This window comes from Bacillus sp. L_1B0_5 (assembly GCF_000836715.1).
GTDB lineage: Bacteria > Bacillota > Bacilli > Bacillales > Bacillaceae_G > Bacillus_A > Bacillus_A thuringiensis_S.
This window is the reverse complement of record NZ_JXIS01000072.1, coordinates 1-57,671: the sequence shown is the minus strand read 5'-3', so window position 1 is coordinate 57,671 and position 57,671 is coordinate 1. Positions and strand designations below refer to the sequence as shown.

Sequence of the window (57,671 nt, the reverse complement as noted above, 5' to 3'; positions counted from 1 at the left end):
TAACAACCGTGACCATATTGAAAAAGCACGTGAAGAATTCCACGTTGGTAACTTATACTTCAACCGTGGATGTACTGGTGCAATCGTAGGTTACCAACCATTCGGTGGCTTTAACATGTCTGGTACAGACTCTAAAGCTGGTGGACCTGACTACTTAGCACTTCACATGCAAGCAAAAACTACTTCTGAAACTTTATAAGAAATAGTAGAGGAGCTCTTCACAAAATGTGAAGAGCTCCTTTTAAAATTGAAATCCCATATATTACCTTCGTTCGAAGGGGATGAGCTAAAACCTATTAATAGCGGGATAAACATGTGAACAGAAATAAAATGATGAGAAAAGTTGACTTATTAGTCATATTTTTTAGTATTCATTTTGAGAATTTCCTGTATAATACAATTTGAAAGAAAATCTATGGTTCGACAAGGAACACTCTTTTCGGTTTTGCTCACTGAAAGGAGTGTTTTTTTATGTAGCTAAAAATTCTTTCGTGCTTATTACATTTGCATATACGCCATTTAAACTAGCTAAAATTGTATTGTGAATATAAACAGCTGGTATAGTAGCGTTCTTAAAAGAAAGGTCTTTTGTAGCACAAGCATCGTGTATAACGGTACATTGAAATCCAAAATCAAATGCAGCCCTTACTGTAGCATCAATACACATATGAGTCATCATCCCGCATACGACGACATGTTCAATGTCTAAACGCTGTAATTGCTCTAGAAGATTAGTTTCTCGGAAGCTATTTGGATAATGTTTGAGTATAACTGTTTCTTCTCTAAGTGGACGGACCTTCTCATGAATATGTACACCTTCTGTATTAGGTAGGAAAAAAGTAGCGTCATCTTTTATAGCTACGTGTTGGATATGAAAAATAGGTTCGCTGTTTGTTCTAAAGTGTTGTAATAACTGATTAGCATATTCGCTTGCTTCTACTGGATTACGCAATTCCATCTTTCCATTTGGAAAATAATCGTTTTGAATATCGACGAGTAAAAGAGCTGTTTTCATATATTTATCTTCCTCCGAGTTTCATATTCAAATAAATTTATTCAATTCGTAGAGAGGATTCTCCTGTTTAAAAATATGAGGAAGAAGAATTTTACATAACTTTGAAAGTTACTATTTTCTTATGAATTTTCATCTGAAAATTTTAATAAAGGAATAATTAATATTTTTCTAAAAAATATATTGACTCTTATTATTCTGAGTTCTATAATGAGAATTAATTAAACGACAATTAAATCGATACATTCTTATCCAGAGAGGTGGAGGGACTGGCCCTACGATACCTCAGCAACGGGTTTTTTAATACCGTGCTAACTCCAGCAAGCCATATAAAGGCTTGGAAGATGAGAAGATGTGAACGAGTACATATAAGTGCTCTCCTTCTTATCTTTATGGTTGATAAGAAGGAGAGCACTTTTTATTTTACCTCGAAAGCTCTACTTTAAGTTTTTACAGCATATAGGAGGGGGAAAAATGATTTCTTTTAACAATGTAAGTAAAGTGTATGAATCAGCTGGGCAATCTGTTCATGCGGTGGAGGATGTAACATTATCAGTTGAGAAAGGCGAAATTTTTGGCATTATCGGTTTTAGTGGCGCTGGAAAGAGTACATTATTACGCTTAGTAAATATGTTAGAGAGACCAACGGCAGGAACGATTTCAATAGATGATAAAGATATTACATCATTATCGACGAAAGAATTACGCAAACTAAGACAAAGAATCGGAATGATTTTTCAAAGCTTTAATTTATTTAATTCAAGAACAGTGTTTGGGAATATTGCTTATCCATTAAAGTTAGCGAAATTGCCAAAGAACGAGATAAAAGAACGAGTGAATGAACTGCTGAAGTTTGTAGGGTTAGAAGATAAAGCAAACTATTATCCAGAGCAGTTATCAGGGGGACAAAAGCAGCGAGTTGGCATTGCTAGAGCACTTGCGACATCGCCAGATATTCTTATATGTGATGAGGCAACATCAGCTTTAGATCCAGAAACAACGACAGAAATTCTAAACTTATTAAAGAAAGTAAATCGAGAATACAATTTAACGATTCTTCTTATTACACACGAAATGCATGTTGTGAAAGAAATTTGCCACCGTGTAGCTGTAATGGAGAAGGGAAAAGTTATTGAAGAAGGAAAACTGTTTGACGTTTTCACACAACCAAAAACAAAGACGACTCAAAACTTTGTACGTTCTGTTATTAATGATCATTTACCAGAAAGTGTTCTAGCGAAAATTCAAAATGGTGGTCAAATTTATCGTCTAACATTTACTGGTGAGGAGACAGGACAGCCGGTACTATCATATATCGCAAAAAACTATAACGTTGATGTAAATGTACTGTACGGAAATATTATTGAACTTCAAAATGTGCTATTTGGAAATCTGCTTGTAGAATTGCAAGGTGAGCAGAGGGAAATTCAAAAAGCATTACAACATCTAAGACTGCAAGTGCAGCTGAAGGAGGTAGAAGCTCATGCGAGTTGATTGGAGTATATTTTGGCCGCGCATACTAGATGCGACGGGGGATACCCTCTTAATGGTAATTGTAACCCTTATATTCGCTACAATTCTGGGTATACCTATAGGTTTACTTTTATATGTAACGAGAAAAGGAAACTTTTTAGAAAATAAATGGGTCTTTTCTATTCTTAACATCATAATTAATACAATTCGTCCGGTACCATTCATTATCTTTTTAGTAGCTTTAAGCCCACTAACAAGAAGCGTTATTGGAACGACGATTGGAACAGCAGCAGCAATTTTCCCGATGACGTTAGTCGCATCAATTGGTATTGCTAGAATGGTTGAAACAAATCTTGTTTCCGTTCCGAAAGGAGTAATTGAAGCAGCGCAAGCAATGGGCGCCTCGCCAATTAGAATCGTTTTTGAAATCCTTGTACCAGAAGCGTTAGCACCATTAATCTTAGGTGTCACATTTATGACAGTTGGTTTAATTGAATTTTCTGCAGTTGCTGGGCTTGTCGGTGGTGGCGGTCTTGGTGACTTGGCAATGACATATGGTTATCAACGTTTTGATACATCAGTTATGTTCGTAACGGTTGTTTTACTTATTATTCTCGTGCAGATAGCTCAAAATTTAGGAAACTACTTTGCGAAAGTCTTGTTACGCAGATCATAAAAAGGAAAAGAGGAAAAGAAAATGAAGAAAATTTTAGCATTTGCATTATCAGCAATTGTAGGAGTCTCAGCATTAAGTGGCTGCTCAAGTGGAGACACGGGTGCAGGAGCGAAAGAAAAAGTAATTCGCGTCGGTGTAACTGGAACGGATGGAGACGCTTGGGAAATTTTGAAGAAAAAAGCTGAAAAAGAAGGGATTAAGATTAAACTGGTGGAGTTCTCTGATTATACAACTCCAAATAAAGCTTTAGCTGATGGAGATATTGAATTAAACTCATTTCAGCATATTGCTTTCTTAGAGCAATTTAAAAAAGAGCATAAGTTAGATATTACAGCTGTTGGTACAACGCAAATTGCGCCAATGGGTTTATACTCTGAAAAATATAAGAAGGCAAATGAAATTCCAGATGGTTCAGAAATTGCAATTCCAAACGATCCAACGAACCAAGCACGTGCATTAAAACTTCTTGATGCAGCTGGAGTATTAAAGCTTAAAAAAGATTTTGGCTTATTTGGAGATCCAAGCGGCATTGCTGAAAATCCGAAGAAGTTAAAAATCACGCCGGTTATCGCACAGCAAACACCTCGTGTGTTAAAAGATGTAGCGGCATCAGTTATTAATAACGGTGTTGCTGGTCAAGCTGGATTAGATCCAGCGAAGGATCCTATTTTCTTAGAAGATCCAAAGAATGAAAATGCGAAGCCTTATATTAATATTTTCGCAGCTCGTACGAAAGATAAAGATGATCCAACACTGAAAAAAGTAATTGAATTATATCATTCAAAAGAAGTAACAGATGCAATTAAGAAAGAAACGAATGATGGTTCAATTTCAGTTGATCTTTCACTTGAGGAGCTTGAAAAAATCGTAAAATAATGATTGGGTTTAATGGACTAACAGAAGGAACCCCTCCGCTGTTAGTTCGTTCAACATATAATCTACTTAACAAACGAACCCTAATTCTGTACCTTCCAATTTTGTATAACGTAGAATCCAATGTTTGTTAAGTAGAGTAATGGACCAGGAGTTTTCCTGGTCTTTTTTTATGAATGAAAGTAGCTAGCGAACAGTAAGGTAATCCAAATTATAATGGGATAAGAAAATAAGCTGAAAAGGAGTGTAATTACGAATTGCTTTTGATGAATTAAGTGTTTTTTTGATGAAAAAAAGAAAATAGAAAAGAGAGTAATGAAAAATGCTGATATTACGCCGGGGTTATAGGAGCGATAAATGAAAAACAAAATAATATGTTGAACAGAGTTAAAGAAGATGGCCCCTTGTATAAAAATAATCCAGCATATAGAAGACAAGAAGTTAAGTTGATATAGAAAGACGATAAGTAATACAAAGATTGTTAATACGGAAATGGCAATGAAAAATTGTTGGCTAGTTATAAGGCGGATTGAAAATTGATTAGCAAGGTATTGTGGCATTTGGAAAGCTTCTTCAAGGTTATGAATGAAAAATAATAAGGGAATGATCCAGAGTATAGTAGTGGAATGCTTTTTCATCAACTTACATCACTCCAATAAAGTATAGAAAGCCTAAAAAAGGCCCTCTATACAGATAGTTATTCAATTATGATATTTTTTAAATTATTTTCATGATGCTCTCGTTCTTTCGGATAAGCAGCTAGCTCCTCTTGCAAAATATTTAATATTTGCTTAGCTGATTGCTGGATTGGATTAGGTAGCTCTTCTAATATATGCATCCCGACTTTTACTTTTGTACGAATTACCCTTCGTAGTAGTTCCTCATGCATGCACTACACCTCCAAACCGAATGTTTAGTATATCTTCTTCAAATTTTGCTCCTTGAATAGAAAGGTGTGTTAACGTTTTTGGCAATGTAATATTTCGTTTCACAGAGCCAGCTCGAATAATTAGCTCATCACCTTTTTGATTTAATGAAAGTTCACTTTTGTTTGAGAAGGGAATAGAAAGAATGAAAATATAATCATCGCCATCTTTTCTTACATATTGTGTGCGGCCGTTAAATTTCACTTCAGTAGGACAATGATCAGTTTTAAATAAAGCATCTCCTACACGCTCTAACATAGGTAAACCAACAACTTCTTGTTCAAACATTGGAGCTTCGTAAATAGGAAGTGGATCAAAACTATTTTGAATTAATGTTTTATATTTCTTTTGCGTATCTTTCCATGCTTGAAAATAAGGATCGGTGACGGTGTTAGGGATGACGCGATTAATCATAATGGCATCTACGTTATAATCGTATAAATTTAAATAAGTAAAGCTACGCTGAGCTTCTTTAATGACCATTTTTTCAGGATTTACAACGATGCGGATACTTGTTACTTCTCGGTTTGATAAAATATCTCTCATTTCTCCGAGCTGTTCAAGTGTATATGTTAATTCGTCCATAATATCGTCGGTTGGAAGAGGGACACCAAGGAGTGGTTGAGCTACAGGACGAACGACTTTTAAAACTTTTCTTTTAATAGGAAACAATTTTTCCATCCACCAGCCGAGCATGTCTGGAAAGCTTAGCATTGCTAATGTTTCTCCTGTTGGAGCACAATCAATAATGATAACATCATATGTGTTTTGTTTATAATAATCGAGTACGCGAAGTAAGCTAATTAAATCTTCCATACCAGGAAACATCGTTAATTCTTCTGTTGTAATATCATCGGCTGCTTTGGAAGTGAAGAGTAGTGTAATATATTTCTGTAATTTTCCCCATCCTTTTTCCATCTCATAAATCGTATTAATTTCTTGTGCCCACAAATTTTCACGAATTTCTAATGGCTCAGAAGATAGCTTTATACCAAATGAATCTCCTAAACTATGAGCAGGATCTGTACTCATGACTAAAGTTTTTAATCCTTGTTTTGCGCTTTGAATTGCTGTTGCTGCTGAAATGCTAGTTTTTCCTACGCCGCCTTTACCTGTATACAAAATAATTCTCATCATTCATATCTCCTTTGTTTCGAATGTCGAATATTACGAGTGTCGAAGTAAATGATTGAATAAAAACCCAGATAGGGTTTTATTCAATCGGAATGTTTTTCATTTTAGGTGTAGAAACTTTTTCTTCTGTTTTTTGCTGTGACGTAGCAATGTGATTCATAATCTTTTGGAAGATTTGTAGTAAGAATGCTTTTTCTTCTTCTGACAATGCTTCTGTCACTAAGCTAAAGTAATGGGCTGCATTTTGTTTTACTTCTTGAACGAGCATTACGCCGTTGTCTGTTAACCGAATTAATACAATACGTCGGTCGTTTTCATCACGGTAGCGCTCAATATATCCCTTTTTTACAAGGCGATTTACAACGCCCGTCGTTGTACTCATCGGTATATCAAGAAGATCAGCAATTTTCGTCATTGTAATATCTGTATTTCGTTCCATCCAAAGTAAACAAAATACTTCTGTTTTAGAAAGTGTTAAATCTAGGCTTACCCATTCTTCAGGATAGAAAAGTTTCTTGGCGTTATCTAGCAGTAAGTCTAAAAAATGTTCATATTGCAACAATTAGTTCCACTCCCGTATATTTCGAGGTTCGTAATATTTGTTTTTATTTTATGTGGAATAGAAATAATTGTCAATATTTTTTGTTTGTTTTTTCAGATTAGACAGAAAACTATCTTTAAAATAGTATTCTTTTATGATAGATTTATAAATATAAAACTAGAATTTACATAAAAATCCATCATGGTAAATATACTTATCTATAATGGGTGTACAGCTAACGAGGAGGAGAACGATGAGAAGACGTAATACGCAAGCGTTCACATTTTTAGCATGGACTTCATTTGTTTGTGCGCTTTCAGGTATGCTAATTGGGATTTATACGTTAGATGAAACGCTTAGTGTAAAAGGATACTATTTAATTGGAACATTATTTTTAACGATGTCTTGTTTTGTGTTACAAAAAACAATTCGTGATAACGAAGAAGATAACGAGAGATTCCCAAAAAATAAACCGTTAGATAAAGAGTAAATTGTAAAGAAAGGCATTTGCCTTTCTTTTTTTATGTAAAAATGGCGTAAGTACTCTGTGTTGACTTGCTTGAAGTACTGAAAATTTGGTATCATCAATAGTATTGTAGATTGAACGATATATTATGGAGGTGGCCTAGCCGTGTCAAGAATTTCCGTTGAGAATGTAAAGCACGTAGCACATTTAGCACGTCTTGCAATTACTGATCAAGAAGCAGAAAAATTTCAAAAACAACTAGATGCAATTGTTACATTTGCAGAACAGTTAAATGAATTAGATACAACAGATGTAAAACCAACAACTCATGTATTAACGATGAAAAATGTTATGCGTGAAGATGTAGCAGAAAAAGGTTTACCAGTCGAAGAAGTATTAAAAAATGCACCGGATCACAAAGATAATCAAATCCGTGTTCCAGCAGTATTAGAATAGAGGAGGGGAATTTCGATGTCATTATTTGATCATTCGGTATCAGAGTTACATAAGAAATTAAACAACAAAGAAATTTCCGTTACGGATTTAGTAGAAGAATCTTACAAACGTATTGCGGATGTTGAAGATAACGTAAAAGCTTTTCTTACATTAGATGAAGAAAATGCACGCGCGAAAGCGAAAGAATTAGATGCAAAGATTGGTGCTGAAGATAATGGTTTATTATTCGGTATGCCAATTGGTGTAAAAGATAACATTGTAACTAACGGTCTTCGTACAACTTGTGCGAGCAAAATGTTAGCAAACTTCGATCCAATTTATGATGCGACAGTTGTGCAAAAGCTAAAAGCTGCTGACACAATTACAATCGGTAAATTAAACATGGACGAGTTCGCAATGGGTTCTTCAAATGAAAACTCAGGATTCTACGCTACGAAAAATCCATGGAACTTAGATTACGTTCCGGGCGGATCTAGTGGTGGTTCTGCAGCAGCTGTAGCAGCAGGAGAAGTACTATTCTCTCTAGGTTCTGATACGGGTGGTTCTATCCGTCAGCCAGCTGCATATTGCGGTGTTGTAGGTTTAAAACCAACTTACGGACGCGTATCTCGTTACGGATTAGTAGCATTCGCATCTTCACTTGACCAAATCGGACCGATTACACGTACAGTAGAAGACAATGCATACTTATTACAAGCTATTTCAGGTATTGACCGCATGGATGCAACTTCTGCAAATGTTGAAGTTGGAAACTATTTAGCTGGTTTAACAGGCGATGTTAAAGGTTTACGCATTGCTGTACCGAAAGAATACTTAGGCGAAGGTGTTGGCGAAGAAGCTCGTGAGTCAGTACTAGCTGCTTTAAAAGTATTAGAAGGTATGGGCGCAACTTGGGAGGAAGTATCTCTTCCGCACTCTAAATACGCTCTAGCAACGTATTACTTACTATCTTCTTCTGAAGCATCTGCTAACCTTTCACGCTTTGATGGCGTGCGTTACGGTGTTCGTTCTGATAATGTAAATAACTTATTAGATCTTTACAAAAACACACGTAGTGAAGGTTTCGGTGATGAAGTTAAACGTCGTATTATGCTTGGTACATTTGCTCTTAGCTCTGGTTACTATGATGCATATTACAAAAAAGCACAACAAGTACGTACATTAATTAAGAACGACTTTGAAAATGTATTTGCTAACTATGATGTTATTATTGGACCAACAACACCAACTCCGGCATTTAAAGTGGGAGAAAAAGTTGACGATCCAATGACAATGTATGCAAATGACATTTTAACAATCCCAGTAAACTTAGCGGGTGTTCCAGCGATTTCAGTTCCATGTGGATTTGGTGCTAACAACATGCCACTTGGTCTACAAATCATTGGTAAACACTTCGATGAAGCGACAATTTACCGCGTTGCACATGCGTTTGAGCAAGCAACAGACTATCATACAAAAAAAGCAAGTCTGTAAGGAGGCGAGCATAGATGAATTTAGAAACAATTATTGGTTTAGAGGTTCACGTTGAGTTAAAAACAAATTCGAAAATTTTCTCTGCGAGTCCAACAGAATTCGGAGCGGAGCCAAATACACAAACAAGTGTAATTGACTTAGGATACCCAGGGGTGCTTCCTACTTTAAATAAAGAAGCAGTTAACTTTGCAATGAAAGCTGCAATGGCATTAAACTGTGAAATCGCAACGGAAACAAAGTTTGACCGTAAAAACTATTTCTATCCAGATAACCCGAAAGCTTACCAAATCTCTCAATTTGATAAGCCAATTGGTGAAAATGGTTGGATTGAAATCGAAGTAGACGGTAAAAAGAAACGTATCGGTATTACACGTCTTCATTTAGAAGAAGATGCTGGTAAATCAACGCATACAGCTGATGGTTCATTAGTAGACTACAACCGTCAAGGTATGCCTTTAATCGAGATCGTATCTGAGCCAGATATGCGTACGCCAGAAGAAGCATATGCATACTTAGAGAAGTTAAAATCAATCATTCAATACACTGGTGTATCTGATTGTAAGATGGAAGAAGGTTCCTTGCGTTGTGATGCGAACATTTCTCTTCGTCCAGTTGGACAAGAGAAGTTCGGTACAAAAGCGGAACTGAAAAACTTAAACTCATTCACTTACGTACAAAAAGGTCTTGAGCATGAGCAAGTGCGCCAAGAAAAAGAACTGTTATCTGGTGGTATCATCCAACAAGAAACACGTCGTTATGATGAAGCAACGAAGAAAACAATCTTAATGCGTGTGAAAGAAGGATCTGACGATTACCGTTATTTCCCGGAGCCAGACTTAGTTGAACTTTACATCGACGATGAGTGGAAAGAAGTAGTTCGTGCCTCTATTCCAGAACTTCCAGATGCGCGTAAAGCTCGCTACGTTGCAGAAATTGGCTTACCAGCTTATGATGCACACGTATTAACATTAACGAAAGAAATGTCTGATTTCTTTGAAGCAACTGTTGCAGGCGGTGCTGATGCGAAATTAACATCGAACTGGTTAATGGGTGAAGTACTTGCATACTTAAACAAACAACAAAAAGAATTAAAAGACGTTGCATTAACGCCTGCTGGTTTATCTAAAATGGTTCAATTAATTGAAAAAGGTACAATTTCTTCTAAAATCGCGAAGAAAGTATTTAATGAATTAATTGAAAAAGGTGGAGACCCAGAAGAAATCGTTAAAGCGAAAGGTCTTGTTCAAATTTCTGACGAGGGTACACTTCGTAAAGTTGTAACAGAAATTCTTGATAATAATGAGCAATCTATCGAAGACTTTAAAAACGGTAAAGACCGTGCAATTGGCTTCTTAGTTGGTCAAATTATGAAAGCTACAAAAGGACAAGCCAATCCACCGCTTGTTAACAAAATCTTACTTGAAGAGATTAATAAGCGATAATAGTAGTGACTTTTAAAGATTAAGCAGAAAAACACCCGTACATGGGTGTTTTTCTAGGTTAATCAAACGTTTGTTTAAATGAGACAAAATCGTTTAAACAAACGTTTGATTAACTGTCAAAAGTGGAAAAATGTTTGTATAGCAACTATGGTATGATAGTTGCAAAAAGGTGGGAATAATGATAAATCTAAACATAGAGGTTTTTTTTCATCTCATGAAATAATAGATAGTTATTATTCGTTATATGTAAATTTTTATGGAAGAATGGATAGAAATAAAGTGAAACTTTAATCAGTAGGAGGTTCATCCAAAGCTGATTATTAGCCCAGACCAATCGGGCATTTACTGCCCGCAAATAGCGGGATAAATTTTTGGGTTAAATAAAACAAAACCATTGAAATGAATATTTACTTTTGATGGACTACACGAATCGGGTTCTTACTGCCTGTTTGAGCGGGATAAAAGAAGGATAGCAAGATGAGAGGAGGTAGGCATGGGAATACTGAATAGAAGTTCGGTATGTTCTTTTTCGATACATAAAGAAATTTCCTGTGCTAATAAATGATGAAGCGAGCAAGAATTATTTATAATCCTACTTCTGGGCGTGAGCTATTTAAGAAGAGCTTACCAGAAGTATTACAAAAATTAGAACAAGCTGGCTATGAGACATCTTGTCATGCGACAACGGGCCCTGGAGACGCTACTGTGGCGGCGAGGCAAGCTGCGGATCGTAAGTTTGATGTTGTTATTGCCGCTGGTGGCGACGGTACATTAAATGAAGTAGTAAACGGTTTAGTTGGACATGAATTCCGTCCGAAATTTGGAATTATTCCAGTTGGAACGACAAATGACTTTGCACGTGCGATTGGTGTACCTCGTTCTATTGAAGAGGCAGCAGATATTATTTGCGAAGGAAAAACAGTGCCATTAGACCTTGGTAGAGCGAACGATACATACTTTATTAACATCGCTGGTGGCGGTCGTATTACAGAATTAACATACGAAGTACCGAGTAAGTTAAAGACAGTATTAGGACAACTTGCTTATTACCTAAAAGGTATTGAGATGTTACCATCATTACATCCAACATATGTTGAAATTGAGTATGATGGAAAATTACTACAAGAAGAAATTACGATGTTTTTAATTACGAATACTCGTTCAGTAGGTGGATTTGAAAAGGTAGCACCGTATGCATCTATTAACGATGGGTTATTCGACCTGTTAGTACTGAAAAAAGGTTCTATCGCTGATTTGATTAAAGCAGCAACACAAGCACAACGTGGTGAACATATTAACAACCCAAAAGTGTTATATACACAAGCGAACCGAATTAAAGTACATTCACCAGATAAACTAATGATTAATTTAGATGGTGAGTACGGTGGAGATGCACCGATGGAATTCGAAAATATATATCATTGTTTAGAACTATTTGTTCCTGAACATCAAGAGGATGCCCTGTAAAGGCATCCTTTTTTACTTTGTTAAAACGAATTGTAAATTGGGAGTTAGTTTGATTTTTATGGTATTTTTACAATTCTTTTATTTTACATCCATATTTTATTGATACACTGGAGGAGATAAGAAACGAGAGGTAGGGTGCTATGGAGAAGGTAAAAGCAATACTATTTGATAAAGATGGGACATTAATGGATTTTCATTCAATCTGGATAAAAGTAGCTGAAGAACTTGTAGCTGAATGTATAAGTTTATATCATTTACCAAGTACAATAGGGCAGACCTTATTAGAAGAGATTGGTGTAGAGGGAGAATTTGTTAATCCGAGGAGTGCAATAGCTGCTGGAACAAGCCTTGATGTAGCGAAGGGGCTTTGTAATTATATTGAGTCTGCTAGAGAAGAAGAGATGCATCAGTGGGTAAGTGAGAAGTTATTTTCCCTTATGTATGAGTATCGTTCGCATATGAAAATGACAGCGGATTTACCGAAAGTGTTACAGGCATTAAAAGATAAAGGATTTATATTAGGGGTTGTCACGGCGGACGATTTTGCACCGACAGAATTATTTTTAAAACAATATAAGTTGGAAAACTTTTTTGATTATATTATAGCCTCGGATACATTCCCGGCGCAAAAACCAGATAAAAAGATTATAGAAGTGTTTTGTGAGAAATTTAATTTAGAATCATGTGAGGTTGCGGTTGTTGGAGATACGCCAACTGATTTACATTTAGCCAAAAATGGCGATTGCTATGCAATTGGGGTGCTATCTGGTACGGGAGACAGTCCAACATTAGAACCACTTGCTGATTTAGTGTTAGATTCTGTTGGGGAGTTTATTTCTCAATCGGGTGAGTTTTTCTGGGAGAAAGAAAAGTCTAATGTGTAAGGAAAATAAGTCTATAAAGACTCTTAATGAGTCTTTATAGACTTATTTTTGTGCCTGGATACAAAGAATATAGGATAAATGCTAGAAAAGAAAGTTGGCATACATTTTGCAATAAAAAGAGAAAACAATGTAAAGAAAAGGATGGGGTACGCAATGAACACGAAAAAATTTGCTAAAGTAAATGAACAAATTCCAGGACCGAAAGCGGCATCTTTATTAGAACGCCGTCAAAATATAGTACCAAAAGGAGTAAGTAACGGCATCCCAACGTTTGTACAATCTGCAAATGGTGCTCTTGTAACAGATGTTGATGGCAATCAGTACATTGATTTTGCAGGAGCAATCGGGACAATTAACGTAGGACATTGTCATCCAACGGTTAAAGAAGCGCTCCATAAACAAGTCGATCAATACATTCATACTGGATTTAATGTCATGATGTATGAGCCATATATTGAATTAGCGGAAAAGCTTGCGGCATTGGCACCAGGAAGTTTCGATAAGCAAGTCCTCTTTTTAAATAGTGGTGCAGAAGCAGTTGAGAACGCGGTGAAAATTGCTCGTAAATATACGAAGAGACCTGGTATTATCGCATTTTCTAAGGGTTTCCACGGGCGTACATTAATGACAATGACGATGACAAGTAAAGTGAAGCCATATAAATTTGGGTTTGGTCCCTTTGCTCCAGAAGTATATAAAGCGCCATTCCCATACGAATACCGTCGCCCAGAGGGATTAACGGAAGAGCAGTATGATGATTTTATTATTGAAGAGTTTAAGAACTTCTTCATATCGGAAGTAGCGCCAGAAACAATTGCAGCTGTTGTAATGGAACCTGTTCAAGGGGAAGGTGGATTTATCGTCCCAAGTAAGAAATTTGTTCAAGAAGTACGCCGCATTTGTTCAGAGAATGGCATCTTATTTGTAGCGGATGAAATACAAACAGGCTTTAGTCGTACAGGAAAATATTTTGCAATTGATCATTATGATGTCGTTCCAGATTTAATTACAGTGTCTAAATCATTAGGGGCTGGTGTACCGATAAGTGGTGTCATTGGACGTAAAGAAATTATGAATGAGTCTGCACCAGGTGAACTGGGTGGAACGTATGCAGGAAGTCCATTAGGATGTGCGGCTGCATTAGCTGTTCTCGATGTAATAGAAAATGAGAAATTAAATGATAGAGCGATAGAATTAGGAAAAGTCGTAATGAACCGATTCGAAGAGATGAAAAATAAATATCATTGCATCGGTGATGTGCGTGGGTTAGGAGCAATGTGTGCATTTGAGGTCGTTCAAGATCGTAAGACGAAAGCACCTGACAAAACGTTAACGGCTAATCTATGTGCAGAAGCAAATAAGCGTGGGTTACTTTTATTATCAGCAGGAACATATGGAAATGTTATCCGTGTGTTAATGCCTTTAGTTATTACAGATGAGCAACTTGAAGAAGGTTTAACAATAATTGAAGAATCATTGCAAGCTTGTTATGAGCAAACAAACATCGCTCGCGTTTAAAAACTGAAGTATAAATAGCAAACATTCTAGCTGACTCTATATTAAATGCAGAAAATTCACTTTATAATAAAGGTAGTGAAGTGGATCGATGGATTTGAAGTTAGGGGGGGGCTAGGATGGTTGCAGAAAAGGAACGAGTGTTAATGGATTTAAAAGATGTATTTGAATATGCGTTTGACGAAATTTTTGTTACAGATGAGCAAGGGATCGTTGTACGTGTAAATAGTACATGTGAAAGGCACTATCAACTAGCTGCAGAAGAGTTAGTTGGTAAGCATGTAAAAGAACTACAAAAGGATGGAATCTTTTATCCATCAGCGACATTAGAAGTGATTGAAAAAAAGAGGCCAATTGAACTCGTTCAAACTACAAAATCAGGAGAGTATTTACACGTTCGTACAAGGCCTGTTTTTGATGATGAGGGAAATTTAAGAAGAGTGATTAGTTATTCTCGGGACCTTACTGAACTCTATCAATTACGTCAAAAGGTAGAGGAAATGGATAATCAGCTAAAAACATATAAAAAAGAATTAAGAGAAACATATGAGCATGAAGGACTTATTTTTAAAAGTCTAGCTATGCAAAAAATAGTCGATACAATCAAAAAAGTATCTGTAGTGGATAGTACTGTTCTCGTTTTAGGCGAGACTGGAGTAGGAAAAAGTCGATTAGTACGCCATTTACATGAAGTGAGTCACCGTAAGAATGAAAGTTTCTATGAAATTAATTGTGCGGCATTGCCAACTAATTTAATTGAATCGGAGCTTTTTGGATATTCAGGTGGATCTTTTACAGGTGCGAATCGTGAAGGGAAAAAGGGACTATTAGAATCCGCGCATAAAGGAACTCTTTTTTTAGATGAAATCGGTGAAATGCCGATTGAAATTCAAGCGAAGCTTTTGCAAGTATTGCAAGAAAAAACATTTCGTCCTATAGGCGGAAGAGAATTAAAAAAAGTGGATGTTCGAATTGTGGCGGCAACAAATAGAGATTTAAGCGAGATGGTGAAACAAGGAACATTTCGGAAAGATTTATACTATCGTCTGAATGTCATTCCAATTGCAATTCCCCCGCTTAGGGAGAGAACAGAAGATATTTTGCCGCTTATTTATCATTACTTGCAGCACTTTAATAAAAAGTACGGACGTGATGTGAAACTAGCGCCGAGTACGTTACAAATGTTTGTTGGATATCCGTGGGAAGGAAACAATAGAGAAATAGAGAATGTAATTGAGAGAATTGTTATTACTGTCGATGATGTTGTAACGGTAGAGGATTTGCCACTCTCTATGCAAGAGGCTGCAGTTGAACAATCGGGGCAAAGCCTTTATAAAATGCTGGAAGAGGTAGAGAGAAATATTATTCTTAAAGCGTATAAAACGTATGGATCAAGTTATAAAGTGGCTGATTTTTTGCAAATTAGTCAATCTGCTGCTACTAGGAAAATTAAGAAGTTCATAGAGGAGGAAGAAAACATTGGATAAAAAGGCGACTTTCGTAAGTATAGATAAAAAGGCGATGTATATAAATGGTGAGTGGATTACACTACAAGAACAAATTGAAGTAAATAATCCTGCGACGAAGGAAATATTTGCAACTGTACCAAAAGGCGGAGTAACAGAGGCAAAGCAAGCTGTTGATGCTGCACATGAAGCTTTTAAAACGTGGTCTAAATTAACGGCAGCAGATCGTGCCACGAAGTTAAAAAAGTGGTTTACGCTTATTGATGAAAATAAAGAAGAGATCGCAGCGATTATGACGAAGGAACAAGGAAAGCCGTTTGCAGAAGCGCTTGGTGAAGTAAATTATGCAAACAGTTTTGTTGAATGGTATGCAGAAGAGGGGAAACGCGTATATGGTGAAATGATTCCTGCTTCTCATCCGAATAAGCGCATTTTAGTTATGAAGCAACCAGTTGGCGTTATGGCAGCTATTACACCTTGGAACTTCCCAGCTGCTATGATTACGAGAAAGGTAGCCCCAGCGCTTGCAGCAGGCTGTACAACCGTTGTGAAACCGGCAAGTCAAACGCCATTAACTGCATTGAAATTAGCTGAATTAGCTCATGAAGCAGATATTCCAAAGGGCGTAATCAATATCGTAACAGGTAGTGCAAAAGCAATTGCTGATACATGGATGGAAGATGGTCGCGTTCGAAAAGTGTCCTTTACAGGGTCAACGGAAATCGGGAAAGAGTTAATGGCTAGTGCGGCGCAAACGATGAAAAAAGTTTCGCTTGAGTTAGGGGGACACGCTCCGTTTATCGTAATGAATGATGCAGATTTAGATAAAGCAGTAGAAGCGGTGATTGGTTCGAAATTCCGTAATGCAGGACAAACGTGTATATGTACAAACCGAGTATTCGTTCAAGAAGAAGTATACGAAGTATTTGTAGAGAAGTTCCAAAAGGCAGTAGGGCAGTTGAAAGTAGGAGACGGTTTCGGTGACGGAACGACTGTCGGGCCACTTATTGATGAGAATGCAGTTTCAAAAGTACAAGAACATATTGAAGATGCTATTCAAAAAGGTGGAACAGTTTTATATGGTGGTCAAAAGGTCGCAGAGTTAGAGGGACATTTCATTCAACCGACTGTAATTGGGTTGGCAAATGATACGATGCTTTGTATGAATGAAGAAACATTTGGGCCAGTGGCACCAGTTGCGAAATTTAAAACAGTTGATGAAGTAATTGAACGTGCAAATAATACACCATATGGTTTAGCTGCGTATATTTTCACGAAAGACATTAGCCAAGCATTCCAAATTAGTGAAGCGCTAGAGTACGGTATTATTGGTCTAAACGATGGTCTTCCATCAGTTGCACAAGCACCATTTGGTGGATTTAAAGAAAGTGGTATCGGCCGTGAAGGAGGCCATTTCGGCATCGAGGAATATTTAGAAATTAAATATATTTCATTAGGACTATAAGTAGTATACTAGAATCTCTATAAGGTAACAGAGAAGGAGATTCTAGTATGGTATATTGGCTATTATTACTTGTTACAATTATTTTTGAAGTAGCTGGAACAATCGCAATGAAACTATCAAATGGTTTAACAAAGCTCGTTCCAAGTGTACTTATTTTCGTATTTTATGGAATTTGTTTCAGCGTGTTTGCTATCGTCGTTAAAAAGATTCATTTAAGTATTGCTTATGCCATTTGGTCTGGCGTTGGAACGTTACTTATTACAATCATTAGTGTTTACTTTTTTAAAGAGCATATTAGCTTATTCCAAGCATTTTGTATTCTCTTTATTGTTTTGGGTGTCATTGGGCTTAAGGTTTCATCGGCATCATGAAAGCTATCTTTTGTAGAAGATAGCTTTTTTCTATTTGTGCAGTTAGCAATTAATACGACAAAATATGACAAGAAAGAGTAAAGCGTTTTGTTATGATACATATGAAATATTGTCTTATGTGGGGGAAAGAGTATGTTAAAAAAGGTGAGTCAAATTGTTTTAATTTTTGGCATAGCTTTTAGTTTAAGTGCTTGCACTGAGACTAAAGATAGTAATGAAAGTAAACAAGAAGATGTTCAAGATAAAGTGTATAAAATAGGGGAGACAGTAGACGTAGATGGTTTGCAAGTAACTATCGATTCAGTTGAATTAGGATATCCGGATTATGATGAGGATAAAAAGAAAGAAGAGATTTTGGGGGTTATTTTCAAAGTGGAAAATAATAGTAAAAAGGAAATACCTTTTGCATTTTATGAATTTGAGATTACCGATAAGAAAGGTACAAGATTTAAAGAATATAATAACCCTGATAGCTTTATTAGTAAAAAGTTAGCACCAGATGAAAAAATTCAAGATATCATGCTATTTGATGTAGCGAAAGAAAATACGTATATCGCTACGTATAGACCGGAGTTTACGCGTGAAAATAGAACGATAAAATTTGAATTGAAACCAAATAAATAAAAAACACATTGGATTATCCAATGTGTTTCTTATGGTAATTAATTTAAAACGCCCAGTTACCTTTACGGAAGATAGGCTCATGTCTGCCGTCAGCTGTAATACCGTCAATATCAAGCTCAGCTGATCCAATCATGAAGTCGTTGTGTGTGATACTAGCGTTTGCGCCGTTTTCAGCAAGTTCTTCTTTAGACATTGTTTTTCCGCCAACTAAGTTAAATGCATAAGCATTTCCGATTGCAAGGTGGCAAGATGCATTTTCGTCAAATAGTGTATTGTAGAATAAAACATTTGTGTTTGAAATTGGTGAGTCATGAGGTACTAAAGCTACTTCTCCTAAGAAGTGAGACCCTTCATCTGTTTCTACTAAATGTTTTAAAGCTTCTTCACCAGCTTCAGCTTTATAGTCTACGATACGTCCGTTTTCAAATGTTAACGTGAAATTATCGATAATATTACCTGCAAATACTAACGGTTTTGTACTAGAAACTTGGCCGTTTACACCTGTTTTAAGTGGCATTGTAAATACTTCTTCAGTTGGAATATTAGCCATAAATGGTACGTTCTTTTCATTTAAGCTACCAGCACCAGCCCATACATGTTTTTCTGGAAGTTCGATTGTTAAATCTGTTCCAGGACCTGTATAGTGAAGAGCTTTATAATGCTTTTCGTTTAAGTAATCCACTTTTGTATGTAATGTTTCATCATGTTCTTTCCATGCTTCTACAGGATTTTCTAAATCAGCACGAGTAGCTTTGAAAATAGCATCCCATAACTTTGCTTCTTGTTCTTCTGGCGCTACGTCAGGGAATACTTTCGCAGCCCATTCTTTCGTAGGAACAGAAATTACACACCAGCTTACTTTATCGGCTTGTACGTAATCACGGTATACTTTCATCGCTTCTCCAGCTACTTTATGAGCTGTTGCGATACGTGTTGCTTCTACACCTTTTAATAAATCAGGGTTTTCTGCATAGATAGACATAAATGCAGCGCCTTCTTTTGCTAATTCTTCACGAGCATGTGCTTTCCAAGAAGGGAATTCAGAGAAAGCTTCTTCAGGAGCTAGATCGAACTTTAAGCGTGTTAACGTCTCATCATTCCAATCCACATATACGTGTTTTGCACCAGATTTATATGCTTTCTCTGTAACGAGGCGTACAAATTGTACAGCTTTAAGAGGTGCACTAATTGATAAAGTTTGTCCAGGTTGAATATTAACACCAACATTAACTGCAAGAGCAGCATATTTCTCTAACGTTTGTTCAAATGACATATGTATAATCTCCTTTAATTTGAAAGATTTCTTACTATATATAATACAAGAAAATTCTAAAAATATATATAAATATAAAGTAAAAAGAGAGCTCAAAATGTATTGAGCTCTTACATTTACTTAATTGAAGAAGCAAACTGCTCTACAGTCGTTGTATGGTGTATACGAACGCGCTTCATCTTTAACAATTCATCAGGTTCACCCTTCGTAATGAATTGCCCAGGTTTTGTCGTTGTCGCAAATTGATAATACTTCTTCGTTTCTGCAACAACCTTATCATCTACATGACCGAATGGATAAGCAATCGCGATAACAGGCTTACCTGTTATTTTTTCTAGCTTTTCTTTTGAACCTTTTAACTCTTCCTCATAGTTTGTAATTTTCGGTAAGTCTGCATGTGTTGCAGTATGAGATTGTACTGAGAAAATGCCGGAATCAACCATTTCTTTTATTTCAGAAGTAGAAAGGGCACCTTCTACATCAACGTTATCAACAATCATATATTCTGTTGCTGCCGGTTTAAAAGTATCATCTTTTAGCTTTTGTAAAACGCGAAATGCATTCATATTATTTTTCATACCGTCATCAAATGTAACGAAAATCGGTTTATTTACTTTATTTATATCGCCCCAGCGTTCAAACGTTAACAGCGTATAACCATTGTCCTTTAAATGTTTCATTTGTGCTTCAAAGTTAGCTGGTGAGACGAATAAGTCTTTAATACCTTGACCATGATAATCATCAATTGCGTGATACATAAGAACAGGAACCTTTTGTTCGAAAGTAATAGTAGATTTCGTAAGCGGGATTGTTTTCCCATCTTCTTTCATTCCTGTTGCTTCAATTTGGAACTCACCGCGTTTTCCTTCAAATTCCTTTATATCAAAAGGAAGTGTGAATTGTTTCTCTTTTTCTTTAGAAGAAAAAGATTTAGCACGTTCCTTGCCATCAGCTGTGCGCCAAATTTTATATTGTACTTCATTTAAAGAATCTTTTATGTCTGTAATATGAATACTTGTGTTTGTAGATTCGTGTGTAACTGCATTATATGAGATTTTACCTTGTTTTTGCACAGTCTCTTCTTGTTTCTTAATCCCTTGAGCCGTTTTCTCTTTTTTAGGTTCTGGACTTACATTGTTAGTATTACAGCCTGCTAGAATGGCAGACGTACATAAAGCAATTGCTGCGTATTTCCTCATGAAAATCACCTTCTATTGTGTAGTATGTTGCATATTGACATTAAAATCCCCACCGCTATAAGAGTGGTGGGGATATACCCTTGTTCATCATATCATTTGAAGAAAATGAGGGGAATATGATTTTTAGGAGGCTATTAAGGTAATAGATTAGTGACTTTGAATAGATGTATTTTTTTGTTTCTTATTAGAATTAATAATAATATAACCGACTACAAAGATAAGAGGAATAATGAAGACATAGATAGGCATTCCCCATACATAATAGCTTTTCAGCGTTAAGACTAGTAAATGTAAGAAATCGAAAATTGCGTGGGCTTTCATAATATCCTCCAATGGTTTTTTGAAAATTATAACATTTTAAACTTGTTATTTGTATAATTTGGAAAGTGATTTAAGCTAATTTTAAAGTAAGAAGAAGACTTATTAATATGCAATTTTGCATACAGGTATGGATTTTATTAAAATATAAAGATTTTATACTATAATAAAAACCGCTATAAAACTAAGTAAGAATAATGTATGGAGTGGAGAATAGAAATGAAATATAAAAAAATAATATATATCTTTTTCATATCGCTATTTATAGTTGGTTGTCAAAGTGAAGTGAGTAAAGCGAATAGTGTGGAAGAGTATATTCCATCGCATCTTATGAATGCGGAAGTGACGGCGGATATTATGACACTAGAATTTCCTTATGAGATAAAAGAGAAATTAGAGAAAATAGGAAATAAAATGAGCGATAGTATTACAAATAATTTAGATTGGTATTTGAAGTATGCCGAAGAAGAAATTATACCGAAAAAAACGTTTCCTTATCATCAAAACTTAGGTATTACAAAAGAAGAATATGATTTTATGATAGATAAAATGAATAATGCAGAATATGTAAATACCAAAGACGGAAAACTCTTTTTTAAACAGAAAGATCATGAAATTCAAATTCTCTCTGATGAAAATTTGAAGCTAATTAAAAATATTCGAATTGATACAGAGAAGAATATAATTAAAACTCCTTTAGGAGAATGCGAATATGAAGGTGAAATAAAGGCGTCGGATGAACAAAAAGCTACTGGTCCATGGAGTGGGAAGATGTGGACTTTAAAAAGCGATGGATTACTTTATCATTTTTCATTAGGAAAGTTAAAAAACATAAACAAATCTATCATTTACATTTCAATAAAAGGTATATATAAAGATAGGATTATCAATACAGAAGAAGCAGTTGAATTTCACTCGATTTCATAAAGAATCAAAAAAATCACCTTACTCGTTAAAGTAAGGTGATTTTTTATTAAATAAACAATCCAGCGATTGTCGCAGATAAAATAGAAGCAAGTGTTGATGCAAATAGCATTTTCCAACCAAATTTAGAAACAACGCTTCCTTGTTTTTCAGAAAGGGCACGGATTGTACCAACGATTGCACCAATTTGGCTAATACTTGCGAAGCTAATTAAGAATACTGTAACGATTCCAACTGTACGTGGAGCTAATGTTGTAGCTGTGTCTTTTAAATCAAGGATTGCTACAAACTCATTTAAAACAATCTTTGTACCCATAATACCACCGGCTGGGATAATATCTTGAGTTGGAATACCCATTAAGAATGCGAATGGAGAAAGTATATAACCGAAGATTTGTTGTAAAGTAACAGCATGTCCCATTGCGCCTGAAGCTGCACTAATTACGTAGTTTACAACTTCCATTACACCGATAAAGGCGATCATTAATGCGGCAACGATACCAGCTACTTTTAAACCATCAAGCGCACCGTTAATCATTGCGCCGATAAAGCTGTCTCCGAATAGAGTTCTATCAAATTTTTGAATCACTTCATCTTCTTTTTTCGTATCAACTGGTGTTAATAACGAACAAACGATTAAGCTTGAGAATAAGTTTAGCGGAAGAGCTGCTAGTACGTATTTTGCATCTAACATCATTACGTATGATGCTGTAACAGAAGCAGAAACGGAGCTCATCGCAGAACAACAAATGATAAACATACGATTCTTATTGAAATGCTGTAAATCGTTTTTAATAACGATTAACGCTTCACTTGAACCGAAGAATACAGAGTTTACTGCGTGGAATGATTCAACGCGTGGTAAACCAGTAATTTTTGAAATAGCACCGCCGACAACGCGAACGATGAATGGTAAAACACCTAAATAACTAAAGATTGAAAGTAGTGCTGAGAAAAATACGATAATTAATAATACGTTTAAGAAAAAGACAAAATCTCTGTGAATTCCATTAAAGAGAAAATCGACACCTGTCGTACCAAGTTTAATTAGTTTGTTGAAAACTTTACTAATGAAAATAATGATTTGTTGACCAACCTTTGTAGCAAACATAAACCAACCGATTAAAATTTGGAAACCAATCATAATTGCAATTGCACGGAAGTTGATTTTACTTTTGTTGTTTGACAAAGCAAAACATAAACCTAACACGGCAAGAATACCGATAATGCTCATTACATATTGCATGTAGTTGCCCCTTTCAGAAGTTCGTATAAAGTTTGTACATAAAACGCTCGTTATATTACTAAAAATAAAAGAACGAGGTTTTATGTCATACGTAAGATGTCTGACCTTTTAGAAAAATAAAAATAAAAAAAGACCCATATGGATTCACTTTCATCTATGAGAGAAAGCTAATCAATATGAGTCCTTTTTTGCGCATAGGCTAATATTCATTAGTTTTCCCCATAGTCCAGCAATTTAAGGTTGCCGGGTAGAAACTCTCGATCCATATTATCAAGTATATATGAGGTAACATCGTCCGTATTAAATTAGTAGTAGCGTAACATTAACAGAGAAGTATCGTCAATAGCTTTTTTTCTTCCAATAGAAAAAGACCATATAAGTATGATAAAATGTAACGCAGTGTTATGAAAAAGAGAGGTCGGAAAATGAGTACTAAAATGACGCCACCAGTTGAGAAAAACGAGTTTATAGATGTAGTATTTGAAGATTTAACACATGATGGTGCCGGTGTTGCGAAAGTAAAGGGCTATCCTATTTTCGTTAAAAACGGATTACCAGGTGAAGAAGCGCAAATTAAAATTATTAAAGTGAAGAAAAACTTTGCATTTGGTCGTTTAATGAAGCTTCATACAGAAAGTCCATATCGTAAAGATGCTGAATGCCCAGTATATAATCAGTGCGGCGGTTGTCAGCTTCAGCACTTAACTTATGAAGGACAATTACAAGCGAAAGAAAAACAAGTACGTGACGTTATGCAGCGTATTGGAGGACTAGGTGATGTTCCTGTTCATCCTGTACTTGGCATGAAGAACCCGTGGGTATACCGCAATAAAGCACAAGTACCAATCGGAGAACGTGAAGGTGGGCTTGTAGCTGGTTTCTATCGCCAAGGAACGCATGACATCATTAATATGGAATCATGCTTAATTCAGGCAGAAGAAAACGATACATTAATCCAAGAAGTAAAACGTATTTGTGAAAAGCACGGTATCATTGCGTACAACGAAGAGCGTAACAAAGGAACACTTCGTCACGTAATGGCTCGTTACGGACAAGTAACAGGGGAAATTATGCTTGTCTTCATTACACGTACAGCAGAATTGCCGAACAAAAAAGCAATCATTGAAGAAATTGCAGCGAAATTCCCAGAAGTAAAATCAATTGTTCAAAACGTAAATACGAAGCGTACGAATGTAATTTTCGGAGACAAAACGACAGTACTGTACGGATCAGAATATATTTATGACTTTATCGGTGACATTAAATTTGCGATTTCAGCACGTTCATTCTATCAAGTAAACCCAGAACAAACGAAAGTGCTATACGATAAAACGTTAGAATACGCAAAATTAAATGGTAACGAAACAGTAATCGATGCCTATTGCGGAATCGGATCAATCTCGTTATTCCTAGCGCAAAAAGCGAAAAAAGTGTACGGCGTTGAAATCGTCCCAGAAGCAATCGAAGACGCAAACCGAAACGCAGCACTAAACAACATGACAAACGCTGAATTTGGCGTAGGAGAAGCAGAAGTAGTCATTCCAAAATGGTACAAAGAAGGCGTAATCGCCGACACAATGGTCGTAGACCCACCGCGTAAAGGCTGTGACGAAGCATTACTAAACACAATCATCGACATGAAGCCAAACCGCGTCGTATACGTATCGTGTAACCCAGCAACATTAGCACGTGATTTAAAAGTACTAGAAGAAGGCGGATATAAAACACAGGAAGTACAACCTGTTGATATGTTCCCGCATACGACTCATGTGGAGTGTGTGGCTTGGCTTAAGTTAGTATAATAGGAAAGCAGTTGATATAGGAAAAATCTATACCACCTGCTTTTTGGTTTACAAAAATACCATTCATAAGCGATTTTAGTTAAAATAAATATTGCTGATTTTCACAAATTATAAATTGAGATTTTGAAATTGTATTCATAGTGAGAGGATTTGAATTTGAAATGATAGATAATTTTTGGCGTGAATTACCACGACCATTTTTCGTACTTGCACCAATGGAAGATGTGACAGACGTTGTTTTCCGTCACGTAGTAAGTGAAGCAGGTCGTCCGGACGTATTCTTCACAGAGTTTACAAACTCGGATAGCTATTGTCATCCAGAAGGTATGAAAAGTGTACGTGGCCGTTTAATTTTTACAGAAGACGAACAACCGATGGTAGCACATATTTGGGGAGATAATCCTGAATACTTCCGTCAAATGAGTATCGGTATGGCAGAGCTAGGATTTAAAGGTATCGATATTAACATGGGTTGCCCAGTTCCGAACGTTGCATCAAGAGGAAAAGGTAGTGGCCTTATTCTACGTCCAGACGTTGCAGCAGAACTTATCCAAGCAGCAAAAGCGGGCGGACTACCTGTCAGCGTAAAAACAAGACTTGGCTTTAAAGAGTTAAGCGAGTGGGAAGATTGGTTAACGCACATTTTCAAACAAGATATTGCAAACCTTTCTATTCATTTACGCACAAGAGAAGAAATGAGCCAAGTAGATGCGCATTGGGAACTAATTCCGGAAATAAAAAAATTACGTGACCGCATTGCACCAAATACGTTAATAACAATCAATGGAGACATCCTTGATCGTAAAATGGGGCTGGAACTTGCTGAAAAATACGGCATTGATGGCGTAATGATCGGACGAGGAATCTTCAAAAATCCATTTGCTTTTGAAAAAGAGCCAAGAGAGCATAGCAGTAAAGAACATCTAGATCTTTTAAGACTACAGCTGGATTTACAAGATCAATATGCAGAAGTACTGCCACGCTCAATCACAGGGCTTCATCGCTTCTTCAAAATTTATGTAAAAGGCTTCCCTGGAGCTGCTGAATTGAGAAATCAATTGATGAGTACGAAATCTACTGATGAGGTGCGTGCTTTGTTGGATAGGTTTGAGGATAGTGTTGGTGTGGCTCAGGATAGTGAGACGGTTTAACTTTTAAGCAGTTAAATCATTTCATATGTAGTGTATGACATGAGTGAGTTGAAAATAAGCGTAGAGCTGGAAAAGAACAGTGTATTTGAGAAATCAAAGCACTGTTTTTTTCTTTTAGTTAATGTTAAGAGAGAAATCTTTTTAAAGGCATATAAAAAACACGTAAGAGCTCTGTAGATACAATGATAGAGAAAAGTTCGGGTAAGACTATAAAACATATCTTTAAAATGTTAAAGTATTAATTTAGCGGACAATAACTAAAAGGTTAGATTTAAACATGATAATTTAAAGCACGTTATAGGATAAACTTTAACTGCTGAATAAATAATCAACATTTCAGGAGGAAACCCAATGGCAATGAGCAACAACGATATATTAAAAAGAGTAAGATATGCTTTAGATATAAGAGATATAGATATGGTAGAAATCTTTAAACTAGGTGGCGTAGAAGTAACGAAAGAAGACGTAGTTGATATGCTTACAAAAATAAAGAGAGCTCCTCAGCATGAAGCTGAAGATGCGGATGTAATCGAAGATGAGTACGTAAAAACATGCGATATGATGATGTTAGAGGCATTTTTAAATGGATTTATTACTTTAAAAAGAGGAAAGCAAGATCCGAAACCAGGGCAGCCGGCACCTGTACAGAGTAAGGAGAGTGCCAATAACCTTCTTCTAAAGAAAATGAAAATCGCACTATCTTTAACGAGTGAGGATGTACTTGATATATTAGATAGCGTAGGCGTTACGGTAACAAAAGGAGAGTTAGGCGCTCTATTAAGAAAAAAAGGTCATAAAAATTACAAAGAGTGCGGCGATAGATACGCAAGGAATTTCATTAAGGGATTAGGTGTAAAGTATAGAGGATAATGAGTTCGTTAAAGCAGTAAATGATATAATAGGTAGAGTAGGACGTTCGTATCCTACTCTTTTTTATTTGTAAAAATACTATGCTAGGTGATGAAATGGTACATACATATTTAGGTGAGACAATTAATTTTCATATAACTTATAAGAAGAAAAAGTCCGTGCGTCTTTTTGTGGATTCGTATGGAAATGTGGAAGTGCAGGCTCCGAAAGGGACACCTGTTGAATACTTAGTCCAGTTGCTAGAGGAAAAGTGGGATTGGATTCAGACAACTCGTAAGGAAATGGCGGAGCGAGCGCGTGGACCACAGGAAAAGGATTACGATCAAGGAGAAGGCTTTTTGTATTTAGGGAATACGTATCCGATACAGATTTCCCAAGATGTAAGTATTGAGCAAGACAATGCGATTTTTGAAGGGGATAAGTTACATATTTATGTAAAAGAGCTAAAGGATGAGAAAATACAGCAAGCTTTAAAACGATTTTATTATAAGCAGTGTAAAACTTTAGTAGAGAAGAGTATTAAAGCGCATCAAAGTAACTTTAAAACAAAACCACGTTCTATTCGTATTACAGATAGTAGTCGTACTTGGGGTACTTGCGATTCGAATTTACAACTAACATTCAATTGGAAGCTAGCAATGGCACCACAGCGAGTAATTGACTATGTAGTTGTTCATGAAATGTGTCATATGGTTCATTTAAATCATGATCGATCTTTTTGGCGTCTTGTCGGGAAGATAATGCCTGATTATAAAGAAATGGAGAATTGGTTAGCGTTATCTAGTTGGAAGATGACGGTTTAGTAGGAGTTCCCAACCCGAGGTATTGTGTAAATAAATATTATTATTCGAATCATATAGAATTATTAATTTTCAGTGCAGTGTGATATTATCAAAAATATAAATGGATTAAAATGGAATATTATTGTGGTGGGAGTGAGAAAGTGCAAACAAATAATGTGAAATCAGTCCTTGAAGCGTGGCGTTTGATAGAGTCATTAAATCCAAGTGAAGTTCCTGGTAAGGAAGAAAGAATAAAAAAGAGTTATTTTAAAGATAATCAAGATAGAAATAGAACAAAATTAATACAACTTGAGGAATACCCTTGGGAAGAAAATCAATTGAAAGATGATGAGAACTATAAAGTGCAATATCAGTACTATATGTCTTGTTTTGAACATTATAAATTAGTTGATTTTATAAGGGGAATTTTAAAAAATAGTGACGAGGTTATTAATAAAGATTATAAAATATTATTTGGTTTTTCTTTTTCTGTAGATGATGAAGGGAACTATATTACAGGTTCAGTATTTGTTCCTTTGCTTATGTATGTAATGAAAAGGATGATACAGAATAGGGGGAATTATCATAATAATCTTCTTGTTCAATTTGACGGTCAATTAAAGTTGTTTGAAGAAGAGATAAAAAATACTTTTATTAATGGAGTAACAAGCGAGACCTTAATCAAAGTTCAGCAAATTTACCAACGTTATTTTTATCAAGTAGAAGATAAAAACATACATTATTTGGAATTGAGGGTAATTAAAGCGGATAAGGAAGTTCCTATTCAAAATTTTAATAGTTTTTATTTAAGAGATTTGGTTAATATACTGGAAAAAGGGGAAAATGAAGCGCTTCGTCAGTTTATTCAGGGAGTGAATACTGAAAAACGTATAGATATAAATGAGAATCGGGAATATATCGAAACTATTTTACAACCTATCCATATACCCGATGGACGTTGGCCATCACCTGTAGAACATAGATTATCATTGATGCAGCAAGTAGCTGTTAACCAGATTTTAAATAGCAATCAACAAATTAGTTCTGTTAATGGGCCACCAGGAACAGGTAAAACTACATTGTTAAAAGATATTTTTGCAAATATTGTAGTTGAAAGGGCAAAGGAAATAATAAAGTTTAAAGATCCTACCCAAGCATTTCAAAAAGAAGAAACAATTAAGGTGGACGACTATTATTATCCAATATATATACTGGCTCCTATTTTAAGCAAATATTCAATGGTAGTTGCATCAAGTAATAACGGGGCTGTTGAAAATATTTCAAAGGATTTGCCAAAAGAAAAGGAAGTAATACGTATATCTAATGAAAAGGAATCGACTCATTATGATGCTTTATATGCTCAAGAGGCAAGTGAACTAGAGATGTATTCATCAGTAGCGCAAGATCTTTTAGGAGATGAGATAAAAACATGGGGTCTATTTTCAGGAGTTCTTGGGAAGTCAAAAAATATTTATAATTTTGGTCAAGCTTTATATAAATCAAAAGAAAATGGAAAAGGGTTTATACAACAACTAGAAGAAGAGAGCAAAATCATAACATTAGAAAACTGGGAAAATGCGGTTAAAGATTTTCAAAATGTTTTCGAATCGATACGTAAGAAAAAAGAAAAACTTCAAAAATTCTCTAATAATTATAAAGGGAATTTATCTTTGAGTGACTCATTAGAAAAAAAGAAAGAACAAATCTTTATATTTGAAGAAGAAAAAACAAAGATAGATAACAGATGTGAGTATTTAGAAGTACAAAGAAAGCTGACAGAGCAACAAATTCAAATGGTACCGAAGCTATCTTTTTTTAAAAGGCTTTTGGGTAAGAAAAATGTTAAAAAACTGGAGTTCGAAAAGGAATTAAATGATATTATTTCTGAATTAAAGGGAAAACAGGAAGAAGCTTATTTAAAAGGGGAACAAATAAAAGATAATAAGAAAATAATAGAGAAAATAAAGGTAGAGAATTCTATTTTTATAGAGCAACAAAATTATTATAAAGAACAAGGTATAGTACTACCGAGTGAAGAGTATTGGTCAAATTCAAAAGAGGCATATGAATATCGTCAACTAAATACAATTTGGCTTACTGATGAATTGAACTTTGAAAGAGGCTTGCTGTTTTTAAAGGCTATGAAAATTCATAAGTTACTACTTGCGTTCAATTTTAAAGCGATTAAATCTACTATACGTTTACTTAATAATCGCACAAAGTTAAATTTGAATGATGAGGAGAATAAAAGGTATTTAAAAAATATTTGGGAAACAATTCATTTAATTACTCCTTTAATCAGTACGACTTTTGCAAGTTTTAGTTCTATGTATAAAGGTATAGGAAAGGATAGCATTAATTATTTATTTATAGATGAAGCAGGACAGGCAAGTCCGCAACAGGCAGCTGGTGCTATATGGAGAGCAAAGAATGTAATAGTAGTTGGGGACCCTATTCAAATTGAGCCAGTTGTCACAATCGACCAAACAATTTTAGGGGATATTAGAAAATATTTTAGTATAGAGAATAAATATATTGATATGGGAAGTTCTGTTCAAACATTGGCAGATTTAGCAAATCCATATGGTACATTTAATAATTCTAGACAATGGATTGGAACACCATTATGGGTTCATAGAAGGTGTTTAGATCCAATGTTTACAATAGCTAATGAAATAGCTTACGAAAATAAAATGGTATTAGCTCAAAAAGAGCGAGGAAAGAGTGTGTGGTTTGACTGTAAAGGTTTGACCACAGACCGCCAATTTGTAGAGCAACAAGGAAAATTAGTAATAGAGCATATTGTGCACCTATGGACAAATATTTCAAAACCGCCAAATGTATATATAATTTCTCCTTTTACTGCAGTCAAGGATAGTATGAAACAAGAGTTGGAAAGTAAATTGAAGAATATGAACATCCCTCGTACGTTAATTAAAAATTTCTTGAAAAATTCTATAGGTACTGTTCATACATTTCAAGGAAAGGAAGCAGATGTTGTTTATTTTATAACTGGCACAGATATGAATAGCGATAGTGCGGCTAATTGGTCATGTTCGAAGCCTAATTTGTTAAATGTTGCAGTTACAAGAGCCAAAAAGGAATTTTATGTAGTAGGTGATTATAAACGATTTTCTCAGAAACCGTATTATAAATCTATAGTAGATAATGTAGATAAGGTTCAGAGGGAAAATATCCATTCAATGAATAAGTAAAATTATTTATTGAATGGATACATTAAAACAAATGACCAATGAGAAGTAAGATGCATTGGTCATTTGTTTTTTATAATAGGTGATTATTTGGAGAATTTAACGAAAAAAGTATTATTTAGTTTTACCATCTCATACCCACGATACCCCTCCGAAAGCAACGCCTGCTGTCCACCAGCATCACTCATCGGAACGCTCGTAACATCCGTCCAATCGCTTTCTTTATCTCCGCGCAATTTCTTCACAAAAACATACCGCAGACTACCACCATACTTCTCCTTCAATGCAGCAATCTCCATCCCTTGCGCAAACTTATCCTTCAAGCTCGGAATGTTAAAAGGAGCAACGGTGCAGCATACATAATCGTATTTGCTATCTTCTTTTTGCAATTCGTCCATGATGACGTTTGCTAATATTTTTTGCATACCATTTCCTCGGCAGTTCGGATGAACGTTTGAGATTTCTTGATAGATGACGCGATGTAGTTCGCTTTCTGCTATGCCAATATCAAGCCCTAAATGTTCATCATCGATAGGCGGGACGAGTAGAGCGCGAAATGCGATGAGTTCGTTTTCGATAAAAGCACCGATCATCATGCCGTTTCCTTCTAGAATGTATTGAAATTCTTCTTGTGAGAGTGGTTGTAAACGACTTTTATCTTCTAGTGCTTCAACTACAATGTTTTGTAGTGATAAAATTTGTTCGATGTGCTCTAGTGATAGTAATGTAACGTGAAATGATTCGTTATTTTGTTTTAATGTTCCTTCGTATAGAGCCGTCATATGATAGTCCTCCTTTAGCGTACAACGTCTTGAAAGACGGTTAGTTCTTGTAGTGTATCTTCGTCTATTTCAATGCCGAGTCCGGGCTTTTCGTTTAAGCGAATGAATGGTACATCGTAATGTAAGTTTCCAATGTCTTTCGTGAATTTTAATGGTCCTGTTAGCTCTACGCTCGTAATGATTTTTTTTGAGAAAGCGACATGGAATCCTGCGGAAGAGGCAACAGATGATTCGACCATTGATCCCACTTGGCATTCAATACCGGCCATTTCAGCTTGATGAGCGAGCTTTACAGCTGGATATATGCCGCCGCATTTCATTAATTTTATATTCACTTTATCAGCAGCTTCTAATTTAATAATTTGGCGCATTTCACGAGAACTTTTTAGTCCTTCATCAATCATAAGCGGGAGGTCTGTCTTAGAACGGATATGAGCCATGGCATCAATATCGTCCGCGATAACAGGTTGTTCAATCCAGTCAATGTTTAAATGTCCTAATGAACGAAGTGCTGTTAATGTGTTTGCGCTATTTTTCCAGCCTTGGTTTACATCAACGCGAATAGCGATGTCATTTCCTACACGTTCTCGTACAGCTTCAATACGTTTTACATCTTCTTTTACATTTGTACCAACTTTCATTTTGAAAGATTGGTAATCTTTTTGAATCATAGAAGCAGCTTCTTCAGCCATGTTTTCTGGATCGGCAATACTTAAAACGTGAGTGACAGGGAATTCTTCATGGTAGCGCCCGCCAATTAATTGATATACAGGTTGATTTAGTTTTTTGCCCATTATATCAAAACAAGCAATATCAATTGCGGCTTTCGCTGTTGGAACACCGTAAATTGTATTGTCCATCATGTCGTGTATTTTTTCGATATTCATTGGATTTTTCCCAATTAGAGCAGGGGCTAGCGTATGTTTTAAAGTATGGAAAGTACTTTCCCATGATTCACCTGTGACGTGATCATCAGCAACGCCTTCACCGTAACCGATAATACCTTCATCTGTTTCCATTTTGACGATAATAGAGGGCATATCAGAATAAGAACCATAACTAATAACAAACGGATTGCGAAGCGGTAAACGAATTGCGTAAAGATGAATAGCTGTAATTTTCATTGAATAGAGACCCCTTCCTGTTTACAATAGTTTTATACATTTGATATAGTTGACGTTAAATAGTCGTTAATTAATGATAAGGAGTTAGAGAAAATGATGATAAAAATTGCAGTTGTCGGTTCAAAGGAGTTTATGGAGAACCTTTTTCCTATTGCTCAAAAATTAGAGGGAATAGAAATTGATCCATATATTTACCTTCATCCGACGGAATCTTCTGAACTATTAAAGTGTCTAAAGCCTTGTGATGTCATCTTTTTCTCAGGTGCTTTACCTTATTATATGGCAAAAGAAATAAGAGAACAATTACGAATTCCAAGTACATACTTACAGCAAGACGAGACAACTGTCGCATCTTCAATTCTTTCTATCATGTATCATCAAAGTATTCAACCACATAACATTTCCATCGATTTAGTAGACCGCTCGTTTATTACAAATGTGTTCCATGATATCGGTATAAAAGAAAGTCCGCAAGTGTTGGATTATGAAAATATGCTGTGGAGTAAAGATGAGATAAATAGAGTTATTGATTTTCATGTAGCTAAATATCAATCTGGAGAGGCTCATTTAGCTTTAACTAGTATTCACGCTGTTTACGATGAGCTTCAAAAAATAGGTGTTCCTTCAGAGCGTATGATTGATCCAACACAGTCCATTATACATGGGCTAAAAGATGCGAAAATAAAAGCTGAGTTAGCAAAAAGCTATTCAGCTACTGTTGGTGCTTGTATTATTTCTTCCTTAGAATTACGAACGAGTTTGCTTGAAAAACTAGATGTCATTTCAAAAGAACTACGTGGTTCATTTAAACAAGTGGATGAAATGACATGCATTTTGTATACAACTCGTGGTGATATCGAATCAATTATTAAAACAAATGCGATAAATAACTTGTTTGCGAGCGTAGAAGGAACGATAGCAATTGGATTTGGTTATGGAAAAAACGTGAAAGAAGCGGAGCAAAATGCAAAAATCGCTCAAAGTTTTGCAAAGAATAATCCAATAGATCGTTGTTTTTATATACTAACAAGTGATAAAGATTTGTTTGGTCCGTTCCCGAAAGAACAGAGAGTACAAAGTTTGAAAAATGATAATCCGGAACTAATGAAAATAGCGAAGGAAACAAAGCTTAGTCCGGCCAACTTGTCAAAAATCATTCAATTTAGTCAATCGCACTCGTCATTGAAGTTTACAGCAGCTGACCTTTCTGAGTACTTACAAGTAACTCGAAGATCGACAGAAAGGTTGTTAAAGAAATTAGTTGATTACGGGTATGCTCATATTTGCGGCGAGGAAATGCCCTATCAACAAGGGCGACCTCGCGCACTATATGAACTGAATTTACCGCTATTTTTAAGCTTCTAGTTGAGCTTTTTGTTTCTTTAGTAGTTCTGCTTTTTCAATGTCTGATAGTTTTACAATTGTGAAGCCTGTTATACCATAAATGATTGAGATAATAGGTACGATGAAATTCAAAATAGCATAAGGAGCATATTCAAATGCACCTACGCCAAGTGTTGCGAGAATAAATACACCGCACGTATTCCAAGGAACGAAGACAGAAGTTAATGTTCCACCATCTTCTAATGCTCTGGATAAGTTTTTTGAATGTAGTCCTTTTTCCGTGTATGCATTTGCGTACATTCTTGAAGGGACAACAATTGAAATATATTGTTCAGAGCAAGTAAGGTTTGTTGCAAAACAAGATGCGATAGTAGAAGCGATAAGCCCTTTTGCTGATTTCGCTAACTTTAAAATTTGATTTACAATTGAGCGAAGAATACCTGTATGTTCTAATACTCCTCCGAAAGTCATAGCGACAATTGTCATAGAGACTGTATTCATCATCGAATCTAAGCCACCGCGGTTAAATAGTTCGTCTACTAGCTTGTTTCCAGTGTCTATAACAAATCCAGCTTGGAGTGCACCGACAGATGCTGAGACAGAACCACCTTGAATAAAGACTTGTGATAAGAATCCTAAAATAATACCGACGAGAATCGCTGGTATAGCAGGGACTTTTTTAGCGACCAATACCATAACGACTACGGGTATAATGAGTAGGAAAGGCGAGATAACAAAGTTTTGTTGCAATACTTGTAACGTTTGATCGATGCTTTTCGCATCAATATTGTTAGCGCCGAAGCTTCTTCCTAAGACCGCGTAGACGATAAGAGTAATAATTAAACCTGGAACTGTAGTAAATAACATATGACGAATGTGTGCGAATAAATCTGTATTTGTTAATCCTGCGGCTAAGTTAGTTGTATCTGAAAGCGGTGACATTTTATCGCCAAAATAAGAGCCTGAAATAATGGCACCAGCAACCATTGGAGCTGGAATTCCCATACTTAGGCCAATTCCCATTCCAGCAACACCAATTGTTCCCATTGTAGACCAGGAACTACCAATTGCTAATGCAACGATAGAACAAATGACGGTAATGGAAACTAAAAATAGTGATGGAGTTAAAAGTTTTAAACCGTAATAAATCATCGTTGCGACGATTCCACCGCCAATCCAAGCACCAATTGTTAAGCCAACAAGAATAATAATGACGATAGCAGGTAATGCAAGACGAATCCCTTTATACATTGCTTCTTCAAGATCATTCCATTTGTAACCGTAACGCCAAGCGACAATAGAAGCAACGGTTGTACCGATAATAAGTGGAACGTGAGGGGTTTGTTTTAATACAACAATTGTAACCATCATAACTGCAACGGTAATGATAATAGGGATAATCGCTATTCCAAAAGGTATTTCTTTTTTCATAAAGTTCCTCCTTGTTACGTATGTTTGTTTGTATTTTTAGAATTGTCGTAAAATAGACGTTTATTAGGTTATGATAACTAAAAGTTTATGTAAGCGTCAACATGAAAAACAGAAAATAAGGAATGTTCTAGTTGTTTGTTTAGTTTGTAATATAGGTGAGGAGTAAGCTTTTTAAGTATTTAAAAATAAACAATTGACTTTTTTCTTAAAATTCAATATGTTCATAAAAACATCTGTTTTTCATAAGTATAATTAACCCGAATCGTTTGTAATGTGGGAAGGAGACTGGAACGTTGAAAACATTAGAACTACAAGAGCGCTTAACGGAGATTTTTCAGCATTTACACGAAAACCCTGAAGTAAGTTGGAAAGAATATGAAACGACAGCGTATATTACTGACTTTTTAAAAGAAGAAGGAATTTCATATAGAACATTTGATGATTGTCCAGGTGTAATTGCTGAGATTGGAGGCGGGAATCCGGTTATTGCGATTCGTGCTGATATGGATGCACTTTGGCAAGAAGTAAATGGAGAATTTAAAGCGAACCATTCATGTGGCCATGATGCTCATATGACCATTGTAATGGGACTTATTTTACAATTGAAAAATATGAGATGGAAAAGTGGTACGGTTAGATTTATTTTTCAGCCAGCAGAAGAGAAGGGGAATGGTGCTTTGAAGATGGTGGAGAAAGGTGCTGTAGATGATGCTGATTTCTTATTTGGCGTCCATCTAAGACCAATTGAAGAACTATCTTTGAAACAAGCAGCCCCATCTATTCGTCATGGAGCAGCAGGATTTTTAGAGGGTATGATTCATGGGGAGGATGCACACGGGGCAAGACCACATCAAGGTGTGAATGCAATTGATGTCATTTCCATGATTAATATCGGTTTGAAAAATATTTGGCTGCCACCGCAAAGTTCTTATTCAGTAAAAATGACGAGATGCCAAGCTGGTGGTGATAATTTAAATATTATTCCGGGAAATGGTCATTTCAGTTTAGATGTAAGAGCAGAGAGTAATATACTATTAGAAGAATTAAAGAAAAAGATTGAGCATGTCATAGAATCAGCAGCATCGATGGGATCAAAAACTTCATACGAATGGATGGATCTTGCACCAGGAGCGGAGGTTTCTGAAGAAGCAGAGCGCTTTATGCGTAAAGGTATTCTCGAAGCGTATGGGGAAGAGAGATGTACGGGACCGCTCTATACGACGGGAAGCGATGATTTCCATTACTATACAGTCAAAAGACCACATTTAAAAGCTGTCATGCTTGGACTAGGAGCAAACCTACAACCTGGATTACACCATCCGTATATGAGGTTTGATCATAGTTGTATTATGGATGGGGTAGAAATATTGAAACAAACTGTATTGAAAGTGTTAGAAGACAGGGGCTAGAGAGCTCCTGTTTTTTTGTCGTGAATTGTCGGCAAATCGATATATTTGAAAAAACGTTGATATATTTGAAGTTACGATGGATATATTAAGAAAATCGTTGATATATTTGAAGTTACGATAGATATATTAAGAAAATCGTTAATATAATTTCACGTACCTGTTAATTTGATAAAAAATGAGCCTCCAGTATATGGTGTATAATAATAAGTACCATTTTTTAATAGGAGAAAACGAATGAACGAACAATATTACGATGCAGTTTTACATATAAAAACAGTCGGTGAGCAAAAAGGATTTAACAAGTCTATGCATTATCACCGTTATGAACCGACGCCATATAGCGGATTAGATGAGTTACTGAATCGATATAAAATACGAAGTAGCGACCGAATTGTAGACTTTGGGTGCGGAAAAGGGCGATTAAACTTTTATATGCACCATAAGTGTGGTGCATCAGCAGTTGGAATTGAAATGAATGAAGAGTTTTATAAAGAAGCAATGGATAATCGAGATCGTTATGCACGAAAGGCACGAAACAGTAAGGGGAAAATTCAATTCCAATGTTGTTTAGCGCAGGAATATGAGATTGATCCGCATGATAATAGGTTTTACTTCTTTAATCCATTTTCGGTACAAGTGTTTATGAATGTAGTAAATAACATTTTGCTTTCAGTAGAAGAATTGGAGAGAGAAGTGGATATTATTTTATATTATCCTTCTGAGGACTATATTTTCTTCTTAGAAAATCAGACTGCGTTTGAGCTGAAGAAAGAAGTTAGATTGCCAGGTGCTTATGAGAAGAATGGGAATGAGAGGTTTTTAGTTTATACATTAGGGTAATAAAAAAACAGGTGCCAAGGCACCTGTTTTTTTATTAGTTACGGATTAAGTAATCAAATGCACCTAAAGCTGCGTTTGCACCTGAACCCATAGAGATGATGATTTGTTTGTACGGATTATTTGTACAGTCACCTGCAGCAAACACTCCTGGTACGTTTGTAGCGCCGTGCTTGTCTGTTACGATTTCACCGCGAACGCGTTCAACTGTTTCGCCTAACCAGTCTGTGTTTGGCACAAGACCGATTTGTACGAATACACCTTGTAATTCAACGTGATGAACTTCTTCAGTTTCACGATCGATGTAAGAAATACCGTTTACTTTATCAGTACCAGTGATTTCTTTCGTTTGAACGTTTTTCAGAACAGTTACGTTTGGTAAGCTGTTAAGACGCTCTTGTAATACAGCATCAGCTTTTAATTCTGGCATGAATTCAAGAACAGTTACGTGCTTAACGATACCTGCTAAGTCGATAGCTGCTTCAATACCAGAGTTACCTCCGCCGATAACTGCTACGTCTTTTCCAGTGAATAATGGACCGTCACAGTGTGGGCAGTATGCTACACCTTTATTTTTGAACTCAGCTTCACCTGGTACGCCAACATTACGCCAGCGAGCACCTGTAGAAACGATTACGCTCTTACTTTTCAGAATAGCGCCGTTTTCAAGTTCCACTTCAATAAGTTCTTTTTTCTCCAAACGTTTCGCACGTTGTAGATTCATTACATCGATGTCGTATTCTTTTACGTGCTCTTCAAGGCTTGCTACTAGCTTAGGACCTTCAGTCTTTTTCACGCTGATGAAGTTCTCAATGCCCATAGTATCCATTACTTGACCACCGAAGCGCTCAGCAACGATACCAGTGCGGATGCCTTTACGTGCTGCGTAAATTGCTGCACTTGCACCAGCAGGGCCGCCACCAACAACAAGAACATCGTATGGATCTTTATCAGAAAGCTCTGATGCATCTGGACCGTTACCCATTTTAGCTAAAATTTCTTCAAGTGTCATACGACCGCTTCCGAAAGATTCGCCGTTTAGGTAAACAGTTGGTACTGCCATAATGTCTTTGCTTTCTACTTCCTCTTTGAATGCAGCGCCATCAATCATAGTATGTGTAATACCAGGGTTAAGAACGCTCATTACGTTAAGAGCTTGTACAACATCAGGACAGTTATGACAACTTAGGCTGATATAAGATTCAAAATGATATTCGCCTTGAATGTTTTTAATTTGATCGATTAATTTTTGTTCAACTTTTGGAGCGCGTCCACTTACTTGTAGTAAAGCTAACACTAATGATGTAAATTCGTGTCCTAATGGAATACCAGCGAATACGACACCAGTGTCTTCACCAGGGCGGTTTACGCTAAAGCTTGGTGTTCTCTCTAATTCAACTTTTTCTACTGTAATCTTAGATGACATAGTAGCTAATTCGTCTACTAGAGCTAACATATCTTTAGATACGTTATCGTCTCCTGCGCTTACTTTAAGTAAAATATCGTTCTCCATTAACTGAAGGTATTGGGATAGTTGTGTTTTTATATCTGCATCTAGTATCATTTTGATCGAACTCCTTAGATTTTGCCTACAAGGTCAAGGCTTGGTTTAAGTGTTGCAGAACCCTCTTGCCATTTAGCTGGGCAAACTTCACCTGGGTTGTTACGTACGTATTGAGCAGCTTTAATTTTGTTAACAAGAATGCTTGCGTCACGGCCGATACCGTCAGCATTGATTTCCATAGATTGGATAACGCCGTCTGGATCGATGATGAATGTACCACGAGCAGCAAGACCTTCTTCTTCCATTAAAACGTTGAAGTTTGTAGTGATTGTGCGAGTTGGGTCACCAATCATGATGTACTCGATTTTGCCGATAGTTTCTGAGCTATCATGCCATGCTTTGTGAGTGAAGTGAGTGTCTGTAGATACAGAGTATACTTCAACGCCTAAGTCTTTTAGAGTTGCATATTGGTTTTGTAAGTCTTCAAGTTCAGTTGGGCAAACGAATGTGAAGTCAGCTGGGTAGAAACAAACTACACTCCATTTTCCTTTTAAACTTTCGTCAGTAACTTGGATAAATTCTCCATTATGGTAAGCATTAGCTTTAAACGGTTTTACTTCTGTGCCGATTAATAACATGTTAAAATTCCTCCTAAATGTTGGTTTTGAGCATCAAAAAATAGTGTGCTCATAAAATATATTTTTTAATTAACTATAATAATTCTAATTCGATATTAATTATCATATAGAAGTGGTTATTTTGTCAAGAGAATAAACCAACTTTATACCAATTTAATTAATATTTATTCTCAATTAAGGATATCAGGGAATGGAAAGGTAATTTTAAGTCTATAAATTTTAGATGAGTGTTTGAAAAGTTTAGTGTGTAAGTTTAATTTCTTAGGAAGGAAATATTTCTTAGAAGTTGTAGTTTTGAAAAGGAACTGCTTACTTCTATTTTACAAAGAATTTTGTGATAAATAAAATAAAATAAAATGAATCGGAAATTTTTTGAACAATTTTTGTCATCTCAAATATATAATTAGGAAGTATATTACGATGATAGTTAGAAACATTGACTCAAAGTGCTAACAAGATATAATAAAACCTAGATATACCTTTCAAAAAGAAGAATACATATTTATAGGATGAAAAAATTCAACCTATTATTTTTTATAGCTTTTAGAAAACGCTTACAATTAGTGTGGAGGGGAAACCATGTCTAAGTTCACGAAGTATTTTTTAATGGAAGCTAAAGATGTGATTGCATATGTGAAAGAGAAATTATCTAAGTTTGAACATGCAAAGGTGTTACAGTGTGAAGAAATAGGTGATGGCAATTTAAATTATGTGTTCCGCGTTTGGGATGAAAAAGAGAACATGTCTGTCATCGTAAAGCAAGCTGGGGATACAGCTCGCATTTCAGATGAGTTTAAGTTGTCGACGAATCGTATTCGTATAGAATCAGATGTTTTGCAGTTAGAGGATGAGTTAGCACCTGGACTTGTTCCTAAGGTGTATTTATTTGATAGTGTGATGAATTGTTGTGTAATGGAAGATTTATCGGATCACACAATATTACGTACAGCACTTATAAATCATCAAATATTTCCGAGGCTTGCGGATGAGTTAACTACTTTTATGGTAAATACACTTTTATTAACATCGGATGTTGTAATGAATCATAAAGAGAAGAAGGAACTTGTGAAGAATTATATAAATCCTGAATTATGTGAGATTACAGAGGACCTCGTATATTCAGAACCATTTACCAATCATAATAAGCGTAATGAGTTATTTCCGTTAAATGAGGGATGGATTAGGGAACATATTTATAGTGATAAAGAGCTTCGTATGGAAGTAGCGAAACGTAAATTTTCTTTTATGACGAATGCACAGGCATTACTTCATGGTGATTTACATACTGGTTCTGTTTTTGTAAGAGATGATTCTACAAAGGTTATTGATCCTGAGTTTGCTTTTTATGGACCTATGGGATATGACGTTGGGAATGTAATGGCGAATTTAATGTTTGCTTGGGTGAATGCGGATGCAACGATGCCACCTGGAGCTGAGAAAGATACGTATATGGATTGGTTACAAGCTACGATGGTAGAGGTAATTGATTTATTTAAGAAGAAGTTTTTAGATGCTTGGGATATTCATGTGACCGAGATTATGGCGAAGGAAGAAGGCTTTAGCGAAGTCTATTTGCAATCTGTATTAGAGGATACGGCTGCAGTGACAGGTCTGGAATTAATTCGCCGTATTGTTGGATTAGCGAAAGTAAAAGATATTACTTGTATTGAGAATGAGGAAGCACGTGCTAGAGCGGAGCGAATTTGTCTTCAAGTAGCGAAGAGTTTTATTTTACGAGCGAATCAATATAGAACGGGTACAAGTTTTGTAGAAACGTTAAAAGAACAGTCAATGCACTACGCGAAGTAAGGGGAGAATATGATGGAAGAGCAATTAGTACCAATTCAGTGGAAAGATGATGCTTTAGTTTTGTTAGATCAAACGTTATTACCAAATGAAATTGTCTATGAATCTTTTAAAACAGCTGAAAGTGTGTGGGATGCAATTCAAGTAATGAAAGTACGAGGTGCACCAGCGATTGGTGTTTCAGCAGCTTATGGTGTGTATTTAGGGATAAAGGAATTTGCTGAAAGTACGGAAGAAGGATTTATGGATGAAGTAAGAAAGGTATGTACATACTTGGCGACATCAAGACCGACTGCAGTAAATTTATTTTGGGCGCTTGAAAGAATGGAAAGTGTAGCGACAGATAATGCTCACTTATCAATCTCACAGTTGAAAAATAGATTATTAGAAGAGGCAAAAGAAATTCATAGAGAAGATGAAGAAATTAACCGTCAAATCGGAGTGCATGCATTAACATTATTCCATGATGAAATGGGAGTATTAACGCATTGTAATGCAGGTGCTTTAGCGACGACTAAGTATGGTACTGCGACGGCTCCAATGTATTTAGCGAAAGAAAAAGGATGGAATTTAAAAATTTATTCGGATGAAACGCGTCCTAGATTACAAGGTTCAACGTTAACAGCATTAGAACTGCAGCGAGCGGGTATTGACGTTACTGTTATTACAGATAATATGGCAGCTATGGTCATGTCACAAGGGAAGATTGATGCAGTAATCGTTGGATGCGACCGTGTGGCAGCAAATGGTGATGTAGCAAATAAAATTGGCACATTAGGCGTATCTATTTTAGCTAAATACTACAACATTCCGTTTTATGTAGCAGCGCCAACACCGACAATTGATTTAAAGACATCGACAGGAAAAGAAATTCCGATTGAAGAAAGAGATGCTTCTGAAGTGATTAATCGTTTCGGACAATATTCAGCTCCGAAAGAAAGTAAAGTATATAATCCAGCATTTGATGTTACTCCACATGAAAATGTAACAGCGATTATTACAGAAAAAGGGATTGTAAAGGCACCGTTTACGGAGAATTTAAAAAAGCTATTTCAATAAATAGATAAATATAAAAGTCAGTCATCATAAGCTTCATACTTAGGGGGATGTATATGTTATTACAAAAAGAAAGAGAAGAAATTGTAGCGTATGGAAAGAAAATGATTTCTAGTGGTTTAACAAAGGGGACGGGCGGTAATATTAGTATCTTTAATCGTGAACAAGGTCTTGTTGCGATTAGCCCAAGTGGTTTAGAGTATTATGAAACAAAGCCTGAAGATGTAGTTATATTAAACTTAGATGGTGAAGTAGTAGAAGGAGAGAGAAAACCATCAAGTGAATTAGATATGCACCTTATTTACTATAGGAAGCGTGAAGATATAAATGCGCTTGTGCATACACATTCTCCTTACGCGAAGACGATTGCATCATTAGGATGGGAGCTTCCTGCTGTGTCATATTTAATTGCTTTTGCAGGCCCGAATGTCCGTTGTGCGCCGTATGAAACATTTGGTACGAAGCAATTAGCGGATGCTGCTTTTGAAGGCATGATTGATCGTCGTGCTGTGCTACTTGCAAATCATGGTTTAATTGCTGGTGCAAATAATATAAAAATGGCGTTTACTGTTGCAGAAGAGATTGAGTTTTGTGCTCAAATTTATTATCAAACGAAAAGCGTCGGAGAACCGAAGCTTTTGCCAGAAGATGAGATGGAGAATTTGGCGAAGAAGTTTGAAGGGTATGGGCAGCAGTAGAATGAAACAAAAACACCCTCAAGAAAAGATCTTGAGGGTGTTTGTTACGCTTTTTTTAGTAACAAATACATAAAGTAAGGAGCCCCAATTAAAGCAACGACAATACCTGCTGGGATGCCATTAGGATCAACGATATTTCGTCCAATTGTATCTGCTAATAATAATAGCCATCCGCCGATTAAAAGGGCGATAGGCATGAAGATTTGATGACTTGGACCTACTAAAGATTTCGCGATATGAGGAGCCATTAATCCGATAAAGCTAATTCCTCCTGTTACGGAAACAGCTGCAGCTGCAAGTGCAACGGCTGCAACTAATAAGTATCTGCGTTCTTTTTCAATTTCAATTCCAACGCCGATTGCGACTGGTTCGTTTAATGCTAAAATGTTTAATCGATTTGCTTTATAGAAAATAAACGGAATTAATACGATTAACCATGGGAGCATTGCTAAAACAAAAATCCAGTCATCTCCCCAAATGTTTCCGGCAATCCATTTTGAAATAAAGTCTACTTTCATACGATCTGCGGATGAAATAAGGACAATCATCGTTCCAGATAGTGCAAATGCAAAACCGATACCGGTTAATGTTAATCGGATTGGCTGAAGTCCAGTTGATTTACTATATGAAAATACGTAAATTAGAACAGCTGTCAGAAATGCTCCGATAAATCCAACTACAGGTAGTAAGTAAAGAAATGAACCTACGTCTATTGGAAAGTATAAAAAGAAAATAGCAACAGCAACACCGGCCCCAGAGTTGATACCAAGAATACCAGGTTCAGCTAAATCATTTCGGGTAATTCCTTGCAGAATAGCCCCTGATAAAGCGAGAGCCATACCAGCTAATAATGTAATGACAATTCTAGGTAGTCTTAAAGAGTATAAAACGAACTCCTCTTTAAAAGTCCCTTGCCCCATTAATGTTGGGAGTAGTCGATCATAAGATAAAGATGCTGAACCAAGTCCCATTCCAACTACAATGGTTGTGATGATTACTATAAGTAAAACGAGTATAATGAGACGCTGTTTTCTTAAAATAGATTGCATCATGAGAATGTTTTTCCTCCTTTACGTACAATGAATAGGAAGAATGGTAACCCTACAATCGCGACAATTGCCGCAACGGGTGTTTCGTACGGAGCGTTAATAGTACGTCCGATTGTATCTGCAAGTAGCATAAAGGAAGCTCCAGCAATTGCTGACATCGGTATAACAAATCGGTAATCTGGACCGACAATTGGGCGTACCATGTGAGGTACCATTAAACCGATAAATGCCATATTTCCAACAAGCGCTACAGATGCACCTGCAAGTAAGATAATAATGATAAATAAAATAGTTTTAATAACAATAATTTTTTGACCTAGTCCAATAGCCACTTCTTCACTGAAACTAAGAACTGTCAATTTTTTTGCTAGTAAGATAGCGATAAAGATACTAATTGAAATGACTGGAATAATAATTTTTAATTGGCTCCAAGTTGTTCCAATTACACCCCCAGCAGTCCAAAGTGATACATCTTGTGAAATTTTAAAGTAAATGCCAATTCCTTCTGAAATTGCGAGTAGAAATGCTGAAACTGCAGCGCCCGCTAATACAATTCGAAGAGGAGAAAGGCCGCCTTTTTTCACCATACCAATTCCAAATACCATAATTGCGCCAATTGCAGCACCGATAAAGCAAGCTAACGTTAAGTAAAGATAGCTGATGGAAGGGTTGAAAGCAAGTGTTAGTGCAAGCGCAGCATTTGCTCCACCAGAAAGCCCTAACAATCCAGGATCCGCAAGTGGATTTCGTGTTAATCCTTGCATAATTGCTCCGGAAACGGCTAATCCAGCTCCTACAAAAATAGCAGCAACTTCACGTGGTAAACGTATTTCTCGAATAATAGATATTTTGTCTCCTTTAGCGGAGGAAGTGAGTGCTAACCATACATCTTTTATCGAAGTATCTGCAGCACCTAATACCATTGCAACCATAAAAATAAGAAAGAATGCAATTAAGCTTAAAATTAGTTTGTATGTAAAAGCTATAGAACGTGGATTGTCATGATCTTTTGTCATTCGTTTCACATCTTTTCTGTTCATAGAATAAAGGAAGAGGAATTCTTAAATTAAGAATTCCTCATGTTTGTATTATTTACCAAGAAAGCTCTTCTTGAAGAAGTCTAGTTGGAAATCTAATGTAAGTGGGTCATTGAAATAGAATTCCATCATGTTTGCTTCATATACACGATTATTTTTTACTGCTGGGATGTTTTTATATGATTCTGTCTCTTGGAATGAGTTATCAGTATCTTTATTTTTACTTACGATTAAGTAATCACCAGCAAATTCAGGTAATACCTCAGTAGATAATGCGTAGTAACCTTCTTTTAATGCTTTTTCTTTTACTTTTTCAGGCATTTTTAATTTCATTTCTTGGTACAGAATTTCTGTTCCGCGGCCCCAGTTTTCGCCGTATACATAAAGCTGTTTGTTGAAGTTTTCTACAACAGAAACTGTTGCATCTTCACCGATTTTTGCTTTAATTTCTTTACCAGCTTCTTGTGCACGTTTCTTGAAGTCATCAACCCAAGTTTTTGCTTCTTTTTCTTTGTTTAATAACTTACCAATTTCTAAATGCTGTGTTAAGTAATCAACTTTTCCGTAAGTGTATGTTACAGTAGGAGCAATTTTCTTTAACTTATCGACATTTTTAACATTTGATAAACCAATGATTAAATCTGGATTTAGTTCAGCGATTTTTTCAACATTTTCATCTGATACTTCAGCAACATCTTTAAGTTTACTATCAAAACGTGGGTTTTGTTTAGACCATGAATCTACCCCAACAAGATTTACACCTAATGACATTACGTTACCAGCGAATGATGATAATACAACAACGCGTTTTGGATTTGCAGGAACTTCTACTTTACCATTTTCAGATTGGTATGTAATTGTTTCTGATTTACTATCTTTTGCATCGTTCTTTTTGTCTGTAGAGCCATTGCTACAAGCACTCATAACAAGAACGAAAAGAACTGTTAGTGAAATAAATAACTTTTTCATCGTCTTTCTCCTTTAACATAGATGATATGTGTATACAATAATTTGTTTAACTGTAATCTTTTTGAAAGAGTAGTGGTAAAGCAAAATAATTTATTAAAAATCTTGAATATGAGATTTTATAATATAGTATTAACCATATTAATGAAAGAAGATGTAATCTCAAATTTGCTAATTATTAACAAAATGATAATGATTATCACTATTGATTCTTTAAATAATATAATTTTATATAGGTGTATTGTCAATAGTAATTTTGATTGTAAATTTTGCGGAAACAGGTTATATTTTATTGAGAATGATAATCAATGATTAATAGCTGAGGAGTGAGCACGAATGAATCGAGAAGAATTGTTTGATGTAACCGTGATAGGCGGAGGACCTGCAGGGCTTTATTCAGCTTTTTATAGTGGACTCAGAGAAATGAAAACGAAAATAATAGAATTTCAACCACATTTAGGTGGAAAAATACATGTGTATCCGGAAAAAATGATTTGGGATGTAGGAGGACTATTGCCAGTTACAGGTGATAAGTTAATTGAACAACTTGTACAGCAAGGGTTAACATTTAAGCCGGAAGTTGTATTAGATACAAAAGTAGAATCGATTATTCGTAATCAAGATGGTACTTTTACATTAAAAACAAGTACTGGCGAAGAACACTTTTCAAAAACAGTTATCGTCGCAACAGGAAGTGGTATATTGAAACCGCAAAAGTTATCTATTGAAGGTGCTGAGCGATTTGAAGTATCGAATTTAAATTATACAGTTAAATCTTTAAAGCGTTTCAAAGGTAAAACAGTTATTATTTCCGGTGGAGGCAATTCTGCTGTTGATTGGGCAAATGAATTGGAACCAATTGCGAAAAAAGTGTATGTAACCTATAGAAAAGAAGAATTATCTGGTCATGAAGCACAAGTAAAACAACTTATGAACAGCTCAGCGGAGTGTTTCTTTAATACATCGATTACAAAATTAATTGCTGGTGATAATCATGAAGCGATCGAATATGTAGAATTAACAAATCATGAAACAGGTGAGGTTTCTCACTTACCTATTGATGAAGTTATTATTAATCATGGATATGAACGCGACATTACATTATTAGAAAATAGTGAGTTAGACGTTGCAATTATAGATAATTATTATATTGCAGGTAATGCAAATAGTGAGTCTTCAGTAGATGGATTATATGCTGCTGGAGATATTTTAAAGCATGAAGGGAAACTACACTTAATTGCAGGTGCATTCCAAGATGCTGGAAATGCTGTGAATAAAGCAAAGCAATTTATCCAACCAGATGCAAGTGAGTACGGAATGGTTTCTTCTCATAATGAAGTATTTAAGAAGAGAAATCGCGAACTGATTAAGCAGATGATGAAATAATAAGGAACAAGTATACCCCCACATACTTCTCTATTCAAATGGATGAGAGATGTACGTGGGGGTTTTCCTGTTTACTATATTTTCAATCATTATAATGACACCGGTTTCATCAGTTCATATGATATGAACATTTTTATTGGTAAAGCATCTTAGAAAACAATTTAGCTATGTTTTGCTTACGCAGAACATGGCTAAATTACGCTGTCCCTTTAGCGCGTTCATTAGGAAATGGCATATTTAGTATAGAAGCAATATATTGTTTTCCATGTTTTCGAGCCAATGATTCTAATATTTGACGGACGCGTTTTGTAAGATGGCCTTGTTTTTTGATGGCTTCACAATATGCGTCATAGAAAGCATATTTAGCCCAAAGGAAATCATCTTGTTGGAATAAGAAATGATTTTTGTACCATTCACCAATTGTATGATAACAATTGTTTTCATGTATTGCTGTGCTTTGAGAAAGAAAACGATCAGATAAAGATACATTCAAATGAGAAATTGTGTTTTCTGTTTCAACTTGTAGTGTTTTTTCTAACATTGTAATGATGTGACGAGTAGCCATATGTTAACTCTCCTTTGTGTAAATGGGTAATACCATTCTATATTTAAAAAATTCTTACTATATAATACTATACAATATATGGAATGCATCTACCTGCTTTTTGAACTGCATTTACAAAATCTTTTTTATTTGTTTACAAAAATAAAGTAAAGTAAGATACAGTATAGATGAAAAAATAATAAAGGAATGAACGCATTGTATATAACAGTAGAAGAGACTGCGGAGTATTTGAATTTACCAAAATCGTATATTGAAGAGTTAATTCAGCAAAAGAAAATTCGTGCGCTATTCGATGGAGAGCAATATTTAGTAAATAAAGAACAATTCAATACGCATTTAGAACAAATGGAGAAATATAAGCAGTTAGTGGAAGAAATATTAAACGAACCAATTCCAGAAGATATGGATGTTAAAGACGAAGACTAAACTTTGGGAAATCCCGTATGAAGATATGCAGAAATGTATCTTCATACGGGATTTTTTGTCTAAAGGTATCGAAAGCCTAATGGGCATGCAGAATTCCTTATGTTTTTGATAGGTAGTAGTCTACCATGTTAAAAGCATATTTTTTTCTAGCTAGGACAAACATAGAGAACGTAACCTGTACAGATACATATACTATCAGTGCAAAAGCTTATAAATTAATGGAAGGGGTTTTCTCGTGAGTTTATTTCATTGTGATTTTCTGAAAGACTTAATTGGATCTTTTGTGAGAGTAAACAGGGGTGGTCCAGAATCTCAAAAAGGGACAATAGTCGCAGTATGTTCGGATTACTTTGTATTAAAGAATGAAAAAGGAGAGCTCTATTACTATCAGATTCGTCATCTGAAAAGTGTTACAAAAAATGCGAAAGATTGTAAAGCAGATGATTGCAGATGGTTGGAATGTGAAGATGACTTTGAAAAGTTACTTCAAAGCTTCAAATATTGCTGGGTAAAAATTAATCGTGGTGGCCCAGAGAAAGTTGAAGGTATTTTACAAGATGTTTCTTGTGAATTTGTGACATTGATTGTAAAAGAAGAAGTTATATTAGTTGCAGTATCTCATATTAAGAGTGTCACAGTAGCTTGTAGAGATAGTGAAGAAAGCGACAGTGAAAGCAACAGTGAAAGCAATAGTGAAAGTGATAATTCGAGTCGAGCTCGCGCACAAAGACAGTCAAGTAGAGGAAGATAATAAGAAAGGAGGATACAAATTTGGAAAGTATATTATGCTGTGAGCAAATTAAATGCTTAGTCGGTGAGACTGTAAAAGTAAATCTTCGTGGACCAGAGAGTCGAGTGGGGGTACTTGTATCGTTAGGGAGAGATTACCTTACATTACAACTTCCTCTTGGTGAATTAGTATATTACCAATTGAAACATGTGAAGAGTCTAGCTAAGAAAGTGAAAGAAAGTAAATGTGGCGATTGCTATGTTTCATGTTTCTGCTCTGAGGATGATACTTTTGTCGATATATTACGTGATTTGAAGTATAAGTGGGTAAAGATAAATCGTGGCGGTCCTGAGTGTGTGGAAGGATTATTAAGTGAAGTGCATGAAGAATGTATTACACTAGTAAACGGCGATGAAGTCATTTATATCATTAATTATCATATTAAGAGTGTGAGTCAAGTAGTGAAATGTAAAAAGAATGAAGATGAATAATGTTTAATAAATAAGAGGGGCATTATGAGGGAAAGAGAAGAACAATTCCTTATTTCGATAGTATGAAAAGGAATTACTTACTATTAATACAAAACATTGCCCTGATTATTTTTTTTGAAACGGAAGATAGGAAAGCTGATATTTATAGGAAGGAGGATATAGATGAATGAGTTGAATAAAAGTATTGGAGAAAATATATATGTTAAATTAATCGGTGAAAAAAGATTTAAAGGCGTATTAATTGATGTAGGAAATGATATTGTTGTTCTTTACAATGGACAAGATTACGTATATATATCGTTATATCATGTACAATACTATAAATTTTTAAGACCATATGACGAAGAAATATCAAAACCAGATGTTGATTCTGTAATTAAGAGGGAATCCCCTTCAATTTCTTTGAGAAAAGTATTAAGTACTTCTAAAGGGATTTTTACAGAAGTTTATGTAGCAGGAAATGCTCCAATACATGGTTATGTTACAAGTGTGATGAACGATTATATTGTTTTTTATAGTCCGGTTTATAAAACGGTATATATATCTTTAAAGCATTTAAAATGGTTAATTCCGTATAAAGAGAACCAAGTACCGTATGCCCTCAATAAAAATGAACTCCCCGTAAATCCGTTAAATATTACGTTAGCTAGAACGTTTGAAGAACAGCTTATTAAAATGACAGGGAAAATTATGGTGTTCGATTTAGGTGAGGAGTCCAATAAAATTGGAAAAATGGCGAAAATTGATGAAGGTCATATTGAAATATCAAAAGCACGTGATGCAAAAATGTATGTGAATATTCAACATGTAAAATCCGTCCATTGTCCGTAGATTAGTTGGAAGGGCTGGCTTTTTCTTTTATATGCAGAAGAAAAGGTCGAGCCTATTTATTTAGTTTAATTTGGATATGAGGGGAAAAATGAATTGAATATAAATATATTATAGTGGAATCTTGTTTTGAAGAATTTGCACTAATTTATAAAGAAATGTGTACGAGCTATCTTTTATGTATTCAATTTATTTTTTGAGGAGGAGCTGCTCAATTAATTTATTAAAGGGGTTTTGTTTGTGGAGCAGTTTCCGAATTCGTTATCAATTACATTGCTTGGTAGTGCTGGTGGAGCAGCAAAAGCAGTTTTAGCAATTTTAAATCAAGCGATAGCAAATGAAAAAGATCCAATTTATGAAGTATTAAAGAATGCCAAATTTCATTTGGTGGATATAAAGCAAAAAGATAGGACTTATTATGATGAGTTGTTTTCGAATTTGAAAAGTCAATTATATTTATATGAAATAAACCTTCAAAATGTAGTGGAATTTAAACAACATTTAAAAGAAAAAAGAACGAGTGTTGTGATTGATGTTTCAGGGGCAGATACAATTAGAGTATTAAGCTGCTGTAATGAACTAGGAATTTGTTATATTAACTCAGCCTTGGAAAATGAGGCAGTAGATCAGGACGATAGCTTAATCGGCTTTCAGCTTACAGAAAGATATACAAGGTTTGAGAAGGAGAAAGAGAAATTTACAAATATAAAAGCAATTATAGGTTCAGGTATGAATCCAGGTGTTGTTCAATGGATGGTTGTTGAGCTTATGAAGGAACGACCAAATGAAAGGCCAAGAGCATGTTATATTGTAGAACATGACACGTCGTTTTTGAATGATGCAGCACTTATAAAGCCACATACACTTTATGCTTCATGGGCAGTAGAGCGATTTTTAGATGAAGCAATCTGGAGTTATCCGATGTATATGAGTCATCATCGTCCTCTTTACTTTTATGAAGATGTATATGCTTCAGAGTATAAAGTGAAGTTAGGAGAAAAAGAATTCTATGGTTGTTTAATGCCACATGAGGAAGTATTAATTTTAGGGAAAAACTTTAATATGGAAGTTGGTTTCCTTTACCGAATTAATGAGTATACAACAAATATAATTAGACAGAATTTAGATCAAGTAGAAGATTTATGGAACTGGAATCGTAAAGTATTTAATCCAGCGGAAGAAGAGATTGCTGGAGAGGACCTGGTCGGTGTGTTACTCGTTTATGAAAATAGTGAGACATATATGTATAATGTGATGAATAGTAGCCAAGTTTTTCGTAAATATAAAACGAATGCAACGTATTTTCAGGTAGGGTGCGGGATTTATGCAGGCTTGTGCAGTATACTTTTAGATCAATTTGAACAAGGTGCTTATTACGTCGAGGAGTTGTTATTAAATACAGAAAGTAAGTACGGTGAATATTTAAATTTATATATGAAGGATTTTGTAGTAGGGCATAATAATTTTACGGATGGATTGTTACATGATAGGGTAAGGTGGATGTAAGTTGTTACCAAAAGGAAGGAGAGCTCTCCTTCCTTTTAGTATTATAAGGTTAAATATTGCCCTGAAAGCAATTTCATACTTATAATTTAAGGAGATAACATATAAAACGTTATTTTTTGTATTGATCATGAGGAGTATTCATATGAACAAATTGAAAAGCTTAATTTATGAAGAAAGAGAAGCTTTAAAAGTATTTTTATTGTTATTCTATATTATATTTTTTTTATATGACGTTATTTATTACTTTGTGTATCCGGCTATGGACATTAATGGTGCAAGGATAGGATGGCCAGAAGGTGGTATGGGGATAGGGGTTTATATATTAGTAATATCTTTATTTCCTATTTCAGTATATCTTCAAAAAAAAGGTTATGTATATTTTGTGAAATATTTGTTTTTAATTGGGTATATGTTTATTGATATCATAAATAATTTAATGATTTATTTAAACAGTAATCGTGTTTTTGAAAATGGAAATATGGTTGAAATATTGTTAATTTTATTTGCGCCGATATTTGTGAATAGAAAGTATTTTTACTTAGTTTCCTTTAGTGTAATTGGAAAGTATGTATTTTTCACTTTGATATTACAAGATATTAAAGTTGTGATTCCACTTGTTTTATGTATATTCTTTTTTATTATTTCACATTCTTTATTAAAACGATTTCAATCTTATGTAAGAACAGTGGTTGAAATGATGAACAATATGAAAGAGACGGAAAATTTAGCAGTGATTGGGACTATGTCTACAACGATTGCCCATGAAATTCGAAATCCGCTAACAGCGTTAAAAGGGTTTACGCAAATGCAAAAAGAAAGAAACCCAACTGATACGATGAGCTACAACATTATGCTACAAGAAATTGAAAGGATTAATGGATTTGTTAGTGAATTGATGTTGTTAGGAAAACCAAAGCCAACAAATTATGAAAGATGTAATATACGAGCCATCCTTCTATATGTTGTGCAGCTAATGGAAAGTTATGCAACGCAATATAGAGTTAAATGCCATTTACAAGTAGATGGGAATTTACCGGCTATAAACGGTGATGATAAGCAATTAAAACAAGTGTTATTAAATATCATTAAAAATGGAATAGAATCAATGCCAGAGGGTGGAGAAATTCATATCCGTGCATATCAAAAAACGCAAGGACATTTGTGTATTTCTGTCGAAGACCAAGGATTTGGTATAGAGAATGAGAAATTAGGAAAAATCGGCAAGGCTTTTTACACAACAAAGGAGAATGGTACAGGACTTGGATTAATGATTACATATAAAATTATTAAGGAACATCAAGGAAGTATCACAATTCAAAGTAGTGTAGGAGTAGGAACGAAAGTAGAAATTTTTCTGCCGACCGTTTAATGTATTGGGAGAAAAGATTTTTCAGAAAAGTGTTCTTGTTGTGTAAATATAAACATTTTATAAAATGTTTCAAGAAGGGTTTTTTTTATAAAATACTTCGTTTATAATGGAGGAAAATATCGACATGAGATTGGTTGCTCATGTAACGGTTCAGTAGTGTTACGAAAAGATAAGAAGGGGTGCACGCGCATCCTTTTTTCTATGCAGATATTATGAAAGAGGTGGTATGATGGAATTAACATTAAATTCGACTGTATGTTTACATACAATTCAATTTCGAAAAGAGCAAAAGAATTATATTGTAAAAGATACAATTACAGGAGAAAAATATGAAATGCCGCCACTTTGGATTGATGCACTAGCAATGATGCGTGACGGTTTTTTATTGGGTGAAATTGAGGAGAAATTAAAAGAAGAGTATCCAGCTGAGGAAGTAAATATGTTAGCGTTCACGAGGCAATTGTTAGAGTTGGAACTTGTTGAAATGGTAGATGGTGAAGAGATAGCTTGCACAAAGAAGAAAGAGATTGATTGTTTAGCTTGGGTACGTCCTCGTGTGGAACAATTCTTTCTTAATTTAAATAGAAAATATAGAAGCAAAGGTCAGTAATGACCTTTGCTTTTTTTGTAGCTCCATTTAAAAAATAACAGCAAATGCTCTTGCGAAAGCACCGTCACTATTTTTAATTTTTAAAGGTGCTGCTGAGAAAAAGAAACGTTTTGCTTCGATAGCATCTAGATTTGTTAAGTTTTCAATTAAATAAATATTATTCCCTAGTAATATGTGATGAATCGGTGATGTTTCTGTTGTAACTTCATCAGGAGAAATGAAATCTAAACCGATAGATTTTACTTTTAATTGAACTAGTTCTTCAGCTAATTCTTCAGAAAGATAAAATGCTTCTTTCTCATAAGCTTCTGTATTCCATTTAGTGGATAGATTGGAATGAAAAATAACAATATCACCTTCTTTTATGTCAGTATTATGCAATACTGCCTTAGGTAATTTTCGCTCTTGAATATGTGTTACATCTATAAGAACAGCTTCGCCTACAAATTGATCTAGCGGTAATTGATCAATCGTTGTTGCTCCTGAAATAAAATGCGCAGGAGCATCACAATGCGTGCCAACATGAACGACAGAATGAAAATCTGTAACTTGATAGCCTGCTTCTTCAACGCTTGTAACAGCTTCTAGTTGTATTTTAGGTGTTCCAGGAAATTGAGACATATTATTTTCAAATGTTTGCGATAGATCAATTACTTTCATTTTACATACCTCCAATATATGTTTTTCAAATAATAAAAAGCTCATCCTTCAGTATCAAGAAAGATGAGCTTTACATGCTAGTTGAGTTTTATCTTCCAAAATGCAATGCATTTTGCAGGAATTAGCACCTATTCAGTTTGTATAAACTGAGGTTACTGGGCTTCAAAGGGCCGGTCCCTCTGCCTCTCTTGATAAAGAAGTATTCAGTTTTTAAAATCGGAATTTTCCGATAGTTAAATTGTAATTCATTTCCTTTTTGTGTGCAATATAAAATAGGTATTCACCCAAATAAAGCTGCTCGCATATTGTAGCTTATGTAAATAGAATGCTGCGAAGGAGTGAGTGCAGTGACAGGAAATGTACTGAATTACTATGCTGGTGGTAATACAGCTAGGGGATTTCACAATTTATACGAAGAGAATTTAAAAGGATTAGACAGATTATTTATCTTAAAGGGTGGCCCAGGAACGGGAAAATCTTCTTTAATAAAGGCAATAGGTCGTGAATGGGTTGGAAAAGGATATGATATTGAATTTTTACATTGTTCTTCTGACAATAAATCGGTTGATGGTGTAATTATCCCAAAATTAAAAGCAGGAATTGTTGATGGGACATCGCCGCATGTTATTGAGCCAAAAATGCCAGGAGTTGTTGAAGAGTATATAAATTTAGGAATTGCTTGGGACTCAGATAAACTAAGGAAGCAGAAGTTAGAAATTGAAAGATTTGTTTCAGAAGCAAGCAAAGCTTTTCAGTCTGCTTACGCACGTTTTAAAGAGGCATTGGTTATACATGATGAGTGGGAGAAGATATATATTGATAATATAGATTTTAATAAAGCAAATGAACTAACCGATCAGCTTATCCAGAAATTATTTGCAAATAAAAGTGGAAGACAATCGCTTGTAAAACATCGTTTTTTAGGAGCTGCTACACCGAAAGGGGCAGTTGATTTTGTTCCTAATTTAACAGAAGGGTTACCACATCGTTATTTTATAAAAGGGCGCCCAGGCTCTGGAAAATCAACGATGCTCAAAAAGTTAGCTAAGGCAGCTGAAGAAAAAGGGTTTGAAGTTGAAGTATATCATTGCGGATTTGACCCGAATAGTCTTGATATGGTTATCGTAAGAGAATTAGGCTTTGCAATTTTTGATAGCACCGCACCACATGAATATTTTCCAAGTCGCGAGGGTGATGAAATTATTGATATGTATGCCCTTATTGTTACGCCAGGGACGGATGAGAAATATGCGAAGGAAATTCGTGATGTTTCCATTCAATATAAAGCAAAAATGAATGAGGCGATGTCTTTCTTAGCGAAAGCAAAATCGGTTCGTGATAAATTAGAACGAATTTATATTGCTGCTATGGATTTTTCAATAGTAGATGCATATAAAGATGAGATTCAAAAAGAGTTTGAACGAATTGCTACTACTGTAATCGAAAAGCAACAATAGATGTTCCGTTTTGCTGTCAGTAATTTCTGACAGTTTTTTTAGTATGTAGTAAAATTAGTAGTGTATTTGTCGAATTTCCAAGGAAATAATCAAAAAATAGAGGTGTTATGAAATGAGAGAGAAAATCGAGTTGGAGTTAGAAAGAATTGAAAAAGAGAATGATGTGAAAATTTTATTTGCGGTAGAATCAGGGAGTCGTGCTTGGGGGTTTCCATCGAAAGATAGCGATTATGATGTTAGGTTTGTTTATATACATCCGGTAGAATGGTATTTATCAATTCATGATAAACGAGATGTAATTGAATATCCAATTAGTGATGATTTAGATATAAGTGGTTGGGATATTAGAAAGGCATTGCAACTATTCGCGAAGTCGAACCCAGCTTTACTTGAGTGGATTCGATCACCAATTTTTTATTCGAAAAACTCTAATTTTCCAGAACTACTTCAACAGATGAGTGAGAAGAATTTTGATCCAAAAGCAACGATATATCATTATTTACATATGGCGTCGAAAAATTATCGTGAATTTTTGCAAGGTGAGAATGTAAAGCTGAAAAAGTACTTTTATGTATTACGTCCCATTTTAGCTTGTAAGTGGCTAGAAGAGAAAGCAACTTTACCTCCTGTAGAATTTGACCGATTGATTACAGAATTATCATTAGAACGTAGTGTATTAGATGAAATTGAAAAGTTGTTAATAAAGAAAAAAGCAGGTACTGAATTAGATGTTGGATTGAAAATTAAGGTGCTAAATCAATTTTTAGAAGAACAAATTCATTACTATCAGCAGTATGTAAAAGGAATTGAAAAGGGATCAGGGATCGATATTGAGAGTTTAAATACATTGTTTCGAGATACGTTGTTTGAAGCATATGAAAAAGAGCACAAGTAAGTTGAACTGCACCCCAATTGTTAGAC

General features: G+C 35.3%; 56 protein-coding genes and 3 riboswitches (1 of these 59 running past the window's edge). Of the genes, 37 read left to right on the top strand and 19 right to left on the bottom strand.

The window, feature by feature from the left end; translation table 11 throughout:
* Window positions 1-199, top strand: the end of a protein-coding gene (gene pruA / locus RT27_RS21995; protein ID WP_000259556.1) for an L-glutamate gamma-semialdehyde dehydrogenase. The gene continues 1,349 nt to the left of window position 1, outside the view; the window shows 199 of its 1,548 coding nt (coding positions 1,350-1,548); its start codon lies beyond the left edge, outside the window; its stop codon occupies window positions 197-199.
* Window positions 200-469: 270 nt separating this feature from the next.
* Here the strand turns inward: pruA and RT27_RS21990 are convergent, their stop codons facing one another.
* Window positions 470-1,015: a cysteine hydrolase family protein gene (locus tag RT27_RS21990; protein ID WP_016083727.1), complete on the bottom strand. Its 546-nt coding sequence runs from the start codon at window positions 1,013-1,015 to the stop codon at window positions 470-472.
* A gap of 242 nt (window positions 1,016-1,257) precedes the next feature.
* Window positions 1,258-1,363, top strand: a riboswitch (SAM riboswitch).
* Between the two features lie 123 nt (window positions 1,364-1,486).
* On the opposite strand from RT27_RS21990, the gene RT27_RS21985 reads away from it, so the two are divergent.
* Genes RT27_RS21985 through RT27_RS21975 form a run of 3 tightly spaced genes read left to right on the top strand, consistent with a single transcriptional unit; the run spans window position 1,487 to window position 4,037 of the window.
* A complete protein-coding gene (locus RT27_RS21985) occupies window positions 1,487-2,506 on the top strand; it encodes a methionine ABC transporter ATP-binding protein (RefSeq protein WP_029441471.1) in 1,020 nt (339 codons plus the stop codon).
* On the top strand, window positions 2,496-3,161 hold the full coding sequence (locus tag RT27_RS21980; RefSeq protein WP_043937505.1) for a methionine ABC transporter permease: 666 nt from the start codon (window positions 2,496-2,498) through the stop codon (window positions 3,159-3,161). The genes RT27_RS21985 and RT27_RS21980 overlap by 11 nt, the downstream gene beginning before the upstream one ends.
* 21 nt (window positions 3,162-3,182) lie before the next feature.
* Window positions 3,183-4,037 carry a MetQ/NlpA family ABC transporter substrate-binding protein gene (locus RT27_RS21975; protein WP_029441472.1) on the top strand — a complete coding sequence of 285 codons (855 nt, stop codon included), beginning with the start codon at window positions 3,183-3,185 and terminating at the stop codon, window positions 4,035-4,037.
* Window positions 4,038-4,204: 167 nt separating this feature from the next.
* Here RT27_RS21975 and RT27_RS33940 read toward each other — a convergent pair whose 3' ends face one another.
* The 4 genes from RT27_RS33940 to RT27_RS21960 form a co-directional block, all read right to left on the bottom strand.
* The gene (locus RT27_RS33940; protein ID WP_142397217.1) at window positions 4,205-4,672 is read right to left on the bottom strand and encodes an HXXEE domain-containing protein; all 468 of its coding nucleotides are present in this window, start codon (window positions 4,670-4,672) and stop codon (window positions 4,205-4,207) included.
* Window positions 4,673-4,731: 59 nt separating this feature from the next.
* Window positions 4,732-4,923, bottom strand: a complete 192-nt coding sequence (locus RT27_RS21970) for a DUF3926 domain-containing protein (protein ID WP_000544108.1) — start codon at window positions 4,921-4,923, stop codon at window positions 4,732-4,734.
* Complete coding sequence (locus RT27_RS21965; RefSeq protein WP_082044933.1) at window positions 4,916-6,097, bottom strand: ArsA family ATPase; 1,182 nt, start codon at window positions 6,095-6,097, stop codon at window positions 4,916-4,918. The genes RT27_RS21970 and RT27_RS21965 overlap by 8 nt, the downstream gene beginning before the upstream one ends.
* A 76-nt stretch (window positions 6,098-6,173) precedes the next feature.
* The gene (locus RT27_RS21960; protein WP_029441474.1) at window positions 6,174-6,656 is read right to left on the bottom strand and encodes a MarR family transcriptional regulator; all 483 of its coding nucleotides are present in this window, start codon (window positions 6,654-6,656) and stop codon (window positions 6,174-6,176) included.
* Window positions 6,657-6,888: 232 nt separating this feature from the next.
* Between RT27_RS21960 and RT27_RS21955 the strand changes: the two genes are divergently transcribed.
* The 11 genes from RT27_RS21955 (at window position 6,889) to RT27_RS21905 (ending at window position 18,264) form a co-directional block, all read left to right on the top strand.
* On the top strand, window positions 6,889-7,125 hold the full coding sequence (locus RT27_RS21955) for a YiaA/YiaB family inner membrane protein (RefSeq protein WP_001254393.1): 237 nt from the start codon (window positions 6,889-6,891) through the stop codon (window positions 7,123-7,125).
* Between the two features lie 141 nt (window positions 7,126-7,266).
* On the top strand, window positions 7,267-7,557 hold the full coding sequence (gene gatC / locus RT27_RS21950; RefSeq protein ID WP_016083721.1) for an Asp-tRNA(Asn)/Glu-tRNA(Gln) amidotransferase subunit GatC: 291 nt from the start codon (window positions 7,267-7,269) through the stop codon (window positions 7,555-7,557).
* Window positions 7,558-7,572: 15 nt separating this feature from the next.
* Entirely contained in the window at window positions 7,573-9,030 is a 1,458-nt protein-coding gene (gene gatA / locus RT27_RS21945) for an Asp-tRNA(Asn)/Glu-tRNA(Gln) amidotransferase subunit GatA (RefSeq protein ID WP_000051441.1), read from the top strand.
* Window positions 9,031-9,044: 14 nt separating this feature from the next.
* Window positions 9,045-10,472 carry an Asp-tRNA(Asn)/Glu-tRNA(Gln) amidotransferase subunit GatB gene (gene gatB / locus RT27_RS21940; protein WP_043937501.1) on the top strand — a complete coding sequence of 476 codons (1,428 nt, stop codon included), beginning with the start codon at window positions 9,045-9,047 and terminating at the stop codon, window positions 10,470-10,472.
* 561 nt (window positions 10,473-11,033) lie between these two features.
* A complete protein-coding gene (locus RT27_RS21935; protein WP_000977679.1) occupies window positions 11,034-11,939 on the top strand; it encodes a diacylglycerol kinase in 906 nt (301 codons plus the stop codon).
* A gap of 140 nt (window positions 11,940-12,079) precedes the next feature.
* Window positions 12,080-12,823 carry an HAD family hydrolase gene (locus RT27_RS21930; RefSeq protein ID WP_043937500.1) on the top strand — a complete coding sequence of 248 codons (744 nt, stop codon included), beginning with the start codon at window positions 12,080-12,082 and terminating at the stop codon, window positions 12,821-12,823.
* 153 nt (window positions 12,824-12,976) lie between these two features.
* Window positions 12,977-14,341: a 4-aminobutyrate--2-oxoglutarate transaminase gene (gabT, locus tag RT27_RS21925; protein ID WP_001093019.1), complete on the top strand. Its 1,365-nt coding sequence runs from the start codon at window positions 12,977-12,979 to the stop codon at window positions 14,339-14,341.
* A 116-nt stretch (window positions 14,342-14,457) separates the two neighbouring features.
* The gene (locus RT27_RS21920; protein WP_029441476.1) at window positions 14,458-15,825 is read left to right on the top strand and encodes a sigma 54-interacting transcriptional regulator; all 1,368 of its coding nucleotides are present in this window, start codon (window positions 14,458-14,460) and stop codon (window positions 15,823-15,825) included.
* Window positions 15,818-17,269, top strand: a complete 1,452-nt coding sequence (gabD, locus tag RT27_RS21915) for an NADP-dependent succinate-semialdehyde dehydrogenase (RefSeq protein ID WP_029441477.1) — start codon at window positions 15,818-15,820, stop codon at window positions 17,267-17,269. Before RT27_RS21920 ends, gabD begins: the two co-directional genes overlap by 8 nt.
* A 47-nt stretch (window positions 17,270-17,316) precedes the next feature.
* Window positions 17,317-17,640, top strand: a complete 324-nt coding sequence (locus RT27_RS21910; RefSeq protein ID WP_000263262.1) for a multidrug efflux SMR transporter — start codon at window positions 17,317-17,319, stop codon at window positions 17,638-17,640.
* Window positions 17,641-17,772: 132 nt separating this feature from the next.
* Window positions 17,773-18,264, top strand: coding sequence for a DUF4352 domain-containing protein (locus RT27_RS21905; RefSeq protein WP_043937497.1), 492 nt, complete (start codon window positions 17,773-17,775; stop codon window positions 18,262-18,264).
* 43 nt (window positions 18,265-18,307) lie between these two features.
* Here RT27_RS21905 and RT27_RS21900 read toward each other — a convergent pair whose 3' ends face one another.
* The 3 genes from RT27_RS21900 to RT27_RS35320 all read right to left on the bottom strand — a co-directional run bounded on the left by RT27_RS21900 (window position 18,308) and on the right by RT27_RS35320 (window position 21,057).
* On the bottom strand, window positions 18,308-19,537 hold the full coding sequence (locus RT27_RS21900; protein WP_043937496.1) for an aminopeptidase: 1,230 nt from the start codon (window positions 19,535-19,537) through the stop codon (window positions 18,308-18,310).
* 116 nt (window positions 19,538-19,653) lie between these two features.
* Complete coding sequence (locus RT27_RS21895) at window positions 19,654-20,736, bottom strand: polysaccharide deacetylase family protein (protein WP_029441479.1); 1,083 nt, start codon at window positions 20,734-20,736, stop codon at window positions 19,654-19,656.
* Between the two features lie 147 nt (window positions 20,737-20,883).
* Entirely contained in the window at window positions 20,884-21,057 is a 174-nt protein-coding gene (locus RT27_RS35320) for a hypothetical protein (RefSeq protein WP_000643592.1), read from the bottom strand.
* 216 nt (window positions 21,058-21,273) lie between these two features.
* Here RT27_RS35320 and RT27_RS21890 point away from each other — a divergent pair, with 216 nt between their 5' ends.
* Complete coding sequence (locus RT27_RS21890; RefSeq protein WP_043937493.1) at window positions 21,274-21,981, top strand: hypothetical protein; 708 nt, start codon at window positions 21,274-21,276, stop codon at window positions 21,979-21,981.
* A 46-nt stretch (window positions 21,982-22,027) separates the two neighbouring features.
* Here RT27_RS21890 and RT27_RS21885 read toward each other — a convergent pair whose 3' ends face one another.
* Complete coding sequence (locus tag RT27_RS21885) at window positions 22,028-23,224, bottom strand: nucleoside transporter C-terminal domain-containing protein (RefSeq protein ID WP_016083714.1); 1,197 nt, start codon at window positions 23,222-23,224, stop codon at window positions 22,028-22,030.
* A gap of 202 nt (window positions 23,225-23,426) precedes the next feature.
* Window positions 23,427-23,528: riboswitch (purine riboswitch) on the bottom strand.
* A gap of 121 nt (window positions 23,529-23,649) precedes the next feature.
* Here RT27_RS21885 and rlmD point away from each other — a divergent pair.
* The 5 genes from rlmD to RT27_RS21860 all read left to right on the top strand — a co-directional run bounded on the left by rlmD (window position 23,650) and on the right by RT27_RS21860 (window position 31,044).
* A complete protein-coding gene (gene rlmD, locus RT27_RS21880; protein WP_043937492.1) occupies window positions 23,650-25,026 on the top strand; it encodes a 23S rRNA (uracil(1939)-C(5))-methyltransferase RlmD in 1,377 nt (458 codons plus the stop codon).
* Window positions 25,027-25,187: 161 nt separating this feature from the next.
* A complete protein-coding gene (locus RT27_RS21875) occupies window positions 25,188-26,177 on the top strand; it encodes a tRNA-dihydrouridine synthase (RefSeq protein ID WP_016083712.1) in 990 nt (329 codons plus the stop codon).
* Window positions 26,178-26,528: 351 nt separating this feature from the next.
* A complete protein-coding gene (locus RT27_RS21870) occupies window positions 26,529-27,047 on the top strand; it encodes a DUF1456 family protein (RefSeq protein ID WP_029441480.1) in 519 nt (172 codons plus the stop codon).
* Window positions 27,048-27,142: 95 nt separating this feature from the next.
* Window positions 27,143-27,850 carry a SprT family zinc-dependent metalloprotease gene (locus RT27_RS21865; protein ID WP_016083710.1) on the top strand — a complete coding sequence of 236 codons (708 nt, stop codon included), beginning with the start codon at window positions 27,143-27,145 and terminating at the stop codon, window positions 27,848-27,850.
* Window positions 27,851-27,990: 140 nt separating this feature from the next.
* Window positions 27,991-31,044, top strand: a complete 3,054-nt coding sequence (locus tag RT27_RS21860; RefSeq protein WP_082044932.1) for a DEAD/DEAH box helicase — start codon at window positions 27,991-27,993, stop codon at window positions 31,042-31,044.
* An 83-nt stretch (window positions 31,045-31,127) separates the two neighbouring features.
* Here RT27_RS21860 and RT27_RS21855 read toward each other — a convergent pair whose 3' ends face one another.
* Both RT27_RS21855 and RT27_RS21850 read right to left on the bottom strand, forming a co-directional pair.
* Window positions 31,128-31,823 carry a hypothetical protein gene (locus RT27_RS21855; RefSeq protein ID WP_043937489.1) on the bottom strand — a complete coding sequence of 232 codons (696 nt, stop codon included), beginning with the start codon at window positions 31,821-31,823 and terminating at the stop codon, window positions 31,128-31,130.
* A 14-nt stretch (window positions 31,824-31,837) separates the two neighbouring features.
* The gene (locus RT27_RS21850) at window positions 31,838-32,947 is read right to left on the bottom strand and encodes a dipeptide epimerase (RefSeq protein ID WP_029441482.1); all 1,110 of its coding nucleotides are present in this window, start codon (window positions 32,945-32,947) and stop codon (window positions 31,838-31,840) included.
* Between the two features lie 93 nt (window positions 32,948-33,040).
* On the opposite strand from RT27_RS21850, the gene RT27_RS21845 reads away from it, so the two are divergent.
* Window positions 33,041-34,312 carry a hypothetical protein gene (locus tag RT27_RS21845; RefSeq protein ID WP_043937487.1) on the top strand — a complete coding sequence of 424 codons (1,272 nt, stop codon included), beginning with the start codon at window positions 33,041-33,043 and terminating at the stop codon, window positions 34,310-34,312.
* On the opposite strand, the gene nhaC is transcribed toward RT27_RS21845, so the two are convergent.
* A complete protein-coding gene (nhaC, locus tag RT27_RS21840) occupies window positions 34,301-35,722 on the bottom strand; it encodes a Na+/H+ antiporter NhaC (protein WP_000711525.1) in 1,422 nt (473 codons plus the stop codon). The two genes, RT27_RS21845 and nhaC, sit on opposite strands and share 12 nt — an antisense overlap.
* 293 nt (window positions 35,723-36,015) lie before the next feature.
* Here nhaC and RT27_RS21835 point away from each other — a divergent pair, with 293 nt between their 5' ends.
* On the top strand, window positions 36,016-37,131 hold the full coding sequence (locus RT27_RS21835) for a M20 peptidase aminoacylase family protein (RefSeq protein ID WP_043937486.1): 1,116 nt from the start codon (window positions 36,016-36,018) through the stop codon (window positions 37,129-37,131).
* Between the two features lie 234 nt (window positions 37,132-37,365).
* Window positions 37,366-37,971, top strand: coding sequence for a class I SAM-dependent methyltransferase (locus RT27_RS21830; RefSeq protein WP_029441484.1), 606 nt, complete (start codon window positions 37,366-37,368; stop codon window positions 37,969-37,971).
* A 34-nt stretch (window positions 37,972-38,005) separates the two neighbouring features.
* On the opposite strand, the gene ahpF is transcribed toward RT27_RS21830, so the two are convergent.
* Both ahpF and ahpC read right to left on the bottom strand, forming a co-directional pair.
* Entirely contained in the window at window positions 38,006-39,532 is a 1,527-nt protein-coding gene (gene ahpF / locus RT27_RS21825; RefSeq protein ID WP_000599501.1) for an alkyl hydroperoxide reductase subunit F, read from the bottom strand.
* Window positions 39,533-39,546: 14 nt separating this feature from the next.
* Window positions 39,547-40,110: an alkyl hydroperoxide reductase subunit C gene (ahpC, locus tag RT27_RS21820; RefSeq protein WP_000924420.1), complete on the bottom strand. Its 564-nt coding sequence runs from the start codon at window positions 40,108-40,110 to the stop codon at window positions 39,547-39,549.
* A 579-nt stretch (window positions 40,111-40,689) separates the two neighbouring features.
* Here ahpC and mtnK point away from each other — a divergent pair.
* Genes mtnK through RT27_RS21805 form a run of 3 tightly spaced genes read left to right on the top strand, consistent with a single transcriptional unit; the run spans window position 40,690 to window position 43,670 of the window.
* Window positions 40,690-41,919, top strand: a complete 1,230-nt coding sequence (mtnK, locus tag RT27_RS21815; RefSeq protein ID WP_043937483.1) for an S-methyl-5-thioribose kinase — start codon at window positions 40,690-40,692, stop codon at window positions 41,917-41,919.
* A gap of 9 nt (window positions 41,920-41,928) precedes the next feature.
* A complete protein-coding gene (gene mtnA, locus RT27_RS21810) occupies window positions 41,929-42,975 on the top strand; it encodes an S-methyl-5-thioribose-1-phosphate isomerase (RefSeq protein WP_043937481.1) in 1,047 nt (348 codons plus the stop codon).
* Between the two features lie 53 nt (window positions 42,976-43,028).
* Window positions 43,029-43,670 carry an L-fuculose-phosphate aldolase gene (locus RT27_RS21805; RefSeq protein WP_000926555.1) on the top strand — a complete coding sequence of 214 codons (642 nt, stop codon included), beginning with the start codon at window positions 43,029-43,031 and terminating at the stop codon, window positions 43,668-43,670.
* A gap of 44 nt (window positions 43,671-43,714) precedes the next feature.
* On the opposite strand, the gene RT27_RS21800 is transcribed toward RT27_RS21805, so the two are convergent.
* Genes RT27_RS21800 through RT27_RS21790 form a run of 3 tightly spaced genes read right to left on the bottom strand, consistent with a single transcriptional unit; the run spans window position 43,715 to window position 46,725 of the window.
* On the bottom strand, window positions 43,715-44,722 hold the full coding sequence (locus RT27_RS21800) for an iron ABC transporter permease (RefSeq protein WP_043937479.1): 1,008 nt from the start codon (window positions 44,720-44,722) through the stop codon (window positions 43,715-43,717).
* Window positions 44,719-45,759, bottom strand: coding sequence for an iron ABC transporter permease (locus tag RT27_RS21795; RefSeq protein ID WP_002025239.1), 1,041 nt, complete (start codon window positions 45,757-45,759; stop codon window positions 44,719-44,721). Before RT27_RS21795 ends, RT27_RS21800 begins: the two co-directional genes overlap by 4 nt.
* 48 nt (window positions 45,760-45,807) lie before the next feature.
* Window positions 45,808-46,725, bottom strand: a complete 918-nt coding sequence (locus tag RT27_RS21790; protein WP_016083700.1) for an iron-hydroxamate ABC transporter substrate-binding protein — start codon at window positions 46,723-46,725, stop codon at window positions 45,808-45,810.
* Window positions 46,726-47,058: 333 nt separating this feature from the next.
* Here RT27_RS21790 and RT27_RS21785 point away from each other — a divergent pair, with 333 nt between their 5' ends.
* Window positions 47,059-48,108 (top strand): NAD(P)/FAD-dependent oxidoreductase, encoded by a 1,050-nt coding sequence (locus RT27_RS21785; protein WP_001078268.1) that lies wholly within the window; start codon window positions 47,059-47,061, stop codon window positions 48,106-48,108.
* Between the two features lie 196 nt (window positions 48,109-48,304).
* On the opposite strand, the gene RT27_RS21780 is transcribed toward RT27_RS21785, so the two are convergent.
* Window positions 48,305-48,673 (bottom strand): hypothetical protein, encoded by a 369-nt coding sequence (locus tag RT27_RS21780; protein ID WP_000235474.1) that lies wholly within the window; start codon window positions 48,671-48,673, stop codon window positions 48,305-48,307.
* A gap of 186 nt (window positions 48,674-48,859) precedes the next feature.
* Here RT27_RS21780 and RT27_RS21775 point away from each other — a divergent pair, with 186 nt between their 5' ends.
* The 7 genes from RT27_RS21775 to RT27_RS21745 all read left to right on the top strand — a co-directional run bounded on the left by RT27_RS21775 (window position 48,860) and on the right by RT27_RS21745 (window position 54,633).
* On the top strand, window positions 48,860-49,099 hold the full coding sequence (locus RT27_RS21775) for a helix-turn-helix domain-containing protein (protein ID WP_001998970.1): 240 nt from the start codon (window positions 48,860-48,862) through the stop codon (window positions 49,097-49,099).
* A gap of 235 nt (window positions 49,100-49,334) precedes the next feature.
* The gene (locus tag RT27_RS21770) at window positions 49,335-49,850 is read left to right on the top strand and encodes a hypothetical protein (RefSeq protein WP_016083698.1); all 516 of its coding nucleotides are present in this window, start codon (window positions 49,335-49,337) and stop codon (window positions 49,848-49,850) included.
* Between the two features lie 20 nt (window positions 49,851-49,870).
* The gene (locus RT27_RS21765) at window positions 49,871-50,320 is read left to right on the top strand and encodes a hypothetical protein (RefSeq protein WP_016083697.1); all 450 of its coding nucleotides are present in this window, start codon (window positions 49,871-49,873) and stop codon (window positions 50,318-50,320) included.
* A gap of 162 nt (window positions 50,321-50,482) precedes the next feature.
* Window positions 50,483-51,151 carry a hypothetical protein gene (locus RT27_RS21760; protein WP_001004281.1) on the top strand — a complete coding sequence of 223 codons (669 nt, stop codon included), beginning with the start codon at window positions 50,483-50,485 and terminating at the stop codon, window positions 51,149-51,151.
* Between the two features lie 237 nt (window positions 51,152-51,388).
* A complete protein-coding gene (locus RT27_RS21755; RefSeq protein ID WP_043937477.1) occupies window positions 51,389-52,654 on the top strand; it encodes an S-adenosylmethionine decarboxylase related protein in 1,266 nt (421 codons plus the stop codon).
* Between the two features lie 142 nt (window positions 52,655-52,796).
* Window positions 52,797-54,023 carry an ATP-binding protein gene (locus RT27_RS21750; RefSeq protein WP_016083695.1) on the top strand — a complete coding sequence of 409 codons (1,227 nt, stop codon included), beginning with the start codon at window positions 52,797-52,799 and terminating at the stop codon, window positions 54,021-54,023.
* Between the two features lie 229 nt (window positions 54,024-54,252).
* Window positions 54,253-54,633, top strand: a complete 381-nt coding sequence (locus tag RT27_RS21745) for a hypothetical protein (RefSeq protein WP_016083694.1) — start codon at window positions 54,253-54,255, stop codon at window positions 54,631-54,633.
* A 27-nt stretch (window positions 54,634-54,660) separates the two neighbouring features.
* Here the strand turns inward: RT27_RS21745 and RT27_RS21740 are convergent, their stop codons facing one another.
* Window positions 54,661-55,293, bottom strand: coding sequence for a cyclase family protein (locus RT27_RS21740; RefSeq protein ID WP_016083693.1), 633 nt, complete (start codon window positions 55,291-55,293; stop codon window positions 54,661-54,663).
* 85 nt (window positions 55,294-55,378) lie between these two features.
* Window positions 55,379-55,491, bottom strand: a riboswitch (SAM riboswitch).
* 149 nt (window positions 55,492-55,640) lie between these two features.
* On the opposite strand from RT27_RS21740, the gene RT27_RS21735 reads away from it, so the two are divergent.
* Both RT27_RS21735 and RT27_RS21730 read left to right on the top strand, forming a co-directional pair.
* Complete coding sequence (locus RT27_RS21735) at window positions 55,641-56,750, top strand: PRK06851 family protein (protein WP_016083692.1); 1,110 nt, start codon at window positions 55,641-55,643, stop codon at window positions 56,748-56,750.
* A gap of 112 nt (window positions 56,751-56,862) precedes the next feature.
* Entirely contained in the window at window positions 56,863-57,645 is a 783-nt protein-coding gene (locus tag RT27_RS21730; protein ID WP_043937475.1) for a nucleotidyltransferase domain-containing protein, read from the top strand.
* Window positions 57,646-57,671: the final 26 nt, after the last annotated feature.

Bases quoted from the DNA above. Each gene is read 5' to 3' on its own strand.
- RT27_RS21990 (WP_016083727.1), bottom strand. From the start codon at position 1,015: ATGAAAACAGCTCTTTTACTCGTCGATATTCAAAACGATTATTTTCCA.
- RT27_RS21985 (WP_029441471.1), top strand. From the start codon at position 1,487: ATGATTTCTTTTAACAATGTAAGTAAAGTGTATGAATCAGCTGGGCAA.
- RT27_RS21980 (WP_043937505.1), top strand. From the start codon at position 2,496: ATGCGAGTTGATTGGAGTATATTTTGGCCGCGCATACTAGATGCGACG.
- RT27_RS21975 (WP_029441472.1), top strand. From the start codon at position 3,183: ATGAAGAAAATTTTAGCATTTGCATTATCAGCAATTGTAGGAGTCTCA.
- RT27_RS33940 (WP_142397217.1), bottom strand. From the start codon at position 4,672: ATGAAAAAGCATTCCACTACTATACTCTGGATCATTCCCTTATTATTT.
- RT27_RS21970 (WP_000544108.1), bottom strand. From the start codon at position 4,923: ATGCATGAGGAACTACTACGAAGGGTAATTCGTACAAAAGTAAAAGTC.
- RT27_RS21965 (WP_082044933.1), bottom strand. From the start codon at position 6,097: ATGATGAGAATTATTTTGTATACAGGTAAAGGCGGCGTAGGAAAAACT.
- RT27_RS21955 (WP_001254393.1), top strand. From the start codon at position 6,889: ATGAGAAGACGTAATACGCAAGCGTTCACATTTTTAGCATGGACTTCA.
- gatA (WP_000051441.1), top strand. From the start codon at position 7,573: ATGTCATTATTTGATCATTCGGTATCAGAGTTACATAAGAAATTAAAC.
- gatB (WP_043937501.1), top strand. From the start codon at position 9,045: ATGAATTTAGAAACAATTATTGGTTTAGAGGTTCACGTTGAGTTAAAA.
- RT27_RS21935 (WP_000977679.1), top strand. From the start codon at position 11,034: ATGATGAAGCGAGCAAGAATTATTTATAATCCTACTTCTGGGCGTGAG.
- RT27_RS21930 (WP_043937500.1), top strand. From the start codon at position 12,080: ATGGAGAAGGTAAAAGCAATACTATTTGATAAAGATGGGACATTAATG.
- gabT (WP_001093019.1), top strand. From the start codon at position 12,977: ATGAACACGAAAAAATTTGCTAAAGTAAATGAACAAATTCCAGGACCG.
- RT27_RS21920 (WP_029441476.1), top strand. From the start codon at position 14,458: ATGGTTGCAGAAAAGGAACGAGTGTTAATGGATTTAAAAGATGTATTT.
- RT27_RS21910 (WP_000263262.1), top strand. From the start codon at position 17,317: ATGGTATATTGGCTATTATTACTTGTTACAATTATTTTTGAAGTAGCT.
- RT27_RS21905 (WP_043937497.1), top strand. From the start codon at position 17,773: ATGTTAAAAAAGGTGAGTCAAATTGTTTTAATTTTTGGCATAGCTTTT.
- RT27_RS21900 (WP_043937496.1), bottom strand. From the start codon at position 19,537: ATGTCATTTGAACAAACGTTAGAGAAATATGCTGCTCTTGCAGTTAAT.
- RT27_RS21895 (WP_029441479.1), bottom strand. From the start codon at position 20,736: ATGAGGAAATACGCAGCAATTGCTTTATGTACGTCTGCCATTCTAGCA.
- RT27_RS35320 (WP_000643592.1), bottom strand. From the start codon at position 21,057: ATGAAAGCCCACGCAATTTTCGATTTCTTACATTTACTAGTCTTAACG.
- RT27_RS21890 (WP_043937493.1), top strand. From the start codon at position 21,274: ATGAAATATAAAAAAATAATATATATCTTTTTCATATCGCTATTTATA.
- RT27_RS21885 (WP_016083714.1), bottom strand. From the start codon at position 23,224: ATGCAATATGTAATGAGCATTATCGGTATTCTTGCCGTGTTAGGTTTA.
- rlmD (WP_043937492.1), top strand. From the start codon at position 23,650: ATGAGTACTAAAATGACGCCACCAGTTGAGAAAAACGAGTTTATAGAT.
- RT27_RS21875 (WP_016083712.1), top strand. From the start codon at position 25,188: ATGATAGATAATTTTTGGCGTGAATTACCACGACCATTTTTCGTACTT.
- RT27_RS21870 (WP_029441480.1), top strand. From the start codon at position 26,529: ATGGCAATGAGCAACAACGATATATTAAAAAGAGTAAGATATGCTTTA.
- RT27_RS21865 (WP_016083710.1), top strand. From the start codon at position 27,143: ATGGTACATACATATTTAGGTGAGACAATTAATTTTCATATAACTTAT.
- RT27_RS21855 (WP_043937489.1), bottom strand. From the start codon at position 31,823: ATGACGGCTCTATACGAAGGAACATTAAAACAAAATAACGAATCATTT.
- RT27_RS21850 (WP_029441482.1), bottom strand. From the start codon at position 32,947: ATGAAAATTACAGCTATTCATCTTTACGCAATTCGTTTACCGCTTCGC.
- RT27_RS21845 (WP_043937487.1), top strand. From the start codon at position 33,041: ATGATGATAAAAATTGCAGTTGTCGGTTCAAAGGAGTTTATGGAGAAC.
- nhaC (WP_000711525.1), bottom strand. From the start codon at position 35,722: ATGAAAAAAGAAATACCTTTTGGAATAGCGATTATCCCTATTATCATT.
- RT27_RS21830 (WP_029441484.1), top strand. From the start codon at position 37,366: ATGAACGAACAATATTACGATGCAGTTTTACATATAAAAACAGTCGGT.
- ahpF (WP_000599501.1), bottom strand. From the start codon at position 39,532: ATGATACTAGATGCAGATATAAAAACACAACTATCCCAATACCTTCAG.
- ahpC (WP_000924420.1), bottom strand. From the start codon at position 40,110: ATGTTATTAATCGGCACAGAAGTAAAACCGTTTAAAGCTAATGCTTAC.
- mtnK (WP_043937483.1), top strand. From the start codon at position 40,690: ATGTCTAAGTTCACGAAGTATTTTTTAATGGAAGCTAAAGATGTGATT.
- mtnA (WP_043937481.1), top strand. From the start codon at position 41,929: ATGATGGAAGAGCAATTAGTACCAATTCAGTGGAAAGATGATGCTTTA.
- RT27_RS21805 (WP_000926555.1), top strand. From the start codon at position 43,029: ATGTTATTACAAAAAGAAAGAGAAGAAATTGTAGCGTATGGAAAGAAA.
- RT27_RS21800 (WP_043937479.1), bottom strand. From the start codon at position 44,722: ATGATGCAATCTATTTTAAGAAAACAGCGTCTCATTATACTCGTTTTA.
- RT27_RS21795 (WP_002025239.1), bottom strand. From the start codon at position 45,759: ATGAACAGAAAAGATGTGAAACGAATGACAAAAGATCATGACAATCCA.
- RT27_RS21790 (WP_016083700.1), bottom strand. From the start codon at position 46,725: ATGAAAAAGTTATTTATTTCACTAACAGTTCTTTTCGTTCTTGTTATG.
- RT27_RS21785 (WP_001078268.1), top strand. From the start codon at position 47,059: ATGAATCGAGAAGAATTGTTTGATGTAACCGTGATAGGCGGAGGACCT.
- RT27_RS21780 (WP_000235474.1), bottom strand. From the start codon at position 48,673: ATGGCTACTCGTCACATCATTACAATGTTAGAAAAAACACTACAAGTT.
- RT27_RS21775 (WP_001998970.1), top strand. From the start codon at position 48,860: ATGAACGCATTGTATATAACAGTAGAAGAGACTGCGGAGTATTTGAAT.
- RT27_RS21760 (WP_001004281.1), top strand. From the start codon at position 50,483: ATGAATGAGTTGAATAAAAGTATTGGAGAAAATATATATGTTAAATTA.
- RT27_RS21750 (WP_016083695.1), top strand. From the start codon at position 52,797: ATGAACAAATTGAAAAGCTTAATTTATGAAGAAAGAGAAGCTTTAAAA.
- RT27_RS21745 (WP_016083694.1), top strand. From the start codon at position 54,253: ATGGAATTAACATTAAATTCGACTGTATGTTTACATACAATTCAATTT.
- RT27_RS21740 (WP_016083693.1), bottom strand. From the start codon at position 55,293: ATGAAAGTAATTGATCTATCGCAAACATTTGAAAATAATATGTCTCAA.
- RT27_RS21730 (WP_043937475.1), top strand. From the start codon at position 56,863: ATGAGAGAGAAAATCGAGTTGGAGTTAGAAAGAATTGAAAAAGAGAAT.